Below are 54995 nucleotides of genomic sequence, written 5' to 3' on the forward strand. Positions count from 1 at the left end.
CCCAGCCGCCGAAGCAACCGAACCTCCCCAAACCAGTTGGACTTCGCCTATGAATAACTTTCCCCGGACAGCCCTGCATTTCATGGGGCGAGGAACCCAAGTCCTGCGAAGGCAAACAATCTCCACAAGGACCTCAACAATGAGCAAAAAGACCGCGCAGAAAGCAAAGCCGCCAAAGCTCCCCAAAGACGAGGCCGAGCAGGTGCGCATTCGTCGCGAGATCGGCCATGATTTCGCGCTGAAGGACGACCGCTTCGGCCGCAAGCGGCTCAATGTCGGCACCGAGGAGGCGCGGCGCGTCTACGAGGTTTCCAATGGCGGTTACACCGCGGCCGGCGGCGTCGTGCGGGTGCGCAACGTCGATCCGCTGGTGGGTATCACCTCGCTGACGCGTCAGCAGCGCGAGGCCGGCCAGCGCTTTCGCGATGATTTCGAGCGCGCCTCGCGCGAGGGGCTGAAGCCAATGCCGTGGGAAGAGCGCGTCGACGGCGGGCGCATCAATGGCGACATTCCCGACCGCGTGCTCACCGCCGGCCGCGCCCATGCCGGCGCCAGTGCCGCATTGGCGCATTGGGAACTGGCCGACGCGGTGCGCAAGATCTGCCTCGAGGGCCAGTCGGTGAAAGCGCTTGCCGAACGCACCGGCGAGGGACGCGATGTGGTGGTGAAGCTGCTGAAGGTCGGGCTCGACATGCTGGCCGTGCATTACGGTATGATGCTGATGCGCAAGCCGCGATAAGGCCGGCGGTCCGCGAGGAGTCAAAAACGTCCGGCCGACAGATGTCGGCCGGACCGGTTCACGCTATCGGGTCACCATTCGCAAACGCGGATTTCCTCAACGATCCTGTGATGATGGCGCCAATGCTTGACCAACTCTATGTGGCAGCGGTGATGATGCCTGTGGTACCTGTGATACCTGTGATACCTATAATCCCTGTAGCCGTTGTCGTAGGCATCATACTGATAATAGGGGCGAGGTGCGTAGCGATCGCCGTAATAGTCGCGATATCCGCCACTGTAGTAATCGTCATAGTAGCCGTTACCAATGCCGATCACGACGCGCCCGCCAGCATTCGCCGGGGCAATCATCGCCGCTGCTGCGGAGATGGCGATAATCGAAGCAAGCAGGAGCTTTCTCATGGCTACCTCCTGTTCAAGGTTGATCTAATATAACCCCCGGGGCGCGACCTCGTTCCATAGTTTTTACGAGATGTGACAACCCCTGCGTCCGGTACACACGGGATGAGGGTAGCCACCGTCGCCACCTGTCAGCATCATCCCTCGATTTTTGAACCCTTCGCCATCCAAGCCACCAACCCGGCATATGAACCAACAGGAAACGCATAAAAACAGGCGCTTAGGGCGCTTCAGTGAATCAATCTCTGAACCTGCTCCAGGCGCCTTTCTTGTCTAGCTTCGCCGCCTCACCACCCTCCGGCGCCTTCTCCCACCCAAACACGCTGCGCCCGCCAAGCAGATGCGACTTGTCGAACTCGCCGGCAACGATCTCTTTCAGGCTTGGCCCGGTGACGTAGCGCTCCAGCCGCCGCGCTTCGCCATCCAGCCGCTGCAGCGCGCCAAGCTCTTCCTCGCGGCCGAGCTTCGCCTTGCCAACTGCCGATTTCAGCACCGCGATCGTCTCGTCATAGACCTTCAGCGGCACCGGGAACGGGTGCCGGTCCTTGCCGCCATGGGCGAGCGAGAAGCGCGCCGGGTCGGAGAAGCGGCACGGCGCGCCATGCACCATTTCGGCCACCATGGCCAGCGCCCGCACCGTGCGCGCGCCGACGCCGGGCACCAGCAGCAGCTCGGGAAAATCCGCCGGCCCGCTTTCGATGGCGGCCGAGATGTTGCCGTGCAGCCGGTGCATGACGATGTCGCTCTCGCGCACGTCGTGATGCGCCGGCATCACCAGATTGGGCAGCATCGGCTGCGCTGCCGGTATCGCAGGCGGCACTTTCGTCGGCGGCTCCAGCACGGCAAGCTGGTCCAGAATCCGCTCCGGGCTCATGGTCTTCAACAGGTCGAGCTGCCCGGTTCGCGACGGCTCGGCGCGGTGGTCGGTCAGGTTGACGATCTCGCCCTGGGCCTCGCCCTCGATCGCCGCATGCGGCTGGTCGACGAAGCTGGTCAGCCCTTCCGACAGCCAGTGGTAGCGGCGCGCCTGGCGGCTGTCGCCATTCATGCCTTGCTGCACCACCACCCAGCGGCTGTCGTCGGTGACGATGAAACCGTGCAGATAGAGGTCGAAGCCGTCCTGCACTGCCGCGCTGTCCACCTTGGCGACCAGGCGGCTGGCGGTGGCAAGCGCCGCGCCATCGATGCCGACGCGCTCGCCGATCGCCGCCAGCTCCTGTGGCGTCTTGCGCGAATGAGCGCCGCGCCCGCCACAGACATGGATGCCGAGCTCGCGCGACATCGGGTTCAGCCCGCGCTTCAGCGCGCCGACGACCGATGTGGTGATGCCTGAGGAATGCCAGTCCATGCCCATGACGGCGCCGAAGGACTGGAACCAGAACGGATGCGCCAGCCGCCGCAACAGCTCGTCGCGGCCATAGTGGTGGATGATCGCCTCGCACAGCACAGCGCCCAGCCGCGTCATACGGTCGCCCAACCATTTCGGCACCCGCCCGCCATGCAGCGGCAGGTCCGCACTGCCGCTTCGCTGCGTCAAAGTTTTGTTCTCCGTGGCCAGGTGCGCACCGGTTGCGCGCCTGAGATCTAGATGGCATCTGGGTGGAGATTTGCAAGCGTGGTGGGGCAGTCCTTTTTCGCTCGGCCGTCCCCGCTGGCACCCATCCTTGCGATCCCACCAAAACCGTTTGAATATGCGCGTCGCCGCTTGGGGGAGCACACGTGGCGCACATCGCTGTGGTCACGCATGAATATGACCGGTTTCAGACGCCGTGGCGCCTGCTGCGCCGGCGCGACAGCCCGTACATGCTGTTCGACATCCTGGCCGAGCTCGAGCGGCGCGGCCACCGGGTGAGGCGGCTTTGCGGCCTGTCGCAACCGCCCGATGCCGATCTCGCCATCCTGCATGTCGACGCCACCATCGTGCCGCAAGCCTATGTCGACTATGCCGCCTGCTTTCCGTTCTGTCTGAACCTTGCTGTCTCAGACATTCCAAGCGCCGCATCAGCCAGGCGCTGCTGCGCAACAGTGACGGCTGGAGCGGCTCGGTGATCGTCAAGAGCAACCTCAACCACCACGGCCTGCCCGAAGCACGCTTCAATCTGCGCGCCGCGCGCCATGGTCGCGAAATGCCCTTTCCCGGCGCGGGCGAAATGCCCCGCTACGAGGTTTTCGCCGCGCGTGGCGACGTGCCCTCCGATCTGCTCGAACGGCCCGATCTGGTGGTGGAAAAATTCATCCCGGAAATCGTCGCCGATGGTTTCGGCACCCGCATCTGGGTGTTCTGCGGAACGCGCGAACGCTGCGCGCGCTATGTCTCGCCCAACGCCGTGGTGAAAGCCTCCGAGACGACAAGGCGCGAGCCCGTGCCGGTGCCCGACGAGATGCGCCTTCTGCGCCAAAAACTCGGCTTCGACTACGGCAAATTTGATTTCGTCATCCACCAGGGCCAGCCGGTGCTGCTCGACGCCAACCCGACCCCCGGCCGCCCGAAAAGCGTGCGCTCCATGCTGGTGGAGGCGGCGGCGAATCTGGCTGATGGGTTTGAGGGGATGATGGGCCGTTGTGTTGTCCCATGGCGCGGATGAGACGACCCGCCGTTTACCGCAGCACTCGAGACGGCTTGCGAAACGGGCGACCCGCAGATGCTTTTTCGTGTTATGATGCGCTTGCAGTGCACGCGAGCTCGACCTCGGCAAAATGGCAGAGGTCGAAAGCTATTTTTGTCTTGGCGCCCCGGCACGGGCTCAACTCCGAAACGCTGGGTGTGCTTATCCGGGGCGAGGAGGTTGTCCATGTCCACGAGTAGTGTCGACCGCCCACTGCAGCCGGGCGACCGGGCGCCGAATATTGTGCTCGATGCGATCTCCCGCGAAGGCAAAATCGCGCTGGACGATTTTCGAGGCCGAAGCCCGTTGTTGATCGGGTTGTTTCGAGGCCTGCACTGTGCCTTCTGTCGGCGCAATGTCGCGGCAATGGCGCAACTCGAGCCGGCCCTGCGTGAGAGAGGCGTTGAATGCCTGGCGGTGGTCAATACGCCGGTCGAGCGGGCGCGGCTCTATTTCCGTTACCATCCGGCACCCGACCTTCTCGCCGCATCCGACCCGGAGCGGGCCTCACACCGTGCTTTCGGATTGCGCGAGGTCGGGATGGATAAGGTCATGGGGATCCGGATCCATCTCCCGGGCGAGTTGCCCGAGCCTATGGACCCCATGGCAATGGACGAGTTTCTCAACAAGAAGGAGGGGTATGAGATTATGGAAGCCGATCAGCAAATGATGGCTTCCGCCAAGGAGCTGCTTGTCGGTCAGTTCCTTATCGACCGAGGGGGCGTTGTACGCTGGAGCTTCACTGAAGTTCTGGAGGATGGCCTCAATACGTTCAGGGCACCGAATCCCGAGGAATTGATGTCGGCAGCTTCCCAAGTTGCACATTAACAGGCTGTCAGAGGCCGACGTTCTCGCCTTAGGAACGGCGCCTGCGCCATCCGATCGCGCGAGGGCCGCCTGCGCGAAAACACTCCGCGCATGCCCCCCAACATGCCCCATCGCACGCCCAAAACACTATATGATTGCGCCGCAGGCCGATTTGCCGACGGACGCCAATGCCCATTTTCTCAGTCAAGCACACGACCGTCTATCGCTATCGCCAGCCCGTGAGGTTTGGCGAGCACCGGCTGATGTTCAGGCCGCGTGACAGTTTCGATCAGCGGCTGCTGGGCCATGCTTTGTCCATTGACCCCGAACCGAAGGCGGTTGGCTGGATCCATGACGTTTTTGGCAATTGCGTTGCGGTGATCGATTTCGAGGGTTCAGCCAAGGAACTCCGTTTTGCCACAGACATCCGGCTCGATCACACGCCGCAGCATGCGCCGGATTTCCGCATCGACGAGGCCGCGCTGAATTATCCATTCTCTTACGATCCCGACGAGGCGGCCGACCTCGCTCAGACAATGGAGCGCCACCATCTCGACGACGGCGACGAGGTCGGCAAATGGGCGCGACAGTTCGTCAGTGCCGCGGGACACACCGAAACCGGCAAATTGCTGATGACGCTCTGCTACGCCATCCACGAGAGTTTCGTCTATTCCCGAAGGGTCGAAACCGGGACGCAGCCGCCGCTGATGACCCTGCATCTGCGCAAAGGCACATGCCGGGACTTTGCGCTTTTCATGATGGAGGCGGTTCGCTCGCTCGGCTTTGCCGCCCGCTTCGTGACCGGCTACGTCTATGTGCCGAGCCGCGACAGTGCGGATGTGCGCGGCGGAGGCTCGACGCATGCCTGGTGCCAAGTCTACCTGCCTGGCGCCGGTTGGGTCGAGTTCGATCCCACCAATGGCATTGTCGGCAACCGGGATCTGATCAGGGTGGCCGTGGCCAGGCATCCCAGGCAAGCCATACCGCTTTCCGGAAGCTACTCCGGCAGCGCCTCGAGTTTTCTGGGGATGACCGTCGAGGTGAAGGTGGCCAAGGAAACCGGCGCATAGGCTCCCTCGGCGGGTTCTCCGCCCTCGGCGTTCGGCCGCCGACAACGCTGGAGCCGGGTGAGAGGTGTTCCAGCCTGGAGAGCACCTCCCACCCGCATTTGCCCGATCCGGGAGGGGACAGATCGGAGCAATGTGACCTCTCCCTCGAGCAGAAAGGTCAGGCCGCCAGCGCCCCCGCTGTTCTCATCTAACCCCCTAAAACAGCGCCTTCTCCACCACCGGCTCCAGCGATTCCGCAAACGGCGTCGCCAGATGGTGGCGGTCGCGATAGGCGAGTTTGCCGTTGATGAAGGCATGGCAGGTGTTCTGGTCGCAGAACTGGTTGGTCAGGTCGATGTAGCTGGCGCCGGGCACGGCGCGCACGATGTCGCGCTCTATCGCCGCGCCGGCGTCGTTGGCGGCCTCGGTCCGTTTCTGGTCGCACAGCGACGGCGTCTGCCCGCGCCACAGCGCGCGCGCCACGCAGGTGTCGACATGGTCGTCGTTGAACGGCACGTCGCGGATGAAGGCGACCTTCAGCCCGGCATTGCTGAACGCTTCGAGCGTCGCGCGCAGGCCAGCCCGCGCGTCGGCATCCCGGCTTTCGGGCATCTGCGTGCCGACCGACATCTTGCGCAAACTCTTCTGCGCGATCTCCGAGATCACCACCAGGCTCGGCCGCGCGGCGATGATCTGCCTGATCGATCGCTCGCGCCACTGATCGCACTCGGTGTAGTCGCGTTTCAGCTTGCTCACCCAGACCGTCATCCGCGAGGCCCGGCAGGACGATTTGAGCCAGGTGACGACCTTGGTGTTGTTCTTCTCAGCTGCCTCGATCAGCGGCGTCGACCAGTGGTCGGCGTGCGAGTCGCCAAACAGTGCAATCGTGTGCCCGGCGGTTGTGGTTCCGAACATGCAAGGTTTTGGCGTCACCGTCTCATAGCTAAGAACGCAGCCGGCCTTGCGGGCGGTGGAGGGGCGGGCCGCACTGGCGGCGATGGTGCGCTGCTGCGGGTCGAGATCGTGGACGACAAGCCTGGCATTGGCGTAGGCGGCTGCGACGCCGGTGCCGGTGAGGAGGACGGCCGGCACCAGCGCCCGCGCCGCATTGGCCATCAGCCAGCCGTTGCGGCGGATCGGGTTTTCGATGAAGTGGTAGGTAAACAGCGACAGCGCCAGCGTCAGCGCCATGCAGCCGAGCCGCTGCAGCGGCGAGAGCTCGGGCACCAGCGTCGCGGCATAGACGATCACCGGCCAGTGCCAGAGATAGAGCGAGTAGGAGAGCTTGCCGACCCACTGCAGGGGCGGCAGCGCCAGGACGGCACTGGGGCCATTCCTGACGCCGGCCGCTCCCGCCAGCAGCAACAGCACGGTTCCGGCTACCGGCATCAGCGCCATGAAGCCAGGGAAGGGGGCGTCCTCGGTAAAGGAGAGATAGGCGCCGGCGATGAGCGCCAGGCCGAGCCATGCCAGCGGCGCGGCAAGAAGCGGGCGATCCTGCCAGAATTTCTGCGGCAGCATGGTCGCCAGCCCGCCGGCGGCGAATTCCCAGGCGCGCAGCGGCGAGAAATAGAAGGCCCAGGGCTGCGCCATGGTGGTGAGCCAGGCACAGACGGCGAACGAGATGAGGCCGGCAATGCCGATCACCAGGATCGCGCCGCGCTTGCCGGGGCGCAGCCATGCCGCCAGCAGCAGCAGCGCCGGCCAGGCGAGATAGAACTGTTCCTCCACCGACAGCGACCAGAAATGGATGAACGGGTTGCTGGTCGCATCCGCCGCGAAGTAGTCGAACGACCAGCGGATCAGCCAAAGATTGATCATGTAGGCCGAGGCGTACATGGCGCCCTTGGAATAGAGCGACTGTTCCTCCGGCGACAGGATGAAGGCGCCGGCCACCAGCGTGGCGAGGATGACGAACAGCGACGCCGGCAACAGCCGCCGGGCGCGCCTGGCGTAGAAGCGCCACAGGTTCAGGCGGCCGGTCTCGGTGAGCTCGGCGAGCAGGTGGCGGGTGATCAGATAACCCGAGATGACGAAGAAGATGTCCACGCCGGCAAAGCCGCCGGGCAGGCCGGTGAGGCCGAAATGGAAGGCGATGACACCGGCAACCGCCAGTGCGCGCAATCCTTCGATATCGGGCCGGAACGATGCTGGCACGGTGAAACCTCGTCCTGTCGCATGATCCCGAACCAAAGTCCGCCTGGCCGAGATGCCGTAACATCTCGCCGGGATCACACGTGCTGCGGCGTCCCTGCGCGCCGGGATGGACGCGTGGGGCCGCAGCCGTTGACAGCCCGCCCGATGCAAAGACTCGACCCTGCAGGCCGATATCGCAATGCAACAAATCTATCGCGGTGCAACATTGAGGGAGATGAACTGCCAATCTGTGGGGTTCTTGTGGGGGAGATTGGCTCACCGCCGACGTTGCCCCTGTCATGCGCATCGGCTATCCAACCGGCAGCCAATGCCGGCGGAACGGAGCCCTCCCATGACCAATACCACCATCCTCAAATTCGGCGCCGTCGAGCATGCCGATGGCGAAGACCTGCCGGGCTGGATCGCGGTCGAGGGCAGGCCGACCATGCAGACCGCCGTGCAGCATACCACCGCCGACGGCAAGGTGATGTCGGGCACCTGGCAGGCCTCGCCCGGCACTTACCACGCCACCTACACCGACTATGAGTTCGTGCACATGATCGCCGGCCGCATCATCATCACGCCGGATGGTGGCACCCCGGTCGAGGTTGGCCCCGGCGATGCGTTCGTGGTCGAAGCCGATTTCAAGGGCACCTGGAAGATCCTCGAGCCGGTGACCAAGCATTTCGTCGTCAGGGTTTCCTGATCGACTCGTCGTGAAGCTTGCTTGATCGACATCGTCAGCGTTGCCTGATCCGACGGCCGGCAACGGCAGGACGTCGTACGCGGAACGTCTTGGCGGTCCACCGCGTTTATGTCCATCAGGAGTATCAAAAACAGATGGCCATTCAAACGGACTACCGAACGAACAGGGCCGACTATGCGATTGCGGCAAAGCGGAAATTGACTGGCACTGCTGTTGCGGCTGAGGCGAAAAAGAAGGCGGTGCGACCTCACGATCAGCTTGACGATCAGCGTTCCGCCAGACTGTCAGCAAATCCATCGGATACGTCGGACAAGCATGAACCCAGATCGCGCGGGTAGGTTTGGCTGCCAGCGCATGACCTTTTCGTCGAGCACCAGGAAGGGCTCGGCAATTGGGTTGACGATCGCCCGCCGCCTTGCGCGGTCGCCAACGTCCCTCTCATCCCGTCGGGAAGAGAGGGACGTAGCAAAGCGAATATCGGCAAAAGGGGGCGTCACCTCGTTCGCTTCGAACCGATGCGGATCGAAAAGCTGAGACGATGGCGTTCTGCGGTGCCTTGTCGATGAGGTCGCCTGCCAGGACTGCTGTCGGGTCGCCGGCGCGTCAGCCAAGAGCGAGCGGCGCACCCTTTTGAGTGCATGCCGCCCGTCCGGCGCCGGGCCGTCAATGCTGTTGTAACGAAACCCCCCAGCCCCGTCTCAACCGCCACGGCCATGGCGTGACCCACGGCTTGGTATACGCATGCACCCCCGCGGTCTGTCAACGCCCGTCCAGAGCGATGCCGGGAGGTCGATTTTGTGCTTGCCGCCTAGCTTTCCGGCCAACTGCACGGAGGCCATATGTCATGGCAAAAATCGTTGTAAGTGGCGGTTTTCCGGGCTTTCTTGTGGCTCCGGAGCGGCGCCGCCGGTATCACTCCCGTCGCGATCTAGGCGCTTGAATCGATTTGCCTTTCCCGGCTGAAACGTTTCAGGAGGCTGGTTTTCAACCTGACTTTTTTTGGGTGTAATTCCCCAACGTCCGTTTTGGGCTTTGCTAGCCGGTCTGGCCGGTCCGCCACCCGGCATTGCAATCAGGGATTGCCGTCGGCCAATCGCGCCTCCGGTGCGGCCGTCGAGCGCCGCGCCATGCCGCTGATGACATAGGCGGCAGCGCCCAGCGCCGTGATCCAGAAGCTCGTTGGCCAGTCGGTCAGGAAGGCGAGCGACAGGCTGATCCAGGCGATGACGACGGCAAGCGCGATCGAGGCCAGCACGCCGGCAGCGACGCCGCTGGTCAGCCTGAGCGCGGTGGCGGCGGGCGCCACCATCAGCGCGAAGACCAGCAGCACGCCGACGATCTGCACCGCCTCGGAGGTGGCGACGGCGACCAGCACCATGAACAGGGTCGAGACCAGGGTGATCGGCACGCCGCGCGCTTCGGCGAGTTCCGGCTGCAGGCTGGCGAACAGCAGCGGCCGGGCGATCAGCACCAAAGCGGCGAGGATTGCCACGCCCAGCACCGCCAGCACGATGACGGTGCGCAGACTGATGCCCAGCACATTGCCGAACAGCACGTTGGTCGCCTGCGAGGCGAAGGCGGTGTAGAAATGCAGGAACAGCAAGCCGAGACCCAGCGACAGCGTCAAAACGATACCGATGGCGACGTCGCGATGCGCGCGTTCGCCGAGCAGGCCGATACCGATGCCGGCAGCGATCGTGAACACGGTGAGACCCAGGAACGGCGACAGCCCGATCAGGCCGGCACCGGTGGCGCCGGGAAAGCCGACATGGGAGAGCGCATGGCCGGCGAAGGTCTGGCCCCTGAGCACGAGGAAATAGCCGACTGCGCCGGAAACGATGCCGACAATGGTGCAGGCATAGAAGGCGTTGCGCATGAATTCATAGTCAAAGATCGTGGACATGCGCCCCGCTTTCCAGTTCGACATCGTCGGCCATGACGAAGATGCGGCCGGCGACGCGCACCACATTGATGTGGGTGCCGTAGAGTTTCGACAGCACGGGGCCGCTGATGACCTCGTCGACGGAGCCGATCGCGGCCTTGCCATTGCCGAGATAGAGCACGCGGTCGACGGCGCGCAGCAGTGGGTTGATCTCGTGCGAGCAGAACAGCACGGCGATGCCCAGCCGCTCGCCGATCTCGTGCACCAGATCGATGATCGCCCGCTGATGCGCGGCATCGAGGCTGATCAGCGGTTCGTCGAGCAGGAGCAGTTGCGGATCGCCGATCAGCGATTGCGCAATCAGGATGCGCTGGCGTTCGCCGCCGGAAAGCTCGGCCAGCGGCCGCCGCGCGAGATCGGTGGCGCCGATCGCTTCAAGCGCCTTCCAGGCGGCTTCCTTCTCGGCGCTGGACGGAACCGGCCAGCCCCAGCGATGCCCGCCGGCGGCACTCAGCACGAAGTCGAGGCCGCTGATGCCGACATCGTTATGCGCGCGCCGCGCCTGCGGCATGTAGCCGATAGCAGCATTGCCGCGCGTCGGCGGTTTGCCGAGCACCGAGATGGCACCGCCGGCCGGCTTTATCAGGCCGAGTATGGCGCGTAGCATCGTTGTCTTGCCGGCACCATTGGCGCCGAGCAGGCCGATAAAAGCGCCTTGCGGAATCGAAAAGGAGACGTCGGATAAAACCCGGCGTCCCCCATAGGTCAGCGTGACCTTGTCGAATTCAATTGCGTTCATTTAGTCACGTTCATTGGCAGTCACATTCATTGTGTGCGGGCTGCAAGCGCCTTCTGGACCGCGTCGATCTGGCCGCCGAACCAGGCCTGGATCGTCTGTCCCGCCGGTTCCGTCTCGGTGACGCCGATGACGGTGACCTTGTTCTGTTTTGCGATGTCGAGCAACCTTGTCGTGGCCTCGTCGGTCACCTGCGAATTGTAGAACAGGATCTTGGCCGAGCCGTCCTTCAGGCTGTTCTCGAATGCCGCCACCTGGGTGGCGCTCGGCTCCGCATCGTTCATCAAGGCCACCTGAAAATCGTAGTTCAGCATCTTGAGGCCGAGCGCTTCCGCCATGTAGCCGAAGACAGGCTCGGTCGCGGTCACCTCGGTGCCGGCATAGGTCTTCTTGACGTCGGCGATTTCCTTGTCAATGGCCTGGAGCGATGTCTGGAATGCCTTCAGGTTGGCCTCGTAATGCACGGCATTGGCGGGATCGCGCTTGGCAAGATCGGCGCTCAGTGCCTTGGCGATGGCCGGCAGCGTCGCCGGGTCGTACCACAGATGCGGATTGTCGCCCGACTTCTTGCCGATCAGGTCGGCGGCAACGATGGTCGTGCGGTCCTTGGTGGTCGAGGCAGACAGCAGCTTGTCCATCCACGGATCGTAGTCGGCGCCGTTGTAGATGATGATCTTGGCGTCGGCGATGGTGCGTGCCGTCGACGGGCTGGTCTCGAACAAATGCGGATCGTCATCGGGATTGGCCAGGATGCTGGTGACCGTGACATTGCTGCCGCCGATCTGGCGGGCGAGGTCGCCATAGAAATTCTCGGCCGCCACGATGGTCAGCTTGTCTTCAGCGCGGGCGGCCGTGCCGGTCAAAAGCGGCACCGCAACCAGCAGCGCGGCGAGAAAGGGAATGGGGCGCATCCTTGGTTTCCTTGCAGTCTGGAAGGCACGGCGCCGGAGAGGCGGCGCCGTGTAACTGTATAACTGTAACAATATAACGTTTGCGTCGAAAGTACGGCCGATGTCAATGGGCTTTTTCAGCGGCGCACTTTTTCGCACGCACAAAAGCGTGAGCGGCCCACACCGATCGTTGGAGGCCGGCCTTGCCTGTCGGCGATGCGCGAAAGGGCAGGGCTCGGCGCACACGGCTGAAGCAGATTGCATCCACGGCTTTGCCCAGCCCGTGGTCAGTTTTTCGGACGTCTTCCCTCCCATGCGTCCTGCAACAGGGCGCGGATTGCGGCGCGATCAAAAGGCCGCGGATTCCAGTATGGATTTCTGGTGGCAATCTCGGCGGCGCGGTCGAGATCGTTCTGCCTGAGGCCGAGTTCCTTCAAGGTGAGGGGCGCGCCGACTGCCTTGGCGAAATCATGGAGCCCGCCCCCGGCGCTGCCGCCAAAAATGTCGGCGAGGGGCTTCAACAATTGGGGCACGGCGATCGCGTTGAAGCCGATCGTGTGCGGCAGCATCACCGCATGGGTCTCGGCATGCGGCATGTCGAAGGAGCCGCCCAGCGTGTGGCAGATCTTGTGATGCAGCGCCATGCCGACAGTGCCAAGAACCGCGCCGCATAGCCATGCGCCATAGAGCGCGTCGCTTCGGGCTTCGAGATTCCTGGGCTCTTTCACCAGGTCTGGAAGCGCTGTCCTCAAGGCACGCAACCCTTCGGTCGCCATTAAGGTCGAAATCGGATTGCGGTCCTGCGCGTAGAGCGCTTCCGCCGCATGCGCCATGGCGTTGAGGCCGGATGTGACGCTCATCGCCACCGGCAGGCCGATGGTGAGTTCCGGATCGTAGATCACCACCTCCGGCAGGATTTTTGCATCGCGCACCGTGGTCTTTTCGCCGTGCTCGGTCTGGCCGAGGATCGGCGTCACTTCGGAGCCGGCATAGGTGGTCGGGATGACGATCTGCGGCAGGTCGGTGCGGTATGCGATAGCCTTGCCGAGACCGGTGGTCGAACCGCCGCCCAGGGCAACGACGCAGTCGGCTTGAACCTCCGTCGCCTTGCCGATAGCGGCGTCCGTTATCTCGATAGGCGTGTGCATCGCCGCACCCGAGAAGACGCCTGCCGCCAACGGTCCGAGCCGCTTCGCCAGCGCCTCGCCATCCGCCGCTCGATGCGGCGTCGACAGTACCAGCGCGCGCCTGCAGCCGAGCTTTTCGATCCAGGCCGCAACCTGCGACGAGGCGCCATTGCCGAAGACGATATGCGCCGGCTGGCCGGAATAGGTGAACTGCCGCGTCATGCCGCCTGGCTCCCCTTGCGCGCCAAGGCGACCCTCCCGGCGGAATAGGCTTCGTTGAACGACCCGATGCCGGTCTGGGGCATGTTTCTCTCCAGGTTCGCCCCACCAGGGACAGTAGCGCGCAAGGCAGGATCTAAGATGATGATTTCCGCCCGATTTATAGACCATCTTGGCTCGCCGCGCGCCGGCCGTTGACACCTTCTCAAAACACATCCGCCAGAGTTTCGACAACCTCAAGCGCCTGATCAAACGCCATGAGCAAGCGGTGATCTGGGGGCTTAGGCGGCTCTCACGCCAATTTCAGCCGAATTTCAGCCTGCGGTCAGGACGAGTGACCGGGATCTAGGCACCCTGGCTGCATTCCACGTGGCTCAAGGATCACGCCATGACGCCCGCCGAAATCGTCCTTGCCGCATTCACGGACTTCAACGCACTGCAGATCGTGCCCTACCTTCCCGCAGATCGTCTGTGTCGTACGCGATCGCCATGGCGCCTCGGCTATCGACCTGGATCATTTGGCTCGCCGGCAGTGCTGCGACCACGGCATATGCGTTCGTCAACATATGGGACATCTGGCTTGTCGCTGTGAACGCCGTGAACACGCTTTGCTGTCTCGCCATCGTCCTCCTCACCGCGTGGAAACGGGCGCGTCATCGTGATCTCGAACGGACATCGTCGGCGCCCGGCCCCTCTTTGGCCCCGCTGTAGGAAAGCAGCAGGCAGAACCACAGACTTGAAACGGGAACAAAATCGCCATGGCAGACGCGCACATCAAACACTGGGACGAGAACCATTCCCGCGGCTTCCTGGACAACGGGCGCTATTTCGTTCCGGAACGCGAGCGCCAGATCGAGATCATCGCCGACCTCATTCCGCAACCCGCGCCGGGCGGCCTGCTGGTCGAGCTGTGCTCCGGCGAAGGGCTGCTCAGCCGCGCGCTGCTGGAGCGTTTTGCCGACTGCCATGTCCTGGCGCTCGACGGCTCGGCCGAAATGCTGGAGCAGACGCGGCAAACCTGCCGCGACCATGCCGGCCGCCTGACCGCGGCCGCCTTCGAGCTGGCGGATCGCGACTGGCGAGGTTTTGCCGAGCCGCCGCACGCCATCGTCTCCTCGCTCGCCATCCATCATCTCGACGGCCGCGAGAAGCGGACATTATTTGCCGACCTTGCGGCGGCGCTTAGCCCCGGCGGGGTACTTATTGTGGCCGACATCGTGCGCCCGCCAAGCGCCAGCGGCCTCGCCATCGCCGCGCGGCAATGGGACGAGGCGGTGCGCGCCCAGGCGCTGGCGATCGACGGCGATCTCGCCGCCTTCGCCGAGTTCAATCGGCTGGGCTGGAATTACTTCCGCAACCCCGACGGCGAACCGATCGACAAGCCGTCCTCGCTGGCCGAGCAACTCACCTGGCTTGCGCAAGCGGGCTTCACTGAAGTCGACTGCGCTTGGCTGTTCGCCGGCCACGCCATCTTCAGCGGGCGAAAGCCTTGATGTCTTGGGGCGGGCGTGATGTCTTCGAGTATGCGAGGGCCGTGACAGACTCCTGGCAGTCGCGCGGATCGAATTGGTTGACGTCTCCTTGAGGGGCGACATGACGACGTTCGAATTCTCCGGCCACAGGCTCGATCTGCACAGGGGCAGGCTGCAGAGGGGCGGGCACGACGTCGACCTGCGCGCCAAGTCGCTCTCGCTGCTCGTCTACCTCCTGGAAAATGCCGGCCGCGTCATCGGCAAGGACGAGTTGGTCAATGCGGTCTGGCCGAACATCGCCGTTTCCGACGATTCGCTTACCCAATGCATGAAGGACATCCGCAAGGCGCTCGGCGCCGAGGCCGATGGCCTGATCCGCACCGTGCTGCGGCGGGGCTATGTGATCGACGAGGAGCGCGTGCGCCGCCTCGAGGATCGGGTCGCGACCGGGAGCGAGGAGGGCAGCGCCGACGACAGGCCGTCGATCGCGGTGCTGCCCTTTGAGAATCTCAGCGGCGACCCGGCGCAGGACTATTTCGCTGACGGCATGGTCGACGAGATCACCACGGCGCTGTCGCGCATGCGCTGGCTTTTCGTCATCGCCCGCAATTCGAGCTTCGCCTACAAGGGCGAGGCCGACGGCGTGAAACGGGCCGGAGCCGAACTCGGTGTGCGCTACGTGCTGACCGGCAGCGTCCGCAAGGCCGGCGACCACATCCGCCTCACCGGACAGCTCATCGACTCCGCTTCCGGCAAGACGATCTGGGCCGACCGCTACGACGGCATCATGGCCGATGTGTTCGACCTGCAGGACCGGCTTGCGGAGAGTGTCGTCGGCGCCATCCAGCCGTCCATCCTGTCGGCCGAGATCGAGCGTTCGCGGCGCAAGCGGCCGGAAAGCCTCGCCGCCTACGACTACGTGCTGCGCGCCTTTCCGCTCACCTGGTCGCTTGAGCGCGCGCAGAACGAGGAGGCCGGGAAGCTGCTTGAACGTGCGATCGCGATCGAGCCGGATTATCCGCTGGCGCTTTCGCTGCTGGCCTGGTGCCATCTGCAGCGCGCGGGCTACCGCTGGACTGAAACGCCGGCCGCTTCCCGGGAGGAGGGCCTGCGCCTGGCGCAGACGGGCGCGGCGCTCTCCGGCGACGACCCGATGGTGCTTGCCGTGCTCGGCGCGGCGCATTCCTTTGCCCGCGACTACGATGTCGCCGACATATATCTGGCGCGAGCGCGCGCGCTCGATCCGAATTCCGCCTGGGCCTGGCTGCGCAGCGCGTGGCTCGATGTCTATCGCGAGCGGCCCGAGGCGGCGATCGAGAAGTTCGAGCATTTCAAACGGCTGAGCCCGCGCGACCCGATGGGCTACATGGCCGAGATCGGCATCGGCGCCGCGCATTTCGTCGCCGCGCGCTATGACGAGGCGGTGGCGCTGACGCAGCGCGGCCTTAGCCAGCAGCCGGGCGCCTGGTGGGGACTGCGCCTGCTGGTCACGGCGCTGGTTCATGCCGGTCGCAAGGACGAGGCAAGGCACGCTTGCCGCAGGCTCATGGAAACCTACCCGGGCCTCACCATTGCCAGGGTTGGCGACGCCTCGCCCTTCGACGCGGGCACGAGCGAACGCATCGCCGCCGGCCTGCGCGAGGCCGGCCTGCCGGACTGACCATGACCCGGAACCAGATCCGGTGCGGGCTTACGCCGGTGCTCAGCATTCGCGGCAATGGCGGCGATCATCTACTATCTGGGCAAGCACCTCGGTGGGGTCGCGCTCGACCGGCAGGGTGAGCGCGTTTTCAATGTCGAAGGCTGTCACGCCGATGTCGCGGCGCTCGCACTCGCTCATGGCGGCCAGACCTGAGAGTTCGCTACGCGCCTTCCAGAAGCGTGGCAGCCACAGCAGCGTCCATTTCGCCGCCTCATACAGCCGGAAAAGCGACAAGGAAGCGCGCCGCCCGTTGCCGGTTTTGGTACCGATGAAATGATCAATCGTCGTCATGGGACTGTCTCCGTGTTGCACGCGTTGTGGCTTCGGTTTCTTGCCACCTTCATCGTTGAGTGCGAGATTGCGCCTGTTTGAAATGCGTGTCCGGAAAGTGGCCTGAAAGAATGCTGACGAAGCCCTGAAAATTGCGAGGAGCTGACAGCCGCGATGAACGCTGAGCCACAGCCGATCTACCGCTTCGCCGGCTTCAGCCTCGACACGCGCGCCGGAGTGTTGCGCGACGGTTCTGGCGAGATCGCGCTGCGGCCGAAATCGCTCGATCTGTTGATTTTTCTCATCCGCAACGCTGGCCGGCTGGTGTCGAAGGACGAGCTTCTGCATGCGGTGTGGAGCGACGTCGTCGTCACCGAGGATTCACTCACCCAATGCATCAGCGACATTCGCCGCGCGCTGGGCGACTCAGCGCAGATGTTGATCCGCACTATGCCGCGCCGGGGCTACATGCTGCCCGGCGAAGTGCTGGAGGGACCGCCAGCTGTCGACGCTCGTCCGTCGCCTCAGCTTCCCGACAAGCCGTCGCTCGTCGTGCTTCCGTTCGAGAACCTGTCGTCGGACCCGGAGCAATCCTACCTCGCCGACGGCACGGTAGAGGAGATCACGGCGGCGCTGGCGCGCATTCGCGGCCTGTTCGTCATGTCGCGCAACTCGGCCTTTGCCTACAGTGGCCAGGCGTTCGACCTGCCGCGCATCGGCCGCGAGCTCGGTGTCCGCTACGTGCTGGAAGGAAGCGTGCGTCGGCATCTCGATCAGCTCCGCATCTCGGCCAGGCTGATCGAGGCCGAGACCGGCAGCCTGATCTGGGCGGAAGGCTTCAAGGGTGACATCGCGGATACGTTTGCGCTACAGGACAATGTGACGGCGGGTGTCGCAGGCGCCATCCTGCCGTCTATCCAGATGGCGGAAATCGAGCGTGCGCGCCGCAAGCGGCCGGGCGACCTGCAAACCTACGATCTGGTGATGCGCAGTCTGCCGCATGTCTGGGCGCTCGGCCGACAGGACAACGCGATCGCCATCGAGACGCTGGAGAAGGCTTTGCTAGGCGATCCCGACTATCCGCTGGCCCTGTCGCTGCTGTCCTGGTGCCATGCGCAGCGCAGCGTCTACAATTGGTCGACCTCGCCTGAGGCCGACCGGCGCCGTGCGCTGGGGCTGGCGGAGCGATCTGCCGAACTCAACAGTGACGATCCATTTTCCCTGGCCGTGCTCGGCGCTGCCCACACCGTGTCGAGCAATTTCGTCACTGCAGCCGCGTTGCTTGAAAAGGCGTGTTCGATCGATCCCAATTCGGCCTTCGCCTGGAACAGGAGCGGCTGGGTTGCAGCCTACAGAGACGAGGTCGAGCGGGCGGCGGAATGTTTCGAGCGGTCGTTGCGACTGGGGCCGTTTGATCCCATGGTTTATACCTGTCATTTGGGTCTGGCTGTCGTGCATTTCAGCGCAGGGCGGCCCGGCCAGGCGGCGGATCTGTATCTGCGTGTCCTGGCGGAGCATCCGAACGCTTTGTGGATCCTGCGTACGCTGATCCCGGCCCTTGTCGAAGCGGGACGCCTCGACGAAGCCCGGCAGCATATGGCGCGTTGTCACCGCGAATATCCGGAGCTCACCTTGCGGGCGGTTCGCGACTCGATGCCCTTTAGAGTTGAAATTCTCGACCGACACGAAAACGCGCTGAGAAGCCTTGGAGTGCCGGAGTAGAGGACCACCTGTCGGGGCGGAGTGCGGTGCGTGAGACGCCGCCCTGTCGCAAACGCGTCGCCTCGGCCGTAAAAATGTCAAAAAAGTATCAATGAGGTGGACACACCGTGGTGGCGGCGGCAAGGATTGCCGCCTAAGCTTTGATCACTGCAGAGAGCGGCAAACGCGGCCTGCGGAAGAGGGCACTGCAACTGGTCGCATGACCGGACCGGCGCCGGGAGGAACTGACATGAATCCGGACTTGGAAGTCGTCCAGATCAGACGTGGCGAGTCGTTCAAGGCCTGGGCCCACGGCTACCCCTTCCACACCGTGCGCTGGCACTTCCATCCAGAATACGAAATCCACCATGTCGTCGCCACCACCGGCCACTATTTCGTCGGCGATTTCATTGGCGAGTTCGAGCCCGGCAACCTCGTGCTCACCGGCCCGAACCTGCCGCACAACTGGGTCAGCGATGTGCCGGCCGGCACCAGCGTGCCGCTGCGCGGCCGCGTCGTGCAATTCTCCCAAGAATTCATCGCCGACGCCACCACGGCGCTGCCAGAACTTGCCGGTTGTGAAAATATTCTCGAACTCAGCCGGCGTGGCGCGCTGTTCTCCGCTGCTACCGCTGAACTCGCCGCACCTGTGCTGGCCGAACTGGTCGAGGCGCAGGGCGTGCGCCGCATCGCGCTGTTCATGGAGCTCATCGATATCCTGAGCCGCGCCGCCGATGTGCGAACGCTGACCAGCGCCAGCTATCTGCCCGATCCCTCCGGCTTCATGTCGGCCGGCGTCAATAAGGCGCTTGCCTATATCAACGCCAATCTGACTGAGCCGTTCAGCGAAAGCGATTTGGCGGCAATTGCCGGCCGCAGCCCGAGCGCGTTTTCGCGCAGCTTCCGCCGCCACACCGGCATGGCGCTGGTGCAGTACGTCAACCGGCTGCGCATCAACCTCGCCTGCCAGTTGCTGATGAGCGAAGCCGACATGCCGATCACCGAGATCTGCTTTGCCGCCGGCTACAACAACATCTCGAATTTCAACCGCCAGTTCCTGACGCAGAAAGGCATGTCGCCTTCGCGCTTCAGGGCCTTGCTGGCGGAAAACATCAGTGCGGAGATTGCCGCCTAACAGGGAGGACCGGGAGGAGCTTTAGACATTTTGGGAAGAAAGGACGCGGGGTGCGTTGGAGGCGCTCCGTGCTGGAGATCGCTTGTCCTGAAATCCAGCGATATCAAGAGGATGCGCAGCACAGATCAAGTGCGTCGTCATTCCTCGCAACAGTTCGACTTGCAGTCAAGGCCCGGCGCGCCATGTGGTGACAGGGCTTCGTGAAACAATTGAAACGGAGATATCAGAATGACCAGATTTGCTTCGACGGGAGCCATTGCGCTCACGCTTTCTCTCCTCAGCGGCACCGCCGCCTTCGCAGCCCCTGTCACCGATGCCACGGTCGCCTTCCTGATGCCCGACCAGGCCTCGACGCGCTATGAGCAGCACGACTATCCCGGCTTTGCCGCCGAGATGAAAAAGCTCTGCCCCGGCTGCAAGGTGATCTACCAGAACGCCGATGCCGACGCCTCGCGCCAGCAGCAGCAGTTCAACTCGGTCATCTCGCAAGGCGCCAAGGCGATCGTGCTCGACCCGGTCGACTCGACCGCTGCCGCCTCGCTGGTCAAGCTGGCGCAGAGCCAGGGCGTCAAGGTCATCGCCTATGACCGGCCGATCCCGACGGCACCTGCCGACTTCTACGTCTCGTTCAACAATGAAGGCATCGGCAAGGCCATCGCCGACTCGCTGGTCGAACACCTCAAGGCGCTGAAGGTCGATCCGGCCAGCGGCGGCCTCTTGCAGATCAACGGTTCGCCGACCGACGCGGCCGCCGGTCTGATCAAGAAGGGCATTCATTCCAGCCTCGACAGCAGCGGCTACAAGATCCTGGCCGAATACGACACGCCGGAATGGGCGCCGCCGAAGGCACAGCAATGGGCAAGCGGCCAGATCACCCGCTTCTCCACGCAGATCGTCGGCGTTGTCGCCGCCAATGACGGCACCGGTGGCGGCGCCATCGCCGCCTTCAAGGCGGCCGGTGTCGATCCGGTGCCGCCGGTCACCGGCAATGACGCCACGATTGCCGCACTGCAGCTGATCATCGCCGGCGACCAGTACAACACCATCTCCAAGCCGAGCGAGATCGTGGCCGCGGCTGCCGCCAACGTCGCCGTCCAGCTCTTGTCGGGCGAGACGCCGAAGGCCGAAATGACCCTCTACGACACCCCTTCGCAGCTGTTCACGCCGGCGGTGGTGACGCAGGAAAACCTCAAGGCCGAGATCATCGACAAGAAGATCAACACCGCCGAAGAGCTCTGCGTCGACCGTTACGCCGAAGGCTGCAAGAAGCTCGGCATCACCAACTGATCGGATTATCCTGATCCTGACTTCCGGCTGCCTTTGCGGCGGCCGGAAGTCCGCAGTCACTCTTGACCGGTCATCCGGAAAGGTTTGCCACTATGTCTGACATCTCTGACGGACCGGTTTCGGCAGGCGAGCTGGTGCTCAGCCTGCGCGGCATTTCGAAGAATTTCGGCGCTGTATCAGCGCTCACCGAAATCGATCTCGACGTCCATGCCGGCGAGGTGGTGGCGCTGGTCGGCGACAATGGCGCCGGCAAGTCGACGCTGGTCAAGATCCTCGCCGGCGTCCACCAGCCGACGTCGGGCACCATCGATTTCCGCGGCAAGCAAGTGACCATGCCCGACCCGAGCGCTGCCTTGACGCTCGGCATCGCCACCGTCTTCCAGGATCTGGCGCTGTGCGAAAACCTCGATGTCGTCGCCAACATTTTTCTCGGCAAGGAGCTCAACCCGCTGCGGCTGGACGAGGTGGCGATGGAAATCCGCGCCTGGACGCTGCTCAACGAATTGTCGGCGCGCATTCCAACTGTGCGCGAAGCGGTTGCCTCGCTGTCCGGCGGCCAGCGCCAGACCGTGGCGATTGCGCGCTCGCTGCTGCTCGACCCCAAGGTCATCCTGCTTGACGAGCCGACCGCCGCCCTTGGCGTCGCCCAGACGGCGGAGGTGCTGAACCTCATCGACCGGGTGCGCGAACGCGGCCTCGGCGTGCTGATGATCAGCCACAATATGGAAGACGTGCGCGCCGTCGCCGATCGCATCGTCGTACTCAGGCTCGGGCGCAACAATGGTGTCTTCGAACCCGATGCCTCCAACCAGGAACTGGTCAGCGCCATCACCGGTGCCGCCAACAACGCGGTGTCGCGCCGCGCCGAACGGCGCAAGGCAGCACAGGCGCAATCACAGGAGCAGCGGCCATGAGCGCAGAGCCAAAGCAGGACACCTCCTCGTCAACGGCGCTCGACCGCAGCGACGTGCGCGTCAAGCACCAGGCCGGCGTCGGCGGCGCGATCAGCGCCTTCTTCGACCGTGTCCGCTCCGGCGACCTTGGCTCGCTGCCGGTGATCGTCGGCCTGGTCATCATCTGGAGCGTGTTCACCGCCCTCAACCCGGTGTTCGTGTCCTCCAGCAACCTGGTCAACCTGCTGTTCGACTGTTCGACCGTAGGCGTCATCGCGCTCGGCATCGTCTGCGTGCTGATGGTCGGCGAGATCGACCTCTCGGTTGGTTCGATCAGCGGCTTTGCTTCGGCCATGGTCGGCACGCTGTGGGTCAACCAGGGCTGGCCGGTGGCGCTCGCCATCCTCGCCGCACTCGCCGTCGGCGGCTTCATCGGCGCGCTCTATGCTCTGCTGTTCAACCGGCTGGGCATGCCGAGCTTCGTCTCGACGCTCGCCGGCCTGCTCGCCGTGCTCGGCCTGCAGCTCTACATCCTCGGCTCCACCGGTTCGATCAATCTGCCTTATGGTTCCCACCTGGTGAATTTCGGCCAGTTGCTGGTCATGCCGGACTGGCTGTCCTATGCGCTGGCCGCAGTGCCCGGCATCGTCATGCTCATCACCGGCCTGCGCACCGTCAGCCGCCGTCGCGCCGTCAATCTGTCGGCGCCATCGGTCGGCGGCCTGATCGTGCGCGTCGCCGCCCTGACCATCCTGCTTGAACTGATCGTCGGCTATCTCAACCAGGCGCGCGGCATACCGTGGATGTTCGGCCTGTTCGTTGGCCTGGTGGTGGCGATGAACTATGCGCTGACCCGCACCCAATGGGGCCGCTCGATGACCGCCGTCGGCGGCAACCGAGAAGCGGCGCGCCGAGCCGGCATCAAGGTGCGCTCGATCTATCTCAGCGCCTTCGTCATGTGCTCGATGTTCGCCGCACTCGGCGGCGTGCTGTCGGCGGCACGGCTGGCCTCGGCCAGCCAGCAGGCCGGCACCGGTGACGTCAACCTCAACGCCATCGCCGCGGCGGTCATCGGCGGCACCAGCCTGTTCGGCGGTCGCGGCAGCGCCTACTCCGCGCTGCTCGGCATCATCGTCATCCAGTCGATCGCCAGCGGGCTGACCTTGCTCGACCTGTCATCGTCGCTTCGCTACATGATCACCGGCGCCGTTCTGGCGATCGCGGTCATCGTCGACTCCCTGGCACGCCGCTCGCGGGTTTCCCACGGCCGCGCCTGAACCAACAGACAATACGAGGGTAGCAAGAATGGCTCAGGATTTGAGTGGAAAAGTCGCGGCGATCACCGGGGCCGCCTCGGGCATAGGGCTGGAATGCGCCAGGGCGTTGATTGCCGCCGGCGTCCGCGTCGTGCTGGTCGACCGCGCCGAAGACGCATTGAAGAGCGCCTGCGCCGAACTCGGCCCGAATGCTATCCCGCTGGTGATCGATCTGATGAGGCCGTCCAGCGTCGCCACCATGATGCCGCAGATCCTCGAAAAAGCCGGCCAGCTCGATATCTTCCACGCCAATGCCGGCGCCTATGTCGGCGGTCCGGTGCTCGACGGCGATCCCGATACGTGGGACCGCGTGCTGAACCTCAACATCAATGCGGTATTCCGCTCGGTGCACGCCGTGCTGCCGCACATGGTCGAACGCAAGACCGGCGACATCATCGTCACCTCTTCGATCGCCGGACTGGTGCCGGTGGTCTGGGAGCCGATCTACACGGCCTCCAAACATGCCGTGCAGGCCTTCGTCCACACGGTGCGCCGGCAGGTCGCCCCGCACGGCCTGCGCGTCGGCGCGGTGCAGCCGGGGCCGGTGGTAACAGCGCTGATCAGCGACTGGCCGAAGGACAAGCTTGACGATGAACTGGCCAAGGGCGGCTTGATTCAGCCCGTTGAGGTCGCCGAAGCCGTGCTGTTCATGCTGACGCGGCCAAGGAACGTGACCATTCGGGATCTGGTGATCCTGCCACAGAGCAATGATTTGTGAGAGAGCGAATAGGGAGTAGCGAGTAGCGAATAGGGGCGTAATTTCTATTCGCTATTCGCTATTCGCTATTCGCTATTCGCTATTCGCTATTCGCTATTCGCCAATTCCCTGAGGTCCCCCATGTCCCACTTCCTCGGCATCGACGTCGGCACCGGCAGCGCCAGGGCAGGGGTGTTCGACGCTGAAGGCACCATGCTCGCCTCGGCGAAGCGCGACATCGCTTTGTTCATCGAGCCTGGCGAAATCGCCGAACAGTCGAGCGAAGACATCTGGCGCGCGGTCTGCTCCAGCGTGCGCGAGGCGGTGACAAAGTCGGGACTTGCCGGGCGTGACATTGCCGGCATCGGCTTCGACGCCACCTGTTCGCTGGTTGTGGTCGGCAAGGGCGGTGCACCCCTGGCGGTCGGCGGCTCGGGTGACAGCCAGCGAAACATCATCGTCTGGATGGATCACCGCGCGCTCGACCAGGCGCAGCGCATCAATGCCGGCAAGCACGCCGTGCTCGACTATGTCGGCGGCACCATTTCGCCGGAGATGGAAACGCCTAAGCTGCTGTGGCTGCGGGAAAACCTGCCCGCCACCTTCGATGCAGCGGAGCATTTTTTCGACCTGACCGACTATCTGACCTGGCGCTCGACCGGCAGCCTGGCACGCTCGATCTGCACGCTCACCTGCAAATGGACCTATCTCGGCCATGAGCGGCGCTGGGACGATGCCTATTTCCGCGCCGTCGGTCTGGGCGCGCTCGCCGACGAAGGCTTCGCGCGCATCGGCACCGAAGTGGTCGAAGGCGGCACCGCGCTGGCTCAGGGCCTCACCGAGGCGGCGGCCGCCGATCTCGGCCTGCTGCCGGGAACGCCGGTCGCCGCCGGCCTGATCGATGCGCATGCCGGCGGTGTCGGCACGGTCGGCGGCACGGGCTCCGTCGGCACGCTGCAGTCGCGCATGGCTTATGTCTTCGGTACCTCGGCCTGCACCATGGCCAGCACCAGCGAACCGGCCTTCGTGCCGGGTGTCTGGGGTCCGTATTTCTCCTCCATGGTGCCGGGCCTGTGGCTCAACGAAGGCGGCCAGTCGGCGGCGGGCGCGGCGATCGATCATCTCGTCGCTTTCCACCCAGCCTCGGCGGAAGCATCCGCAAAAGCCAGGGCGGAAGGTCTCGGCCTGACCGCCTGGCTTGGCCGGCGGGCGGCAACGAAGTCCGCTGATCTGTCCGCGGTGGCGCGCCTTGCCGAAGGGCTGCATGTCGTGCCGGAATTCCTCGGCAACCGCTCGCCCTTCGCCGATCCTGAATCCAAGGCGCTGATTGCCGGGCTCGGCATGGACACGTCGCTCGACAGTCTCGTCGCGCTCTATGTCGCCGGCCTGCTGGGGATCGGCTATGGCGTGCGCCAGATCCTGGCGGCGATGGCCAACAAGGGCATTGCCATCGACACCATCGTCGTCAGCGGCGGCGCCGCGCAAAGCGACCTGGTGCGCCAGCTGCTGGCCGACACGACAGGCCTGACCGTCGCCGGATCGACCTCGCCGGAGCCGGTGCTGCTCGGCTCGGCCGTACTGGCCGCAGTGGCGGCGCAAAAATATCCCGACGTGACAGCGGCGATGACTGGCATGTCGCGCATCGGCGACATCTATCGCCCGGCCGGCGGCGATCTCATGCCCTGGCACGACAAACGCTTCGCCGCCTTCGAACTGTTGCAGCAGGCGGGCCGCGCCATCCGAGAGTGAAGGAGCGCGCTTCCGCTCACACCGTCCAGAAATAGCGGACGATGTGAAAGAACACCGGCGCGGCGAAGACCAGGCTGTCGGCGCGGTCCATCATGCCGCCATGGCCTTCAATGAGGTGGCCCCAGTCCTTGACGCCCTGGTCGCGCTTGATGGCCGACGCGACCAGACCGCCGAGAAATCCCATCAGGCAGGCAATGAAGGCGACGCCTGCCGCCGCCAGCGGCGAGAACGGCGTCAGGAACGACAGCAGCGCGCCGAGCAGGCTCGACGCCACCAGCCCGCCGACCAGCCCTTCCCAGGTCTTTGACGGCGAGACGGCGGGCGACAGCAGATGCCGGCCGAACAGCTTGCCGAAAATATACTGGAAGACGTCGCTGCCTTGCACGGTGATGATCAGGAAGGCGATGAGCAAGAGGTTGCGGCCTTCGAAACCGGGCACGTTCAGCGTCAGCAGCGCCGGCACGTGGCTGACGCAGTAGACCGAAATCATGACCGCCCATTGCTGCGCCGACACGCGCTCGAGGAAGCGCTCGGTGTCGCCGTTGAGCGCGGTGATCGCCGGCATCAAGAGGAAGCAGTAGACCGGAATGAAAATGGTGAAGAGCCCGTACCAGGCGGTCCACACCAGCCAGTACTGGTAGGGGATGATGATGCCGAACATTCCGAGCAGCACCCAGTGATCGCTGCGCCGGCTGTGCGTCAGCGTCACGAATTCGCGCAGCGCCGCAAATGAGATCAGCGCAAACAGGATGGTCATGCCGGTGCGGCCGAAGAAGAAGGCGACCGTGATCGCCACCACCATCACCCACCAGGCATTGATGCGCTGGTTGAGGTTGACGAGGGTCGAGGGCAGCGGCTTCGGCGCCCGCCACGACAGGATGCCGGCAACAGTGCTGGCCGTGGTCAGCACGCCGACCAGGCCAACCAGCAGGATGACGGTTTCATGCATTGGCGGCAGTGTCATGCGACGTCTCTGTCCATGGCTAGTCGTCACGATCCGGGCGCGGGTCGAGCGACAGCAATGTCTGGCGCGCGCGCTCAAGGAAGGCGCGCCGCTCTTCGCCCGGCGCGATCGCCACCGGCGGACCGAAGACGACGCGGCACAGAAGCGGCACCGGCAGGAACTGGCCCTTGGGCAACACGCGCGACATGTTCTCGATCCAGCATGGGATGAGTTCGACATCCGGCCGCGCCATCGACAGATTGTAGAGACCGGAGCGGAACGGCAGCAATTCCGCATCGGTCGTGTTGCGAGTGCCCTCAGGAAACAGGATCAGCGAATGTCCCTGGTCGAGCACCGACAGCATGATCGAGATCGGGTGCTGCGTTTCGTCGGTCCACTGCCGGTGGATGAGAACGGACGACAACATGTCCTCGGCAATGAAGCGGCGCAGCCGCGACTTGCCCCAATACTCGGCCGCCGCGATCGCATGGGTGCGGGCGCGCACCTTTTCGCTGAGGCAGGCCGACAAAAGGATGAAGTCGCCATGGCTGGCGTGGTTGGCGAAGTAGATGCGCTGCCGCTCCGACGGCTGGCTGCCGTTCCAGATTGGCCGCACGCCGGTCACCACCCAGGCCGCCGCCGAGAGGCCGACCGAGGTCACCGTCTGCAGCAAGGTGAAGGTGTTGGCGCGCAGGTGAAGTTTTGTCATGGGCTCAAACAAACGCTGCGAAAAGGGATGCCGCCGCAAACACGGCGAGCGCCATGCGCTGTCTTGTCAGCAGGCGTCGCGTGCCTGCCATGCGATGATCGAGCGAGCGGCCGCCGGCAGGGGTGGGCTTCAGGCGCATGCGCGCCAGCACATCGTCGACCACGGCACCGCCGGCGGCCTCGCTGGCGTGGCTGGCCATCAGCCGAAACAGCAGCGCGTCGAACAAAAGCAACGCCGAAAGGGCCAGCGTGCTCACGGCACTCGCCGCCGCGACCAGCCAGCCCGCCGCCGACAGCGCGGTCGTCTGCGGTCCGGTCACCAGGCCGATGACCGGCGCCGCCATCACGGCGCCCACTACCAGCAGGATTGGCCAAACCGCCTGCACCATCAGCGCGGCGGCGAAAGCCTCTGCCTTGTCGCGATAGGCCTCGTCGTTCATGCCGGCCCACTCATGTCGGTTCTTCCAGCCCGCTGTGGAGATGCACGGGCCGGCCCGATGCAGCGAGCTTTTTGCGCGCCTGTGCGGCTGTGTGCGAGCGCCCGGTCACAACCAGCCAGTCGGCGATTATTGCCGCACTGCGCTGGAAGCCGAGGGCGCAGCAGACCAGCACGGTGCCACGCCGGCGCGCCAGTTCGGTCGCCGCCACCGCCCGCTCCAGCCTGTCATGCGGCGGCGCCACGAGGTCGAGCATGGCATAGCTGATCCAGCGGCAGGTCACGCCGCCAGGTCGTTCCAGTTCGCCGGCAAGGTCGATGACGGTGCCGAAGCGATTGGCCTCCTCCGCGCTTGGAAACCGGCCGAAGAAGACACCGTCGGTGATCTCCGCTTGTGGCGCCAGCTCGCGGGTCCATGCCCACACATTGATTCTGGCGCCGAGCCGGTAGGGCAGGAGCAGGATGCGGCTGGCCAGCGAGACGCTGCCGTCGGCTGCCTTCTGGAACACTTTTGCATCGGCTCCGGCATAGGCGAAGGCGACGATGCCCAGCGCCAGCGCCGGCCACAACAGGATGAGAAAATCAGCGGAGACGAATGCCCCGGCAGCAGCGCCGGCCAGGGCAAGCGCCGCGCCCAGCGCATAATATCCCGCCAGCCGCCGCGCGTTCGGGTCGGTGGCCGGGCGAAAGCTCCAGAAAGGCAGTTCGCCCTTGGCCGGAAACAGCCACAGGGCAAACAGGCCGAGCAGCGCACCGGTCGGAATGTCGATGAAATGATGCTGCCTGGTCGTCAACACCGACGCGGCGATCAGAACGCACCAGACATGCCAGACGGGTCCGAGAGTGGCGCCGAGACGGTGGCGTACCAGAACGTGACGCCAGTGATCCCAGATGATCACCAGGAGTGCGATGTGCAGGGATGGCGCCTGGTTGAACGGCTTGTCGAAACCGCCCAGCACCGCAAACAGGAACCCGGGCAGGCCGGTGGTTTCCGGCCGCACGAAGGTGGCCGTCAGCGGAAACGCGATAAAGCAGGAGACGGCAATGATCTGCGCCGTCAGATAGCGGCCGGCGAGCCGGTCGACGCCGCGCCTGGTGGTGTTGAGCAGCAGCGACAGGCCATAGAACAGATTGATCGACCAGTAGGGCACGATCGTCCAGGCGACGAACGGGATGGCGTGTTCCCAGGCAAAGACGATGCTGCCGACATGGTCGCGCCGCGACGCCAGCCAATTGGCAAAGCCATAGGTCGAGTAGAACAACGGGGCGAGCAGCGCCAGCCAAAGGGCAGCCCTCAGCACGATACCGGAATACGGTTCCCGCGGCGGAGCGGGGGCAGGGGCGGTGACAAGTGCGGCCATGGCCTCAGACGCGCCGTGCGACCGAAACGGTGAAGATGCCCCATCGGTCGATGCGCTGGTCGATCTTCTCGAAACCGGCCGCCGTTACCAACTGGTCCATCTCGCCTTGCGTGCGCCGCCGCATAACCCAGGCCTGGCCGCCGCGATGCGAGGTCAGGCTGCGCGCGATCATCTCCAGCTGCGGATGCCAGGGCTGGTTGGTGTAGATGAGCAGGCTGCCGGGCTGCATGGCGCTGGCTAGGCCACCGAGCGAGCGGGAAATCATCGTATTGTCGGCGAACAATTCGTAGAGCCCGGAGACGATGGCGAGATCCGGCGCCGGCTTTTGCCCGGCCAGCATCTCGGCATCGAAGGCGTCGGCCTGGCGGAACGTGACGCTGGTCGGCAGATGCCGGTCGGCGATCAGCTTCGAGCCCAGTCCGACATTGATCTCGGAATAATCCTGCAGCCGTACGCTTGCCGGCGGTTCGACGCATTTGGCGACGGCATCGAGCACATAGCGGCCATGGCCGGCGGCGATGTCGACGATGTTGACTGGACGTCCGGCCGCCTTGAGCGCAGCGACAGCGTTGCCGATCAGCTCTTCCAGATGCAGCTTGCGCTGGCGGATGCCGCGCCAGCCGATGGCGTCGAGGAAGGTGCGGTCGATCATGCGGCCGACGAAGCCGGTGCCACGCGCCTCGTTCTCATAGACATAGTCGAGCGTCGAGCCGGAATCGAAGCCGGTGGCAATGCCCGTCTTCATGCCCGAGGACAGCCAGGCGCCCATGCCGATCGAGGCGCGACTCATCGCCCAATAGATTCCTTTCGGCGACAGCAGCGACAGCGGTGAGGCCAGCCTGTCGGCCTCGTCGCGTGTGTAGCCGGCGCGATCGGCCTGCAGCAGCTCGACCTTCTTTTCCGGCGCGGCGAACTGCTTTTCCAGAAACGGCCGGATCAGGTCGAGCGCCTGGCGGCGATCGCGTTCGCCCAGCGTATCGTGGAAAAAGCCGGGCAGCACATGCCGCTCCTTGGCGCTGCTGCCGAGATTGACGAAGAATTCGTGCTGCGGTGCATGCCGCACCACCCAGTCGCTGCCCGAGATCAGCAATTGCGTCGGCACGGTGATGGCGCGGGCGTCTGAGACGATGCGGGCGGCATGGTCATAAAGTTCGACCAGGATGTTGGAAGCGATCGGCCGCGTGATCAGCGGATCGGCATCGAAGGAAGCGATGCGCTCGGCATCATGCGTCAGGAACTTCGCCTTGACGTAGGAATTGACGAAGAAGCGGCCCTTCAGTTTCTGCCACAGAGCAATGCCCTCCTTGGCGAAGGGCACGTAGAGCTTGACCGAAAAGGCCGGCGAGGCAACCACCAGTGCACGGATGTCGGGTGCATAATCATGCACCCAGGCGGCGGCGAGCACCGCGCCGAAGGATTGCGCGATCAGCGCGACATCGCGCTGGCCAAAGCCGTCCTTGCCGATCTCGCGCACCAGGCAGTCGATGTCGCGCACCAGCGCGGCAAAGGACGGCGCATAGCCTCGCTCGCCGGCCGAGCGGCCATTGCCGCGCGCGTCCCAGGCGTAGAAGGCATGGTCGGGCATGGCCAGTTCGTCGACCAGATGCGCCATGCGGCCGCCATGCTCATGGCCGCGATGGAACAGAAGGATCGCGCCTTTGGGCGTCTGCCCGGCCGCCGGCCAGTAGCGGTAGAAGATCTCGGTGCCGTCATGGCTTTTGAAGGTGCGCTCCTGCGCCACGCGTTCGAGACTTCCCGGTGCTGCAGCAGCGATGGTCTGGTGGATCATGGTTTCCCTCTGGCGGCCGGGTCCCTGACGCTTCGTCATCAGGCGCCGCCCGCTCTAAGGCCGCTGCGTATCTGGTTGATGGCGGTTACGAGAGACAGTGTAGCCAAGACCGGAAACACAAAGGGCGCGATCGCTTCGACCCACAGGCCGCAAGCGATGAGGAAAGCAATGACCCCGAGCACCAAGGCCCGGTCGCTCTTGCCGAACGGTCCGGCATAGTTGCGCCCGCTGCCGGCGGCGACGCCGAGCACGCCGGCGAACTCGACAAGCATGGTGGCGATGGCGAAGACGACGACACCCCAGGCCGGGAACAGAGTGGCAAAGGCTAGGATCAGCGCCAGGTCGGAGACGACGTCGCAGAGCTCGTTGAGATACATGCCGAGTTTCGAAGCCTGCCCATGTTCCCTGGCAAGCATCCCGTCGATGGCGTTGAGTGCCATGCGCACGAACAGCACCACCGGCATCAAAAGGAAGATCAGGCGATGCTCGGCAAGCGCCGCGACGAGCACTCCAGTGGCGATGGAGAGCGCGGCTGCGAGAAGCGTGATCTGGTTGGCGGTGACGCCGGCGCCGGCCAGCCGGTCGGCCAACGGCCGCAGCCTGGCCTGAAAAGCCGGTTTCAGTGCATAGAGCGTAGGCATATGCGATCCCCCCGACCGCGGCTCATGACAGTGTCGGTGAGATTGGTCAATCGCGGGGCGAGACGCAAGGGGCGGGGCCTCTTCACCGCAAACAGATGGCGGGCTCAAAGCCCGCCATCTCCATCAGTAATTCGTTCAGGGGCTTCAGTCGGCGTCGCCGGCTGAACCTTTGCCGCACTGGGCCAGCACCTTGCCGATGGCGGCACTCGATCCTGTCAGCGGAAAGCTGCTCTCGCCATATTTGTCAGCCGTAACCGTGACGTTGCCCTTGCCGCGCAGCAGGGCAAGCAGCGGGTCGGCAGCGCCGGACAGTTCCAGCGTGAAATAATTGTACATCGCCTCGAGCTGGAGCGTTTTTGTGACGCTCTTGTTGCCGGCCTTGAAGGTGAAGGACCCGCTGATGCCGGGCTCCAGCTGCTGGCCGGAGGGGCCAAGATCATAGCTCAGCACCGGCTTGTCGAAACAGACCAGCATCAGCTGCGCATCGGCCTTCGGCCCGCCGCACACCGAGGCCGTCAGCACGCTGCCGCCTTCGTCCTCCTCCATCTTGGCGCTCCAGTTGCAGGGCGCGGCAAACACCGGCTGCGCTGCCTGCAGTGTGGCCGCCAGGGAACCGGCCATGATGAATTTTGCGAATCCGCTTTGCATAATTCCCCCCATCGAGCCTGTCACATCAAACGTCCCGTCCCGATCATACAGGGCAAACGAAGTTATGGTAGCAAAGAGATTGTGGGGCAGCGTATTGCCAGGGGCTTCAGACGCACCAGCTATTCACGCGCGGCCCGCCGGCCGGGCATCGGCCATGCGCCGGGCGACTTTAACGGAGGCACGAAACAATGACAGATGACGAAACCGCGATCCGACGGGTGGTCGATAGCTGGATGGCGGCAAGCAGGAAAGGCGACCTCGCAACCGTGCTCACATTGATGACGGACGACGTGATCTTCATGGTTCCGGGCAAGGAGCCGTTCGGCAAGGAGGCTTTTGCTGCCGCCTCCAGAGAGATGGACGATACAGGGATCGATGGCACGAGCGAGATCGTGGAACTCAAGGTGCTTGGCGATTGGGCCTACATCCGCAATCGCATCGACATGACGGCCACTCCGCCTGGTGGGGAGGCGGTCCGCCGGTCGGGATATACACTTACGCTTTTGCACAGGGAGGCTGACGGTCGCTGGCGCCTTGCGCGCGACGCGAACCTTTTGACGACGCGAAACTAGAGCTTCCGATCAGCCCACGAGCGCAGGGCGCTGGCGCCGGGACTACCAATCCCTCATGTGAAGGAGGTTCAGCCGTATTCGCCAATCGCCAGGCACGCCTCATGGACTTCGCCAAAATACAACCCATATTGAAGTCATGGAGCTTTGAGCGTGATCTTCGCGCGGGTGGCCTTTTTTGCCGCGGCCTTTGTTATCGCGGCTATCGTTTCTCCCTTCTCCTCGGCCGGGAGCGAGAAGGTTGCGTTGAGCGTCGCCATCGACGGCGCCATCGGGCCGGCAAGCACTAGGCAGCTCGAGGAGGCGCTTGATGTCGCCGCCAAGCGGGACGCCGAGGTCCTCATCCTTCAGCTCGACACACCTGGCGGGCTGGTCACCTCAATGCGCGAGATGATCGCCGACATCCTCGCGTCGCCCGTGCCTGTCATCGGCTATGTCGCGCCGGCCGGCGGCCACGCGGCGAGCGCTGGCACCTATATCCTCTACGCTACCCATGTCGCGGCAATGGCGCCCGGCACCAATCTGGGCGCCGCGACGCCGGTCGAGCTCGGCGGGCTGCCGTCGCTTCCGGGCGGCGAGAAGGAAAAGGACGACAAGGGCACTGGGCCGCCGGCCGCCGACGCGATGATGACCAAGGTGACCAATGACGCAGTCGCCCTGATCCGCTCGCTCGCTGAACTGCGCAGCCGCAACGGCGACTGGGGCGAGAAGGCGGTGCGCGAGGCCGCGAGCCTGTCGGCCAATGCCGCCTTGCACGAGCATGTCATCGACTTCGTCGCCCGCGACACCACAGAGCTCTTGCAACTCGCCGACGGGCGCACCGTCGAGGTAGCCGGAGCCAAGCGGGTGCTGGCGACGAAAGGCCTGCCGGTCGAGACGCTGGAGCCCGGCTGGTTCATCCGGCTGCTTGCCGTCATCACCGACCCCAACACCGCCGTCATCCTGATGCTGGTCGGCATCTACGGCATCATCTTCGAATTCACCAGCCCCGGCGCGGTGGCGCCCGGCGTCATCGGCACCGTCTGCCTGGTACTCGGCCTCTATGCGCTGAACCTCCTGCCCATCAACTATACCGGCCTTGCGCTGATGCTGCTCGGCATCGCCTTCCTCGTCGTCGAGGCCTTCAACCCCACGGTCGTGCTCGGGCTGGGCGGCGTCGGTACTTTCCTGCTCGGCGCCGCCATGCTGCTGAGAATCGAGGGCCCGGGCTTTGCCATGTCATGGGCCATCATCGGCCCCGCTGCGGCGCTGACGCTGGGGCTGGCGCTGCTGACCGGCACCTATGTCTGGGCGGCGCGCAAGAACCCGCCGCGTGTCGGCGGCGAGGCCATGCGCGGCCAACCCGCCGAGATCCTCGACTGGCAGGGCGGTGAGGGCCATGTGCTGGCCTTGGGCGAGCGCTGGCGGGCGAAGGCCGACGGACCCGTCGCGCCGGGCGACAGCGTCGAGGTGACCGATGTCAATGACCTCGTGCTGACGGTCAGGCGCCACGAAGCGGGAGTCAATGGAGCAAGACAATGATGGTCGGTTATGTGGTCTATCTCGTCCTCGCCCTGGTCGTGATCATGTTCCTGTCCGCGGCCATCCGCATACTCAGGGAATATGAGCGCGGCGTGGTCTTCACGCTCGGCCGCTTCACCGCAGTCAAGGGGCCCGGCCTCATCATCCTCGTTCCCTTCGTCCAGCAGATGGTTCGGGTGGACCTGCGCGTGGTGGTGCAGGACGTGCCGCCGCAGGACGTGATCTCGCGCGACAACGTCTCGGTCAAGGTGAATGCGGTGCTCTATTTTCGCATCGTCGACGCCGAGCGGGCGATCATCCAGGTCGAGGATTTCATGGCCGCCACCAACCAGCTGGCGCAGACCACACTGCGCTCGGTGCTGGGCAAGCACGAACTCGACGAGATGCTGGCCGAGCGCGACAAGCTCAACAGCGACATCCAGGAGATCCTCGACCAGCGCACCGATGCCTGGGGCATCAAGGTCTCCAATGTCGAGATCAAGCATGTCGACCTCAACGAGAGCATGGTCCGCGCCATCGCCAAGCAGGCCGAGGCCGAGCGTCTGCGCCGCGCCAAGGTGATCAACGCCGATGGCGAGCAGCAGGCCGCGGCCAAGCTGGTCGAAGCCGGCCGCATGCTGGCGGCGGAGCCGCAAGCCATGCAGCTGCGCTATTTCGAGGCCCTGCACGACATCGCCGGCGAGCGCTCGTCCACGGTGGTCTTCCCTCTGCCGATGGATTTGCTCAGCCAGTTCCTGAAGGGGCAGGGTGGGAAATAGGGCAGGGAGCCAACGGCGCCCATCGCAGGCCGTCGCAAAATCGCCGCGCTTGCCGGAAGTCTTGTGGGCAGTAGCCGCGTGGCATGGGGGGAGAGCCATGACGAGACTATCGATTATGGTGGGCCTTGTCCTCGCAAGTTCCATGGCGAGGAGGTGACATTCCCTATTCGGTCGCACGGAAAGTATTCTCGGCGAGGCATGCGAGTGGTTCGACATGGCGCCGCGAACGTTTGATATCAACTTCTCGCAGCGTCTGACGCGAGACAAGATCTCGGTGGAAATCGGCATTGGTGGGGCGTGGGGACCGCGCGAGGAATCTGTCGCCGATGAGATCCAGCGCCGGGACCTCAAGACCGAGGAGATCCTTCCACCAAGCGATGTTCTTGAGCGGTCGAACTGGGACATTCCGGATAGGTAAGTGAAAGCCGGCATGACGAACAGTTCCCCCACGAGCTGGAAGATCGGCAGCTCCGCGGTTCGCCCTCAGTTCTCACCGCCGCCACGGCGGCTCCGGCGAAAGGCGCTTGCCGATCCACTCGGCGAAGGCGCGGGTCTTGGCGGCCTGGCCCTTGGCCGACGGCATGACGACATAGACCGCGCCCTCGTCGGCCAGCGTCCACTCCTCCAGGACAGGCACCAGCCGCCCGTCGGCGAGTTCGCGGCCGACCAGCCAGTCGGTGCTCATCATCAGGCCGACGCCTTGCACGGCTGCATCGACCAGCACCTCGGCGTCGTCGGAGACGAGCGGCCCCGACACCTCGACGCGCGCGTGCCGGCCTTCGCGGTCGGTCATCTCCCAGGCCGGAAAGGTCTGGAAGCCGGAGAAGCCGAGGCAGGCATGTTCGAGCAGCGCCTGCGGTGTTTCCGGCCTGCCCATTCGGGCGAGGTAGGAGGGGGCCGCGCAGAGCAGCCGGCGCCGCGTCGCCACCTTGCGCGCCACCAGGCGCGAATCCTCCAGCGCGCCGAGCCGCACTGCCACGTCGAAATTCTCGGCGACGAGGTCGGCGAACCGGTTGGAAAATTCGGCCTCGATGCGGACATCGGGAAATTCGGCGAGGAATTGAGGCAGCAGCGGCCCGATCCACATGCGCCCGAACGTGCCGGGCAGCGCCAGCCTGAGCAGGCCACGCGGGCTGCCGCCAGCATGGGCGGAAGCGGCGGCCTCGGCCTCGTCGACCGAGGCGAGGATGGCGCGCACGCGCACCAGGAATTCGGCGCCCGCCTCGGTCAGCGACACGCTGCGCGTCGTGCGGGAGAGCAGCCGGACCCCCAGCCGCTCCTCCAGCGATTGCAGGCGCCGCGACAGGATGGTGGCGTCGCGCCCGACACGCGCCGCTGCCCTGGTGAAGGAGCGCGCCTCGGCGATGGCCGCGAAGGCCGCCATTTCGGCAAGGGTCGCCGGTTCATGGGATTGCTGCATATTTCGCAATACTCAAGTGTAACAGCCAAGGATTATCCAGAAATAGCGCAGCAGCTAGGTTCACTCAACCGATCAATCGTCACACCGGAGTGAACCCATGAAAGCTATCGAACTGAGCCAGCCGAGGCTGGACGCCTTCCGCGCCGCAATCGTGGCCACGCCCGAACCACAGCGCGGCGAGGTGCTGATCCGCCAGCGTGCGGCGAGCCTCAACTTCGTAGATGTCGCGGTGGCGAGCGGCAACTATCCCGGGCCGAGCTTCCCGCTTATTCCTGTCGCCGACGGCGCCGGCGAGATCGTCGCGCTTGGCGAGGGCGTCACCGGCTTCGCTGTCGGCGACCGCGTCGTCGCCCATGCCAAGCCGCGCTGGATCGGCGGCCGGCCGCGGCCTTACGAGATGACGCAGATGCGCGGCATCTCGCTGCCCGGATCGCTGGCCGAATATGTCGCGCTGCCGGCCAATTCACTCGTGCCGATCCCGGCGCATCTCTCCTTCGAGGCGGCATCGACATTGCCGATCGCCGGCACCACGGCATGGAACGCCATCCGCGCCGCCAATGTCGGGCCGGGCTCGGTCGTCGTGCTGCTCGGCACCGGCGGCGTCTCGATCTTCACCCTGCAGCTTGCCAAGGCGGCTGGCGCCACCGTCATCATCACCTCGTCGTCGGACGAGAAGCTGGAGCGGACGAAGGCGCTGGGCGCCGATCATCTCATCAACTACCGCGCGACATCAGACTGGGACGGCAAGGTGCTGGACCTGACCGGCGGCCTCGGCGCCGACCTCGTCGTCGAGACCGGCGGCACCGCCACCTTCGCCCGCGCCGTCAACGCCACCGCGCCCGGCGGCACGCTGTTCACCATCGGTTTCGTCACCGGCGCCGAGGCCACGATCAACCTGCTGCCGATCATCATCAAGGCGCTGAAGGTGATCGGCAACAACACCGGGTCGGTGTCCGACCTTCGCGACGCCGCCCGCGCCATTGGCGCCGCCGGGATCGAGCCGGTCGTCGACAAGGTGTTTTCACCTGATGAGGCGACCGAAGCCTACGCCCACATGGCCGCCGGCGGCCTCCACTTCGGCAAGCTGGTGTTCGGGTTGGAGTGGTAGGGGCGAAAGCGACCGAGCGCGTAATCTCCACCGCAAAAGGAGATTGCGCGCTCCATTTCAGATCAGCTTCTCCAGCGTGATCGGCAAATCGCGTACTCTCTTCCCCGTCGCGTGGAACACCGCATTGGCGATCGCCGGCGCCACGCCGACGATGGCGAGTTCGCCCACGCCCTTGCCGCCGAGCACCGAGGAATGCAGGTCGGGAATGCCGACCGAGATCACTTCGATATCGGGGATGTCGGCATTGGTCGGCACCAGATAGTCGGCGAGGTTGTTGTTGACGATGCGGCCGTGGCGGCGGTCGACGATGCCTTCTTCCAGCAGTGCCTGGCCGATGCCCATGATGATGCCGCCCTTCCACTGGCTTTCGGCAAGTTTCGGATTGTACAGCCGGCCGGAATCCAGCGCCGACACCACGCGCGACACACGCACCGTGCCGAAATCCTCGTCGACCCGCACCTCGATGAAATGCGCGCACCAGGAGTGGCGCGAATAGTTGCCCTCGGTGTGCGGGATCGACGTGGCGATGGTGGTGTAGTTCTTGTAGCGATCCTCGGCAGTCGAATTCGCCGGCATGGTGTCGCCGGCGGCCTCGATGCGGTCGCGGCCGACGCTCGCCAGCAGTTCCGCGATGGAGACATCGGGACCGTCGCCGCGCGGCGACCTGAGGCGGCCATTGGCGACGACCAGCGTGTTGGCCTGCAGCGCATGGAAGGGCGAGCGCGGATCGCTGATGGCGAGCCCGACCAGCTGGTCGAGCGCCGATGTCGCCGCCTTGTAGACCGCGCCGGTCATCACGCCGGCCAGCCGCGAACCGCCGGCGACGCCTGCGCGGGCATATCGGGAATCGCCGAGCTTGACCACGACATCGTCGGCCGCCACGCCGACCGTTTCGGCCGCTGTCTGCGCCAGGATCGTGTAGGTGCCCTGGCCCATGTCGATCGAGGAGCTTTCGACCTCGACGGAGCCGTCGGCGAGGATGCGCACGATGGCCTCGCCATAGGCGCGCCGCACCGGATAGGTGCCGGCGGCGACGCCCCAGCCGATCAGCTGGTGGCCGTCGCGCATCGAACGCGGTTTTGGTGAGCGCTTCGACCAGCCGAAGCGTTCCGCACCCGAGGCAAAAGCCTCGCGCAACTGCCGGGTCGACCAGGCTTTTTTCGCTTCCGGATCCTGCTCGGCATAGTTCCTGAGCCGGATCTCCAGCGGGTCGATGCCGACCTCATGGGCGAGCTCGTCAATGGCGCATTCGATTCCGAAGGCGCTGGGGTTTTCGCCAGGCGCCCGCTTGGCGCCGGGCACCACCGTGTTCACCCGCACAACATTCTGCTTCGAGGAGAAGTTGGGCGTGGCGTACATGATCGAGGTGACCGAAGCCAGCGGCTCGACCCACATGCCGTCGACCGCGGTCTCGTTGACGCCGCGATGCACGATCGACTGGATCTTGCCGTCACGGCCGGCGCCGATCGTCACCGTCTGGCGGGTCGCGGCGCGGCCGCCATAGGACGTGAAGTTCTGCGGTCTTGTCAGCACCAGCTTCACCGGCCGTCCGAGCATTTTCGCCGAGGCCGCCGCCACCGCGCTGTGGGCGAGCGCCAGCGCCTTCGAGCCGAAGCCGCCGCCAATATAGGGCGAGACCAGCCGCACATTCTCGAACGGCACGCCGAACCATTCGGCATAGGTGCGCGCCATGCCGTCCAGCCATTGGCTGGGCTCCCAGATGGTGAGCTCTTCGCCCTGCCAGCGCGCGATCAGCCCATGCGGCTCCATCGCCGCCTGATATTCGCGCTGCGTATTGTAGGCGGCGCAGATGCGCACCGGTGCGGCGGCGAACGCCGCTTCGGCGTCGCCCCATTCCTTGGTCATGGCATCGATCGGAATGCCGTCGCCGGCCTTGGGATCGCTGAGGTCGACGATGGCCGGCGTCTCGTCATAGCTGACCTCGATCAGGGCCGCCGCGGCGACCGCCTGCTCGAAGGTCTCGGCCACGACGGCAGCTATATGCTGGCCGGAATACGTGACCGTACGGGCGAGCGGTGAGTATGTCTTCTGCGTTGGCGGATTGCCCAGCCAGTCCGACGCGCCTTTGATCTCCATGATGGTGTCGGGCGTCAGCACCAGAAGCACGCCCGGCGTGGTCTCCGCGGCCCGTGTGTCGATCGCGCGCACCGTGCCGGCGGCGATGGTGGCCTCGACCATCACCGCATGTGCCAGCCCGTCGAGCTGCTGCTCGAAGGCGTATTTGGCAGCACCGGTGATCTTGGCCGGGCCATCGACGCGCGACAGTCGTCCGCCGACCGCGCCGTCGGAGGCGTCGCCATGTCTCGAATCGGCATGTCTGATGTTGTGAACGGTCATGCCGTCTCTCCCAGTTTGAGGATGGCGCGCGCGACCACGCGCGGCGCGAGCTCGATCTTGTAGTGGTTGGCGCCATGGTCGACGGCGCCTTCCATGGCGAGGCCGCTCGCCTTGCGCACGGTGTCTTCGTCCAGGACCTTGCCTTTCAGCGCCTCTTCCACGGCGCGCGCCCGCCACGGTTTTGTGGCGACGCCGCCGAGCGCGACGCGCAGGTCGCGGATCGTGCGGCCATCGGCTTCCAGCTCCAGCCCGACCGCGGCCCTTGCCGCGGCGAACTCGTAGGACTGGCGGTCACGCACTTTGAGATAGGTCGAGCGCCGCGCGGCGGCCGAACCGGGGATCTCAATCGCGGTGATCATCTCGCCGGCGCGGATGTCATGCTCGCGCTCAGGCGTGTCGCCCGGCAGCAGGAAGAAATCGTCGACCTTGAGCACGCGCTGGCCGAGATGGACCGTCGCATCGAAGGCGACAAGCGCGGTGGCGAGGTCGCCCGGATACATGGCGATGCAGGCCTGGCTGGTACCCAGCACGGCGTGGCCCCGCGTCACGCCGCCGATCGCCGAGCAGCCGCTGCCGGGCTCACGCTTGTTGCAGGCGGAAAAGTTGGAGGGATCACGGAAATAAGGGCAGCGCGTACGCTGCATCAGATTGCCGCCGACGGTCGCCATGTTGCGCAGCTGCGCCGAGGCGGCCTGCCACAGTGCTTCCGAGACAGCGGGAAAATGGCTCTTGATCCCGGCATGGTCGGCGACATGGCTCATTTTCGCCAGCGCGCCGAGCGTGGCGTGGCTTGCATCGACGCTGATCGTGTCCAGCCCCTTGAGATGGGTGATGTCGACCACAGTCTCAGGCTGGGCGACGCCGCATTTGGCGAGGTCCACCAGCGTCGTGCCGCCGGCAAGCAGCATGGCGCCGGGAAGCGCCGCCGCCTTGCGCGCGGCCTCGATGCTGTTGGCGCGAACGTAGGAAAAATCCCTCATGACACGACCTCCAGGGCCGCCTGGCGCACGGCGGCGACGATGTTCGGATAGGCGCCGCAACGGCAGAGATTGCCGGCCATGTATTCGCGGATCTCGTCATCCGAGTTGGCATGGCCCTCGCGGATGCAGGCTACCGCCGACATGATCTGTCCCGGCGTGCAATAGCCGCACTGGAAGGCGTCCTGCTCGAGGAAGGCGGCTTGGACGGCGTCGAGCGTGCCATCGGCTCCGGCGAGCCCCTCGATGGTGGTGATTTCGCGGCCTTCGACCTGCGCGGCCAGGGTCAGGCAGGCAAGCACCCGCTCGCCGTCGACATGTACAGTGCAAGCACCGCACTGGCCGTGGTCGCAGCCCTTCTTGGTGCCGGTCAGGTCGAGGCGATCACGCAGCGCGTCGAGCAGCGTCACGCGCGGCTCGACGTTGAGTGAATGATCGCGGCCATTGATGGTGAGGTGGATGGTGGTCTGGCTGGTCATGGGCGTCTGGCTCCAGTTGCTTGACGCTAGGGGGTTGAGATGGGGCTTGGGCGAGGGAGGGCAAGAGCGGCCGAGAGCGTGATCTCCCCCCTCGAGGGGGAGATGGCCGGCAGGCCAGAGGGGGTCGCCTCGCATAGAGCGCTACCCCCATCCGCCGCAGGAGGTCGCGTCCAGTCGAACCGACCCCCTCTGTCGCCTTTTGGCGACATCTCCCCCTCGAGGAGGGAGATGACGCGCACCTCGGCCTTCGCCATTCTCCAGCGGGCAGGGGACGCTTTCAGTCCTTCAGCACGTGACATACCGGCTCCCTTGATTATATGATAAGACTGCTCCACTAAAGCGGAGGCGCCTCCGTTTATCTAGGTGGGGGCTTACCCCTCGGGGTTCAAGCCCCATATGTCGACAGTGGAGAAAAAATTGGACGACCAGCAGACAGCAACCGCCCAAGGTGCGCGCGAAGCCGCAGCGCCAAAGCCGCTGCGCGCCGACGCGCAGCGCAACCGCGACCGGCTGGTCGAGGTGGCGGCGACGGCTTTTGCCGAGCAGGGCGTCGATGCTTCGCTGGAGGAGATCGCACGCCAGGCGGGTGTCGGCATCGGCACGCTCTACCGGCATTTTCCGACCCGCGAGCATCTGGTCGAGGTGGTCTATCGGCGCGAAGTCGAAGCACTCTGCGCGGCTGCCGACGACCTCGCCAGCCACCATCCGGCCGACATGGCGCTGGAACAGTGGATGCAGCGCTTCGTCGACTACATCGCCACCAAGCGCGGCCTGGCGGCCAGCCTGCGCATCCTGTTCAACACCAATTCCGCCGTGTTTTCCGACTTGTCGGGCCGGGTATCGCTGGCCTTGCGGCAACTGGTCGAGGCGGCCGCGGCCGAAGGCTCGATCCGCGGCGACGTCGACGCTTCCGACGTGCTGCATGCGCTCGGCGGCATCTACTCGGCCCCCGACACCAAGGACTGGCGCGACCGCTCGCGCCGGCTGGTCAAGCTGCTGATGGACGGATTGCGCTTCGGGGCAGGGAAGATGTGACTCAGCGGCTCAAGCCGTACCATTGACCGAGTAGAACGGAAACGCGCCGGGCAGCCCGGTTGCTGCCATTTCGCCACGCTCCTCGAACTGCAGGCCGGAGCCGACCACGAGATCGCGCACCGTGCGTGACGCGATGATTTCGCCCGGCTGCGCATGATCGAGCAGCCGCAACGACAGCTCGACCGCCGCGCCGGAAAATTGATGGCCGCGCAGCTCGCACTCGCCGATGTGCACTGCCGAGCGGACGTCGACACCGGATCGCCGCAAGCGATCGCGAATGGCGATCGCGCACTGGATCGACCGCGTTGGCCGCTGGAACACCGCGAGCACCTTGCCGTCCGCTCGGCTGATCTCTCTGCCTTCAGCCGCGAGGAGTTCACCATGGAGCGCCTCGGCGTGCCGCTCGGTCGGCTCGATATCGAAAGGCGAGCCCGTCATATCGACGGACAGCACCGACACCAGCAGCCGTTCGCCGGGAGCCGCCGGCAAGGCGCCGGTGACGAAAGCCTGGATCTCGTCGACAAGCCGATCGGAATTCTCGCCCCAGATCACGTGGTCGCGGCCGGCGAACTCGACGTATTTGGCGCCTTCGATATGTGTCGCCAGATAGCGTCCTTCTTCCCGCTTTACCCAGCGGTCGCCGGTCGCCTGCGCGATCAGCGTCGGAACATGGATGGCAGGCAGAATGTCGCGAACGTCGATTTCTGTTCCCCAGCGCCACAGCGCGATCGCGTCTGCGGGCGACGCTGAATTCCTGAGATAGGCGGCGAACCATTCCTGCTCGAACGTGTCGCTCATCAGACTGGGCGCTGCGTTGCTCATATCCGCCGCCGCTCCCCACTCTCTCTCGACGAGCGCCAGATCTCCTTCCACCTGCTCGCTTGTCTTCGCCCAGGGATAGTCTTTCGACCATCTGCCGCTGGCATAGGCTCCATTGAGCACGAGTGCCGCTGTGCGCTCGGGATAGGTCGCCGCGAACAGCATGCACATCGGGCCGCCCTCGGAACTGCCGAACAGAACCGTGCGCTTGGAACCGACCGCGTCGAGCACCGCCCGCATGTCTTCCATGCGTTCTTCCAGCGTCGGCAAGCCGACATTGCGGTCGGACAGACCGGTGCCGCGTTTGTCCATGCGGATCAGGCGCGAAAAGCTTCCGAGACGCCTGAGCACATGCGAAAGCCGCGGCGATTCCCAGGCAAGGTCGAGGTTGGACACCCATCCCGAGACATAGATCAGGTCGATCGGGCCGTCGCCTGTGACCTGATAGGCGATGTTGACCCCCGCCGATTTGACGTAGCGGGTCTGCGGTCGCGCGGTTTGGTGGCTGAAGTCGGTGGCGTCGTCCGCATCGGCCGTGGGTGGACGTGCCTGCGCTATCGTGCGGCGTGTCCGCAGCGTCTCGAACAATTGCCGTGTCTCAGGCTCGGGCTGCAGCTTGAGATCGCGTTGAAGCGCAGTGCGGCAGTGCTCATATTGCTTCAGCGCGAGATTGGTCCGGCCTTGCGCCGCATAGGCACGCATCAGGGCGCGGTGGATGTCCTCCCTCAGCGGCTCCATGGCGAGCAGTCGTGTCGCCGCGCGCACGCATGCGGCGGGATCGTTCGTTGCGGCATAATGCGCGACGAGCCTGTCAAGCGCGGCGACGGCCAAGGCCCGCAGCCGCTCGCGTTCGATCCTCAGCCAGTCCTCGAATGACTCCTCCTTCAGGCCGAAGCCGTCGAGCAGGTCGCCGCGGTAGACATTGAGCGCCAGTTCGAGGTCTTCGGGTGCCGGGCTGGCGACCAGCGCCTCGAACCGCGCGACGTCGAAATCGAGGCCGTCGAGATGCAGAGCGACGCTGTCGCCGTCGGTGAGGAAGCGGCCGCCGCCGCATGCCTGCATGGCTTTCCTGACCGACGATACCGCTTGCCGCAGGCTCATTCGCGCCTGTGCCTCGCTGTTGATGCCCCAAAGCAGGGTCGCGAGCTTCTCGCGCGACTGCGAATGCCCCGACTGGAGTGCGAGATAGGCGACCATCGCACGCGCCTTGCGGCTGATGGCCGGAACCGCGGCCCCGGCAAAGTCGAAACCACCCAAAAGGTGAAGATAAGGTCCGGTCATCGGATCCCGCCACGGTCACAGCGTGACGACGATCCGCTCAAGCTCACGCTATTTCAACACTTATTCCGCCGCCGAGGCGCTTTTCACGATTCCATCACGCCCGTTCCCACGCGTTTCTCACGACGCTTGAGGAGATTGTCGGCACTGGCTCTCTCTTCGCAGGAGGACACCGTGCAACACCCAGGCTCGACCGAGTGGCCCATCTGGCATGACAACCCCGGGCGCGACCGGCAGGAACTCGGCGCGCCATCGCGGCACGACATTGCGCTGGCCCGCTATCTCGAAACACAACAGGCCCATCGGGCATCGACGGCTCGCAGGCTCGATCCGGCGGCGGTCGTGGCCTCTGCACTGGCAGCGTTCGTCCACCGCGTTTTCCGTGCAGCGCTGCGCCGAATTGTCCGCTGGCCAACCGATGCCGTGGCAGGGATGGACGACATCGGCTTGACGTTGTCCAAGGCCCACGCGGAATTCAGCAAGACCCTGTGGGGCCGCTGAGCGCAGCGCTGCCCTTTGGTTGACGATCTCATCCGCTCCAACCGCCGCCGCCTCCGCCTCCGCTGCCGCCGAGAGTGGGAATCACAGGCGGCTTTTGTGGGGTCTCCTCGGCCGGCTTCACCACTTTGCTGGTGGTCGCTTTCTTGTATCGGACCACCTTTGGCTGCGGCGCTACGCGAACCACCTTGCGATGTTTCACCGGCGCCGGCTCGAACATAGGCGTCACCGAGGTGCAGCCCATGAGCCCGGCCAGAACGCCGGACAGAATCGCGCCGAAGAATGCCTGCTTCAATATCTTGCCCACCATTGCCTCCATTGTTCAAAACAAGTCCCGACGCGGATTGGCTTCCTCCCAGACGCCCCGGGCCGCACTGACCAGTTGCGTGTCCAGCGAACCGGACAGCGGTGTCTTCGACTTCAGCTGTTGGCGCAGCGCATCCAGCGCCACAGTTTTCGGCTTCGTTCCGAATTGCGCCAGGCTCTTTTTGGCGTCCGGAAGCTCCTTGCGCAGATCGAGCGCGACGGCGAAGGCGAGGAAACGCACCGCAACAGCCTGGTCGGCGCTGTCGCCTTTCGCCATTTCGAGCGCCGCTCGATCGTAGGCGCCCGAGTAATCACCGCGCGCGGTCGCCAGTTCGAACAGCCTTTGCGCTTCCGCCGGGTCCTGGCGCACGCCGACGCCATCCCTGTACATGCGGGCGAGACTGCCCGGAGCGTAGGGCTGGCCAAGATCGGTGGCCTGCTGGAACAGTGCCTGCGCTGCTTTCGGATCCTTGTCGATGCCCTGGCCGGCCAGGTAATTGCGGCCGAGCAGGTTCATCGAATACATGTCCTGGCGCTGTACGCCCGCTTGCAGGAAGGCGACGGCGCGGGCCGGATCGGCAGGCACCCCATTGCGGCCCTCGGTGAAGATCGCGGCCAGATCGTTCATGGCATAGGTGTGCCCCATGGCCGCCGCCTTGAGCAGCAGGTCGAGACCCTTGGCCGTGTCGCGGTTGACGCCGTAGCCGTTGAACAAAGCGCGGCCCCACGAGGTCATTCCGTAGGGATCGCCCTTGTCGGCGGCAGCCTTGTAGAGAGCGTTGGCCTGGGTGCGGTCGATGGCCGTTCCGGTCCCCGTTGCGTTGAGATAGCCGAGTTCGAAGACAGCGCGCACATGCCCCTTCTTGGCGGCGTCCTCGATCGCTGTCTTGGCCTCGGCGACCTTGCCGGCAGCTAGCAATGCGCGACCGAGCTCGTAGCGGAAGCGGGCGACATCGGGATAGGTTTTCACCGCGGCCTCGCAGGCCGCAACCGCACCGGCGCCGATCTCGTTCGGCAGCAGGCCGGGCACCACGCCTTGCAGGTCGAGAGGCTCGCCGGCGGCGGTATCGCAAGCATCGACCGTTGGCGAAATCTTCATCGTCGCGGGCTTCGATGAACTGCTGTCGGCGCGGATTTCAAAACCGACCACGACCGGCGCGCCGGCGCCGATCTGCGGCTCATAACGAAGATGGTCGACTTCACCGGCCAACAGGCTCGATTGCGGCGAGAGCGTCCGATCCGGCAGCGACAGCGTTCCCGTTGCCGGATACCCCGAAACCTTCAGGCTGACCGCCGGATCGTCGGTCGGGAAATCCAGATTGAGCGCAACCGGGCCAACGCCGACGGGAATATCGAGTTTGCGGTTCTCGATCGCTTCGGCGGCACCGGTGATGTGGATGCCACGCTCCAGCACCTGCTGCTTCTGCTCGGCCTCGAGCGAAGCCATGATCTGCTGGCCGGCGGCGCCTTCGCCGCTCTTGACGCGAAACACCAATATGCCCTGGCTTCCGCCACCCCAATTGTCATGCGTGGCATAGGCCAGCATATCCACCTCGTCCTGCGTAGCGGCTCCCTTGGGGACGTCCATCTGCAGGCGCGGCAGGTCCTTGCCCGCGATCGGTTCGCCTACTTCGACGTCCTTGCCGTCCAGCATAAGCCGGCCCATTGCCGGCGGCCTTTCGATGCTGACGCTGACAGCGCCGCCATCGACATCGACCGGCTCCGGCAGGCCGAGAGCCACAGGACCGACCCCCGACAGCACGACCTTCTCCAGCACTGGCGGCAGCGAGGGCCGGTTGCTGCGGCGTACCAGCACCACGTCGTCGATCAGCGAGGAATTTTCCCAGGGCACCTGCATGCCGTTGGTGGCTTGCACGACATCGCGGCGCACCGCTGACATGACCGTGCGAATCTCCTGGTTCGGCGCCAGCGCGCGGCGCGAAAAGGCTGATGAAAACGGGCTGAGGTCGCCGCTGCCGTCATAGGCGACGGCGCCCGGTTCGGTGGCAAAGGCAATCAGCGTGTTGAGCGAACTGCGCACCTGCGCCAGTCCGGTATTGCCGGCGGTGACAAGCTGGTCACGCAGCCAGTAATTGTTGCGCGGGAAGGGGTTGTTGCGGCAGGCATCGAGAATGATCACCTGGATCTTCGACTTCGAGCGCAATTGCTCCAGCACATCGTTGAGCTTAATGGCCTGGACCTCGATATCGGCCGCTTTCTTCAGCGAGGCGTCGACCGGTATCAGGAAGTTCTCGCCGCCGATCTGAAAGCCGTGTCCGGAATAGTAGACGACGGCGAGATCAGCGCCGTCGATAGCGGCCAGATAGTCCCGGAACTGGCCTTCGAACTGCTGCTTGGTGAGGTTCTCGGCGACGAAAACCTCGAAGCCCGCCAGCCGGAACGTGGCCGACACGTCCTCGGCATCCTTGGCCGGATTCTTGAGTGCCGGGATGTCTCGATAGTCGGAATTGCCGATGACGAGAGCGACCCTTCGATCGGCGCAGGCCTCAAAGGCTGTGAGGCTAACGAGGATGAAGGCCGCGATGATTCCGCAAAGTCGGAGCATGGCAAAACCCCTGGCCGCTGCCTGACGCCGACGACAACACCGCTTGCGGCATCAAGGTCCGTTGACAGTATGCAACCTGCCACAGGATAAAGTGAAAGGCCCGTCACCGCCAGACCTTGGCAGGCGATTTCTTTCGGCGCCGATCATGATGGCATTATCACGCGCTTCAGGAGCGGGTATGTGACAAGTCTCACAGTTCGCATCGACGCGCTGAGTGCGCCGGGTTGCATCAACCCGACACCAGGACTGACGGCGCAGGATGCGATGGTCAAACTTCGAGGCAAACCTTGCCGAAATGCTTTTGCGCTTCGTAATGCCTGAACGCGGCGGCGATGTCCTGCAATGGAAAGCTGCTGTCGATCACGGGCTTCAGGCGGTTGACCTCTATCGCCCGGATCATGTCTTCCTGGTCGGCCCTGCTGCCGATGGAAATTCCGCTGATGCGGATCTGGTTCGAAAACAGCGCCGGGATCGAAACCTCGGCCGCAAAGCCGGTCAGCACGCCGATGAGTGCGATGTGCCCGCCTGTCCGGCAGGCCGCTATCGACTGCGTCAGCGTCGCGGGTCCGCCGACCTCGATCACCTGGTCGACGCCGCGTCCGTTCGTCAAATCCCTAGCCCTGCCACCCCAGTCCGGCACGGCCGTGTAGTTGATGACGCTGTCGGCGCCGAGGCGTCTCAGCTTCTCCAGCTTTTCTTCGCTGGACGAGGTGGCGATGACCCGGGCGCCGGCGGCCTTGGCAAATTGCAGCGCAAACAGCGACACGCTGCCGGTGCCGAGGATCAGCACCGTGTCGCCGGGCTTCACCTTGCCGCACGTCACCAGGCCTCGCCAGGCCGTGACGCCGGTGCAGGTGAGCGTTGCCGCCTCGAGATGCGTATAGCCCGCCGGCGCCCTGGTGAAGGCCTGCGCCGGCATGCACACATACTCGCTGGCAAAGCCGTCAAAACTGTCGCCCGGAATGTCGCGCTTGGTGTCCGGCGTCATGTCGCCGCCCAGCCAGCCGGGGTAGAAGGTGCTGACGACGCTGTCTCCGGGCCTGAAGGCATCGATATCGTCGCCGACGGCAATCACCTCGCCGGCGCCGTCCGACAGCGGCACGCGGCCGTCGGCGAGCGGCACCTTGCCTTGCACGGCGAAATCGTCGCGCATGTTGAGCGAGCAGGCGCGGATCCTGACCAGCATTTCGCCCGGCCCAGGCTGCGGATGATCCTCCTCGACCAGGTCGAGCCTGTCCAACCCGCCCGGCGCTCTCAGCCTGACCAGCTTCATTGTCTTTCTCCGACGTGCGGGGTGTTGGAATAGCGGTGGCGAGCCGGCCTATTGGCGGACCGGCCGGCCGGAAATCACGCGCAGCCAAGGCGCCAGATGAAAGGCGCTCATCAAGAGATACATCACCGGCATGCTGGTGAGCAGGGAGGCATTGGCGCCCAGGCACGACACCACGCCGTCGCCGGTGTGAATGCAGGTAAGCAGCGCCATCACAGCGAAAGTCGGGGCCGCGGCGAGGCACAGCCAGTCGGCGACGCCTCTCGGCGTCGCGCCGGTGGATTGAGGGATCTCGCTGCCGATGCCTGTGCCGATATCGCTCATGGTGCTCATCCCTTGATGGTCAATGCCTGGGACTTGGTTCCTCGCCCTGCGGGGCGAGGAACCCCAGGTTGGATAGCCCTTACTTGCCATCCTTGTCCCGGAACGCGGCTTCGCCGGCGGCGGACACTTCTTCCCATGTCTTGTCAGGTCCGGCGTCGTAATTGTCGTGCCAGTTCCACCAGCTGTAGAGTTCGGTCTGCGGATAGCCTTCGGGCGAATCCTCCCAGACCTCCTGGCGGCCGAGCGGCGTGGCGTCGAGATAACTCCAGACGGTTCCCATCTGCTCGTCGCCGCGGCTGTTGATGAAGTAGGTGCGGAACACCCTCTTGCCGTCCTGGATGAAGACGTTGTGGCCGTGCCATTCGTCGACGCCGAAATCTTTGTCGAAGCTGTCGGTGATTGTGTACCAGGGCATCTCCCAACCCATCCGCTGCTTCAGCGTGACAATATCGGCCTGTGGCGCGCGCGAGGCATAGGCGAGCGTGGTGTTGCGGGCGTTGAGATGGGCGAGGTGGCCGACCTGGTCGGCGCCGAGCGAACAGCCGCGGCAGGCATGTTCGGGCCAACCATAGACGCCGGGTTCGTAGAAGGCGCGGTAGAGGATCAACTGGCGGCGGCCTTCGAACAGGTCGAGCAGGCTCACCTTGCCATTGGGGCCTTCGAACACATAGGCCTTGTCGACTTCCATCCAGGGCATGCGCCGGCGCTCGGCCGACAGCGCATCCCTGGCGCGCATCGTCGCCTTCTCCTTCACCAGCATCTTTTCGCGCTCGGCTTCCCATTCCTGCCTTGAAACGATTGGTGGGGTCTTCATTGCCACGTGCTTGGTCATTGCTCGTCTCCGTGTCTGTCCCAGTTATTTGTCAGTTGTGAGCCGTTGCGGCGTGTCGTTGCCTGCTGATCGTGAGGTAGGGTAGGGCCGCGAGGCGGCGAGGGCGGAGTTACAAATGTGACGGGATTTGCAGGCGGCCCACCGCAGCAGGGGTGGCGGGGCCGCGCAGTGTGCTCAAGATCCTCGGAAACAGGCATTGTCAGTTATCTCCAATGAGAAGCTTAAAAATACCATCTGAGATGCTCAGGCTAGCGAATGCCGATATTGGCGTCAACGACGGCACGAGTTTCTCCTGCCAGCCCAGATGGCTGGGTCGCCGTCACGGCTTGCTGCTTGGCGGCAGTGACTTAAGTTAGGGCCATGACCGGCGGGGTGGGAGTTACAAGTGTGACGGGATTTGAATGGACTCGCTGATCACCGCGGCAGGGCTGGCGCTGGCCGCGGGTGATCCGCTGGCCGCACTCGACCGCGTCGCCTTGCGCGAGGATGCACCGGCGCTGGCGCTGCGCGGCATTGCCATGGCGCAGCTCGGCGATCTCGATCGCGCCAAAGCACTGCTGCGGCGGGCCGGCCGCGCCTTCGGCCCGAAAGAGGCGGTGGCGCGCGCCAGATGCGTCGTCGCCGAAGCCGAGATCGCGCTGGTCTCACGTGACCTCGGCTGGCCGGCCAAAGCGCTCGATGCGGCGCGGGCGACATTGGAAAAGCATGGCGACCGGCTGAACGCCGCGCATGCCGGCCATCTCAAGGTGCGCCGCCTGCTGCTGATCGGTCGCCTCGACGAGGCTGAAGACGTGCTGGCCGGGCTCGATCCGGCGCCGCTTCCGCCGGCCTCACGCGCCGCGCATGAACTCGCCGTTGCCGGCATCGCGATGCGCCGTCTCAAGACGAAAGCCGCGCGCGCAGCCCTTGAATGGGCGCGCCACGCCGCCCGCCGGGCAGGCATTCCGGGCCTTATGGCCGAGGTCGACCGCGCCTTCCTGGCGCTGGATACGCCGGCGGCCCGGCTTATCGCTGGTGGCGAGGAACGCCCGCTGCTGCTCGAAGATGTCGAGGCGCTGCAGGCGTCGTCGGCGCTGGTCGTCGATACGTTCCGCTATGTCGTGCGCAAGCAGGAAACCACGGTCTCGCTGGCAACGCGCCCGGTGCTGTTTGCACTGGTGCGAACACTTGCCGAAGCCTGGCCGGCGGATGTGCCGCGAGCGGCGCTGATTGCCCGCGCCTTTGGCGGCAGGCACGCCGATGAATCGCATCGTGCCAGGCTGCGGGTCGAGATCGGCCGGCTGCGCGCCGAGTTGCAGCAACTTGCCGGCATCGGCGCGACCAGCCAAGGCTTTGCACTGGCGCCGCGCCAGGCAGGCGTGGTGGCGGTGCTGGCGCGGCCGATCGAGGAGCGGCACGCGGTGGTACTGGCCTTCCTCGCCGATGGCGAAGCCTGGGCGAGCTCGGCGCTGGCGCTGGCGCTCGGCGCCGGCCAGCGCAGCGTACAACGGGCGCTGGAGCAACTGGCCGAGGTCGGCAAGGTGCAGTCGTTCGGCCATGGCCGGGCGCGCCGCTGGATGACGCCGCCGGTGGCCGGTTTCACGACCACCTTGTTACTCCCGGCGCCGTTGCCGAACGGCTAGGAAGGTTCCGTGACCGTGATCGAGGACCAGGACATGAAACATTCAACCGCCGAAATCCTGCGCGAATACGGGCCCTTTCCTGATGTCGACACTGTGCATGGCGTGAGCTTTGACGGGCAAAATGTCTGGTTTGCCACGGGAGAGAAGCTGACCGCCTTCGATCCGGCAAACGGTGAAACGCTGCGCTCGATCGATGTCGCGGCCCATGCCGGCACCGCCTATGACGGCCGGCATCTGTTCCAGCTCGCTGGAGATCGCATCCAGAAGATCGACCCCGACACCGGCAAGGTGCTGGCCACCATCCCGGCGCCCGGCGGTGGTCGCGACTCCGGCATGACCTGGGCCGAGGGCACGCTGTGGGTCGGGCAGAACCGGGAGCGCAAGATTCACCAGATCGATCCCGAGACCGGGAAAATCCTGCGCACCATCGAATCCAACCGCTTCGTCACCGGGGTGACCTGGGTGGATGGCGAACTGTGGCACGGCACCTGGGAAGGTGACCACAGCGATGTCCGGCGCGTCGACCCGCATAACGGAAAGGTGCTGGAGCGGCTCGACATGCCGGCCGGCGTGGGCGTGTCGGGGCTCGAATCCGACGGCGGCGATCGCTTCTTCTGCGGCGGCGGCCCCGGCGGCATGGTGCGAGCGGTGCGCCGGCCGAGATAAGGCCGCGGCCGGCGACGTTCGCCTTATGGTGCGGAACGTTCCGCCGAGATCAAATCCCGGAGCCGTCGAGCAGCGGGACATCCTCCCCCTGCCACGGGCTCGGCATGGAAGCCCGGCTGAGATTGGCCGTCGGTAGCGGCATCCAGCATTTCAATTCGGGTTCAGGATATTCGATCACGCGTCCCGGAGACGAATCGGAAGAGCGCCAGCCCTCCGTGCCGAACTGATCGGCGCGCGACCAATAGGCGAGGTCAACCTCGGCCGGCCCCTGTTCCGACGGCCTCACGGTGACCAGGATCCGGCTGCCATCCTTGGGCGCGCTCGCCATGTGCCGCCAGCGATCGGGTTCGTCCATCTCATGTCCTCCTGCGGTCTGCAATCTGGCTGAATAGTCGCTTCGTGGCCGAGGCCGGTCAACCGATCTTTGTTGGGACAGATCTATCGTTGGCGGCTAATCTGGCCCGGGCGCAGTCCTGATATATGCGATGAAGAGTGAAGAGTTGCTGCCCACGCGGCGCTTCCTGCGGAGAGGCTGCTATCGTGCAGCCGCTGAGCGATGCCAACCTGCCAACTGACCGACCTCGGCCGGATCGAACCAGGAAGGAAAATATGTCGATCAAGGTGATCGGGACGGGCTTTGGCCGCACCGGAACGGATTCGATGCGCGAAGCGCTGACCATCCTCGGCCTGGGACCCTGTCATCATATGTCCGAAGTCATCGCCAACGAGGAGCAGAAGCGGCTCTGGCGCGCGCTGGCGAAGGGTGCTGCGCCCGATTGGAGCGAGCTGTTTGCCGGCTATGCCTCCTGCATGGACTGGCCATCGGCGCATTACTGGCGCGAGCTGATCGAGGTCTATCCGGACGCCCAGGTCATCCTCACCTGGCGTTCGGCAGGAAGCTGGTGGGAGAGCTTCGAGAAGACCATCCTGGCCGGCATCAGCCAGCTCCAGGATCAGGAGGCGCTAGGCATTTCCCTGATCGCCAAGCAGGTCTTCGGCGGCAAGGCGCATGATCGCGCGACCGCGATCGCCCTCTATGAAGCCAACGTCGCCGCGGTCATGGCGACAGTTCCGCCGCAGCGGCTGCTGGTCCATAAACTGGGCGACGGCTGGGAGACCCTGTGCGCGCATTTGCGCGTTCCCGTGCCCGACCAGCCCTATCCCAACCGCAACGACACCAGGGAATTTCAGGCGCAATTCGGGCTGGGCCGGCGGCGCTGAGCAAGGTCGGCGGCCCTAATATTCCTGCGCCGTCGGCCGAAACAGGATCTCGTTGATGTCGACCTCGTCGGGCTGGCTCATCGCGAATACCACCGTTCGGGCGAAGGAATCGGCCGGTATGGCCACCCGGTCGTAGAGCGCGCGCACGCCTTGGGCGACATCGGCTTCGGTGACGCTGTCCGGCAATTCCGTCGCCACCGCACCAGGCGATATGATGGTGGTGCGCATGTTGTAGGGCTTGACCTCCTGGCGCAGCCCTTCCGAGATGACGCGCACCGCATGCTTGTTGGCGGCATGGATCGCGCCGCCTGGCTTGGCCGCTCAGCGATCGATCCTTGCCGCCTGTTGCGGAGAGTAGCGCTCTCCCTGCACGGCAATCGCCGAGACCGCGTGTTCGATGTTGGCAAGATCATCCGTCGTCAGCGCAACTGCTGCCGATCCGATGTTCTCTTCGAGGCGGTTGAGCTTCGTCGTGCCGGGGATCGGGACGATCCAGGGCTTTTGCGCCAGCAGCCAGGCGAGCGCGACCTGCGCCGGGGTCACCTTCTTCTTGGCCGCGATGACGCCGATGGCATCGACCAGAGCCTGGTTTGCCAGCCTGGCCTCCGCCGAAAAACGGGGCACGGTGTTGCGGAAGTCGCTGTTGTCGAACGTCGTGTCGGGGCTGATGGCGCCGGTGAGGAAGCCCTTGCCGAGCGGGCTGAACGGCACGAAGCCGATACCCAGTTCTTCGAGGACAGGCAGGATCGCCTCCTCGGGTTCTCGCCACCATAGCGAGTATTCGCTTTGAAGGGCGGCGACCGGCTGCACAGCATGCGCGCGCCGGATGGTGCGCACGCCGGCCTCGGAGAGACCGAAATGGTTGACCTTGCCCCGTTGGATCAGGTCCTTGACCGTGCCCGCTACCTCTTCGATCGGCACGACCGGATCGACGCGATGCTGGTAGAGAAGATCAATGCGGTCTGTCCTCAGCCGTCTGAGCGAGGCCTCGACGACTTCGCGAATGTGCTCCGGCCTGCTGTCCATGCCGCTGTGCCCGGCAGTGCCTGCAATGTCGATGCCGAATTTGGTGGCGATCACCACCTGGTCGCGGATCGGCTGCAATGCTTCGCCGACGACCTCCTCATTCTTGAACGGTCCATAGACCTCGGCGGTGTCGAAGAAGGTGATGCCGCGCTCGAACGCCGCGCGGATCAGGCGGACCGCACCCGCCGTCTCCATCGGCGCCCCGTAGGACTGGCTCATTCCCATGCAGCCCAGCCCAA

General features: G+C 64.9%; 53 protein-coding genes and 2 pseudogenes (1 of these 55 running past the window's edge). 26 read left to right on the forward strand and 29 right to left on the reverse strand.

The window, feature by feature from the left end:
* Positions 1-139 precede the first annotated feature (139 nt).
* Entirely contained in the window at positions 140-739 is a 600-nt protein-coding gene (locus FJV77_RS20960) for a DUF6456 domain-containing protein (RefSeq protein ID WP_142868540.1), read from the forward strand.
* A 71-nt stretch (positions 740-810) separates the two neighbouring features.
* On the opposite strand, the gene FJV77_RS20965 is transcribed toward FJV77_RS20960, so the two are convergent.
* Together FJV77_RS20965 and FJV77_RS20970 are read right to left on the reverse strand one after the other, a co-directional pair.
* A complete protein-coding gene (locus FJV77_RS20965) occupies positions 811-1140 on the reverse strand; it encodes a hypothetical protein (RefSeq protein ID WP_142868541.1) in 330 nt (109 codons plus the stop codon).
* 235 nt (positions 1141-1375) lie between these two features.
* Positions 1376-2674 (reverse strand): DUF763 domain-containing protein, encoded by a 1299-nt coding sequence (locus FJV77_RS20970; RefSeq protein ID WP_142868542.1) that lies wholly within the window; start codon positions 2672-2674, stop codon positions 1376-1378.
* A 182-nt stretch (positions 2675-2856) separates the two neighbouring features.
* On the opposite strand from FJV77_RS20970, the gene FJV77_RS33030 reads away from it, so the two are divergent.
* The 4 genes from FJV77_RS33030 to FJV77_RS20985 all read left to right on the forward strand — a co-directional run bounded on the left by FJV77_RS33030 (position 2857) and on the right by FJV77_RS20985 (position 5620).
* Positions 2857-3186 carry a hypothetical protein gene (locus FJV77_RS33030; RefSeq protein WP_246691317.1) on the forward strand — a complete coding sequence of 110 codons (330 nt, stop codon included), beginning with the start codon at positions 2857-2859 and terminating at the stop codon, positions 3184-3186.
* Entirely contained in the window at positions 3183-3722 is a 540-nt protein-coding gene (locus tag FJV77_RS33035) for a hypothetical protein (RefSeq protein ID WP_246691318.1), read from the forward strand. Before FJV77_RS33030 ends, FJV77_RS33035 begins: the two co-directional genes overlap by 4 nt.
* A 207-nt stretch (positions 3723-3929) precedes the next feature.
* Positions 3930-4571, forward strand: coding sequence for a peroxiredoxin-like family protein (locus FJV77_RS20980; protein WP_142868543.1), 642 nt, complete (start codon positions 3930-3932; stop codon positions 4569-4571).
* Positions 4572-4738: 167 nt separating this feature from the next.
* Positions 4739-5620: a transglutaminase family protein gene (locus tag FJV77_RS20985; RefSeq protein WP_142868544.1), complete on the forward strand. Its 882-nt coding sequence runs from the start codon at positions 4739-4741 to the stop codon at positions 5618-5620.
* A gap of 195 nt (positions 5621-5815) precedes the next feature.
* On the opposite strand, the gene FJV77_RS20990 is transcribed toward FJV77_RS20985, so the two are convergent.
* Entirely contained in the window at positions 5816-7756 is a 1941-nt protein-coding gene (locus FJV77_RS20990) for an acyltransferase family protein (RefSeq protein WP_142868545.1), read from the reverse strand.
* Positions 7757-8087: 331 nt separating this feature from the next.
* On the opposite strand from FJV77_RS20990, the gene FJV77_RS20995 reads away from it, so the two are divergent.
* Complete coding sequence (locus FJV77_RS20995) at positions 8088-8441, forward strand: cupin domain-containing protein (RefSeq protein WP_142868546.1); 354 nt, start codon at positions 8088-8090, stop codon at positions 8439-8441.
* Between the two features lie 1072 nt (positions 8442-9513).
* On the opposite strand, the gene FJV77_RS21000 is transcribed toward FJV77_RS20995, so the two are convergent.
* From FJV77_RS21000 to FJV77_RS21015, 4 genes are all read right to left on the reverse strand, one after another.
* Positions 9514-10344, reverse strand: coding sequence for a metal ABC transporter permease (locus FJV77_RS21000; RefSeq protein WP_185970385.1), 831 nt, complete (start codon positions 10342-10344; stop codon positions 9514-9516).
* Positions 10328-11122: an ABC transporter ATP-binding protein gene (locus FJV77_RS21005; RefSeq protein ID WP_142868547.1), complete on the reverse strand. Its 795-nt coding sequence runs from the start codon at positions 11120-11122 to the stop codon at positions 10328-10330. The genes FJV77_RS21000 and FJV77_RS21005 overlap by 17 nt, the downstream gene beginning before the upstream one ends.
* 26 nt (positions 11123-11148) lie before the next feature.
* A complete protein-coding gene (locus FJV77_RS21010) occupies positions 11149-12030 on the reverse strand; it encodes a zinc ABC transporter substrate-binding protein (RefSeq protein WP_210246339.1) in 882 nt (293 codons plus the stop codon).
* A 266-nt stretch (positions 12031-12296) separates the two neighbouring features.
* Positions 12297-13358 carry a maleylacetate reductase gene (locus FJV77_RS21015; protein WP_142868549.1) on the reverse strand — a complete coding sequence of 354 codons (1062 nt, stop codon included), beginning with the start codon at positions 13356-13358 and terminating at the stop codon, positions 12297-12299.
* Positions 13359-13536: 178 nt separating this feature from the next.
* On the opposite strand from FJV77_RS21015, the pseudogene FJV77_RS33390 reads away from it, so the two are divergent.
* From FJV77_RS33390 to FJV77_RS21030, 3 genes and pseudogenes are all read left to right on the forward strand, one after another.
* A pseudogene (locus tag FJV77_RS33390) lies at positions 13537-13635 on the forward strand (LysR family transcriptional regulator); the annotation flags it as partial.
* 478 nt (positions 13636-14113) lie between these two features.
* Positions 14114-14848 (forward strand): class I SAM-dependent methyltransferase, encoded by a 735-nt coding sequence (locus FJV77_RS21025; protein ID WP_142868550.1) that lies wholly within the window; start codon positions 14114-14116, stop codon positions 14846-14848.
* A gap of 100 nt (positions 14849-14948) precedes the next feature.
* Entirely contained in the window at positions 14949-16487 is a 1539-nt protein-coding gene (locus FJV77_RS21030) for a winged helix-turn-helix domain-containing protein (RefSeq protein WP_142868551.1), read from the forward strand.
* Between the two features lie 42 nt (positions 16488-16529).
* On the opposite strand, the gene FJV77_RS21035 is transcribed toward FJV77_RS21030, so the two are convergent.
* Entirely contained in the window at positions 16530-16820 is a 291-nt protein-coding gene (locus tag FJV77_RS21035; protein ID WP_142868552.1) for a hypothetical protein, read from the reverse strand.
* Between the two features lie 153 nt (positions 16821-16973).
* Here FJV77_RS21035 and FJV77_RS21040 point away from each other — a divergent pair, with 153 nt between their 5' ends.
* The 7 genes from FJV77_RS21040 to FJV77_RS21070 all read left to right on the forward strand — a co-directional run bounded on the left by FJV77_RS21040 (position 16974) and on the right by FJV77_RS21070 (position 25577).
* Positions 16974-18521 (forward strand): winged helix-turn-helix domain-containing tetratricopeptide repeat protein, encoded by a 1548-nt coding sequence (locus tag FJV77_RS21040; RefSeq protein ID WP_142868553.1) that lies wholly within the window; start codon positions 16974-16976, stop codon positions 18519-18521.
* 229 nt (positions 18522-18750) lie between these two features.
* Positions 18751-19635: an AraC family transcriptional regulator gene (locus tag FJV77_RS21045; RefSeq protein ID WP_142868554.1), complete on the forward strand. Its 885-nt coding sequence runs from the start codon at positions 18751-18753 to the stop codon at positions 19633-19635.
* 228 nt (positions 19636-19863) lie between these two features.
* A complete protein-coding gene (locus FJV77_RS21050; RefSeq protein ID WP_142868555.1) occupies positions 19864-20922 on the forward strand; it encodes a sugar ABC transporter substrate-binding protein in 1059 nt (352 codons plus the stop codon).
* A 92-nt stretch (positions 20923-21014) separates the two neighbouring features.
* The gene (locus FJV77_RS21055; RefSeq protein WP_142868556.1) at positions 21015-21836 is read left to right on the forward strand and encodes an ATP-binding cassette domain-containing protein; all 822 of its coding nucleotides are present in this window, start codon (positions 21015-21017) and stop codon (positions 21834-21836) included.
* Entirely contained in the window at positions 21833-23092 is a 1260-nt protein-coding gene (locus tag FJV77_RS21060) for a sugar ABC transporter permease (RefSeq protein WP_142868557.1), read from the forward strand. Before FJV77_RS21055 ends, FJV77_RS21060 begins: the two co-directional genes overlap by 4 nt.
* Before the next feature lie 28 nt (positions 23093-23120).
* On the forward strand, positions 23121-23849 hold the full coding sequence (locus FJV77_RS21065; protein ID WP_142868558.1) for an SDR family oxidoreductase: 729 nt from the start codon (positions 23121-23123) through the stop codon (positions 23847-23849).
* Positions 23850-23969: 120 nt separating this feature from the next.
* On the forward strand, positions 23970-25577 hold the full coding sequence (locus tag FJV77_RS21070) for an FGGY-family carbohydrate kinase (RefSeq protein WP_142868559.1): 1608 nt from the start codon (positions 23970-23972) through the stop codon (positions 25575-25577).
* Between the two features lie 16 nt (positions 25578-25593).
* On the opposite strand, the gene FJV77_RS21075 is transcribed toward FJV77_RS21070, so the two are convergent.
* From FJV77_RS21075 to FJV77_RS21105, 7 genes are all read right to left on the reverse strand, one after another.
* A complete protein-coding gene (locus FJV77_RS21075; RefSeq protein WP_142868648.1) occupies positions 25594-26526 on the reverse strand; it encodes a phosphatidate cytidylyltransferase in 933 nt (310 codons plus the stop codon).
* Between the two features lie 34 nt (positions 26527-26560).
* On the reverse strand, positions 26561-27229 hold the full coding sequence (locus FJV77_RS21080) for a lysophospholipid acyltransferase family protein (protein ID WP_142868560.1): 669 nt from the start codon (positions 27227-27229) through the stop codon (positions 26561-26563).
* Positions 27230-27233: 4 nt separating this feature from the next.
* Entirely contained in the window at positions 27234-27668 is a 435-nt protein-coding gene (locus tag FJV77_RS21085; RefSeq protein WP_142868561.1) for a hypothetical protein, read from the reverse strand.
* Positions 27669-27678: 10 nt separating this feature from the next.
* Positions 27679-29025, reverse strand: coding sequence for a phosphatase PAP2/dual specificity phosphatase family protein (locus FJV77_RS21090; protein ID WP_142868562.1), 1347 nt, complete (start codon positions 29023-29025; stop codon positions 27679-27681).
* Between the two features lie 4 nt (positions 29026-29029).
* Positions 29030-30814 (reverse strand): bifunctional alpha/beta hydrolase/class I SAM-dependent methyltransferase, encoded by a 1785-nt coding sequence (locus tag FJV77_RS21095; protein WP_185970387.1) that lies wholly within the window; start codon positions 30812-30814, stop codon positions 29030-29032.
* Positions 30815-30852: 38 nt separating this feature from the next.
* Positions 30853-31455: a CDP-alcohol phosphatidyltransferase family protein gene (locus FJV77_RS21100; protein ID WP_142868564.1), complete on the reverse strand. Its 603-nt coding sequence runs from the start codon at positions 31453-31455 to the stop codon at positions 30853-30855.
* A gap of 144 nt (positions 31456-31599) precedes the next feature.
* Complete coding sequence (locus FJV77_RS21105) at positions 31600-32103, reverse strand: hypothetical protein (RefSeq protein ID WP_246691319.1); 504 nt, start codon at positions 32101-32103, stop codon at positions 31600-31602.
* Positions 32104-32291: 188 nt separating this feature from the next.
* Between FJV77_RS21105 and FJV77_RS21110 the strand changes: the two genes are divergently transcribed.
* Positions 32292-32675: an SgcJ/EcaC family oxidoreductase gene (locus tag FJV77_RS21110; protein ID WP_142868565.1), complete on the forward strand. Its 384-nt coding sequence runs from the start codon at positions 32292-32294 to the stop codon at positions 32673-32675.
* Positions 32676-32809: 134 nt separating this feature from the next.
* Here the strand turns inward: FJV77_RS21110 and FJV77_RS33325 are convergent, their stop codons facing one another.
* Positions 32810-32932 carry a hypothetical protein gene (locus FJV77_RS33325; RefSeq protein WP_281408590.1) on the reverse strand — a complete coding sequence of 41 codons (123 nt, stop codon included), beginning with the start codon at positions 32930-32932 and terminating at the stop codon, positions 32810-32812.
* On the opposite strand from FJV77_RS33325, the gene FJV77_RS21115 reads away from it, so the two are divergent.
* From FJV77_RS21115 to FJV77_RS21125, 3 genes are all read left to right on the forward strand, one after another.
* Positions 32877-34193, forward strand: coding sequence for a nodulation protein NfeD (locus tag FJV77_RS21115; protein ID WP_246691328.1), 1317 nt, complete (start codon positions 32877-32879; stop codon positions 34191-34193). The two genes, FJV77_RS33325 and FJV77_RS21115, sit on opposite strands and share 56 nt — an antisense overlap.
* Positions 34190-34951: a slipin family protein gene (locus FJV77_RS21120; RefSeq protein WP_142868567.1), complete on the forward strand. Its 762-nt coding sequence runs from the start codon at positions 34190-34192 to the stop codon at positions 34949-34951. Before FJV77_RS21115 ends, FJV77_RS21120 begins: the two co-directional genes overlap by 4 nt.
* A 214-nt stretch (positions 34952-35165) precedes the next feature.
* Positions 35166-35369 carry a hypothetical protein gene (locus tag FJV77_RS21125; protein WP_246691320.1) on the forward strand — a complete coding sequence of 68 codons (204 nt, stop codon included), beginning with the start codon at positions 35166-35168 and terminating at the stop codon, positions 35367-35369.
* A 72-nt stretch (positions 35370-35441) separates the two neighbouring features.
* Here FJV77_RS21125 and FJV77_RS21130 read toward each other — a convergent pair whose 3' ends face one another.
* Positions 35442-36371, reverse strand: a complete 930-nt coding sequence (locus FJV77_RS21130; protein ID WP_142868568.1) for a LysR family transcriptional regulator — start codon at positions 36369-36371, stop codon at positions 35442-35444.
* A 97-nt stretch (positions 36372-36468) separates the two neighbouring features.
* On the opposite strand from FJV77_RS21130, the gene FJV77_RS21135 reads away from it, so the two are divergent.
* Positions 36469-37479, forward strand: coding sequence for an NAD(P)-dependent alcohol dehydrogenase (locus tag FJV77_RS21135; protein WP_142868569.1), 1011 nt, complete (start codon positions 36469-36471; stop codon positions 37477-37479).
* 57 nt (positions 37480-37536) lie between these two features.
* Here FJV77_RS21135 and FJV77_RS21140 read toward each other — a convergent pair whose 3' ends face one another.
* Genes FJV77_RS21140 through FJV77_RS21150 form a run of 3 tightly spaced genes read right to left on the reverse strand, consistent with a single transcriptional unit; the run spans position 37537 to position 41293 of the window.
* Positions 37537-39837, reverse strand: a complete 2301-nt coding sequence (locus FJV77_RS21140) for a xanthine dehydrogenase family protein molybdopterin-binding subunit (protein WP_142868570.1) — start codon at positions 39835-39837, stop codon at positions 37537-37539.
* On the reverse strand, positions 39834-40817 hold the full coding sequence (locus FJV77_RS21145; protein WP_142868571.1) for a xanthine dehydrogenase family protein subunit M: 984 nt from the start codon (positions 40815-40817) through the stop codon (positions 39834-39836). The genes FJV77_RS21140 and FJV77_RS21145 overlap by 4 nt, the downstream gene beginning before the upstream one ends.
* Positions 40814-41293, reverse strand: a complete 480-nt coding sequence (locus FJV77_RS21150) for a (2Fe-2S)-binding protein (protein WP_142868572.1) — start codon at positions 41291-41293, stop codon at positions 40814-40816. Before FJV77_RS21150 ends, FJV77_RS21145 begins: the two co-directional genes overlap by 4 nt.
* A gap of 417 nt (positions 41294-41710) precedes the next feature.
* On the opposite strand from FJV77_RS21150, the gene FJV77_RS21155 reads away from it, so the two are divergent.
* Positions 41711-42328 carry a TetR family transcriptional regulator gene (locus FJV77_RS21155; RefSeq protein WP_246691321.1) on the forward strand — a complete coding sequence of 206 codons (618 nt, stop codon included), beginning with the start codon at positions 41711-41713 and terminating at the stop codon, positions 42326-42328.
* A 9-nt stretch (positions 42329-42337) separates the two neighbouring features.
* On the opposite strand, the gene FJV77_RS21160 is transcribed toward FJV77_RS21155, so the two are convergent.
* Positions 42338-44428, reverse strand: a complete 2091-nt coding sequence (locus FJV77_RS21160) for an alpha/beta fold hydrolase (RefSeq protein ID WP_142868574.1) — start codon at positions 44426-44428, stop codon at positions 42338-42340.
* A 171-nt stretch (positions 44429-44599) separates the two neighbouring features.
* On the opposite strand from FJV77_RS21160, the gene FJV77_RS21165 reads away from it, so the two are divergent.
* Complete coding sequence (locus tag FJV77_RS21165; RefSeq protein ID WP_142880036.1) at positions 44600-44926, forward strand: hypothetical protein; 327 nt, start codon at positions 44600-44602, stop codon at positions 44924-44926.
* Between the two features lie 28 nt (positions 44927-44954).
* Here the strand turns inward: FJV77_RS21165 and FJV77_RS21170 are convergent, their stop codons facing one another.
* The 5 genes from FJV77_RS21170 to FJV77_RS21190 all read right to left on the reverse strand — a co-directional run bounded on the left by FJV77_RS21170 (position 44955) and on the right by FJV77_RS21190 (position 50221).
* Positions 44955-45233, reverse strand: coding sequence for a hypothetical protein (locus FJV77_RS21170; protein ID WP_142868576.1), 279 nt, complete (start codon positions 45231-45233; stop codon positions 44955-44957).
* Between the two features lie 12 nt (positions 45234-45245).
* The gene (locus FJV77_RS21175) at positions 45246-47795 is read right to left on the reverse strand and encodes a caspase family protein (protein ID WP_142868577.1); all 2550 of its coding nucleotides are present in this window, start codon (positions 47793-47795) and stop codon (positions 45246-45248) included.
* Between the two features lie 268 nt (positions 47796-48063).
* Positions 48064-49068, reverse strand: a complete 1005-nt coding sequence (locus FJV77_RS21180) for an NAD(P)-dependent alcohol dehydrogenase (RefSeq protein WP_142868578.1) — start codon at positions 49066-49068, stop codon at positions 48064-48066.
* A 48-nt stretch (positions 49069-49116) separates the two neighbouring features.
* Positions 49117-49389 (reverse strand): hypothetical protein, encoded by a 273-nt coding sequence (locus FJV77_RS21185; RefSeq protein ID WP_142868579.1) that lies wholly within the window; start codon positions 49387-49389, stop codon positions 49117-49119.
* A 79-nt stretch (positions 49390-49468) separates the two neighbouring features.
* A complete protein-coding gene (locus FJV77_RS21190) occupies positions 49469-50221 on the reverse strand; it encodes a thioredoxin family protein (RefSeq protein WP_142868580.1) in 753 nt (250 codons plus the stop codon).
* A gap of 401 nt (positions 50222-50622) precedes the next feature.
* On the opposite strand from FJV77_RS21190, the gene FJV77_RS21195 reads away from it, so the two are divergent.
* Entirely contained in the window at positions 50623-51843 is a 1221-nt protein-coding gene (locus tag FJV77_RS21195) for a helix-turn-helix domain-containing protein (protein ID WP_142868581.1), read from the forward strand.
* Positions 51844-51876: 33 nt separating this feature from the next.
* Positions 51877-52509, forward strand: a complete 633-nt coding sequence (locus FJV77_RS21200; protein ID WP_142868582.1) for a PQQ-binding-like beta-propeller repeat protein — start codon at positions 51877-51879, stop codon at positions 52507-52509.
* 49 nt (positions 52510-52558) lie between these two features.
* Here FJV77_RS21200 and FJV77_RS21205 read toward each other — a convergent pair whose 3' ends face one another.
* Positions 52559-52864 (reverse strand): hypothetical protein, encoded by a 306-nt coding sequence (locus FJV77_RS21205; RefSeq protein ID WP_023689804.1) that lies wholly within the window; start codon positions 52862-52864, stop codon positions 52559-52561.
* 254 nt (positions 52865-53118) lie between these two features.
* Here FJV77_RS21205 and FJV77_RS21210 point away from each other — a divergent pair, with 254 nt between their 5' ends.
* A complete protein-coding gene (locus FJV77_RS21210) occupies positions 53119-53730 on the forward strand; it encodes a sulfotransferase family protein (RefSeq protein WP_142868583.1) in 612 nt (203 codons plus the stop codon).
* A 15-nt stretch (positions 53731-53745) separates the two neighbouring features.
* On the opposite strand, the pseudogene FJV77_RS21215 reads toward FJV77_RS21210, so the two are convergent.
* Both FJV77_RS21215 and FJV77_RS21220 read right to left on the reverse strand, forming a co-directional pair.
* Positions 53746-54042 (reverse strand): annotated as a pseudogene (locus tag FJV77_RS21215) (SDR family NAD(P)-dependent oxidoreductase); the annotation flags it as partial.
* Between the two features lie 9 nt (positions 54043-54051).
* Positions 54052-54995, reverse strand: partial view of an aldo/keto reductase gene (locus tag FJV77_RS21220; protein ID WP_142868584.1) — the 3' portion only. The gene runs 46 nt beyond the window's last position; 944 of the gene's 990 nt are visible here — the last part of the coding sequence; the start codon falls outside the window, past its right edge — the gene reads right to left on this strand; its stop codon occupies positions 54052-54054.

Origin of the sequence: Mesorhizobium sp. WSM4306, from assembly GCF_007003975.1 — a bacterium.
In the GTDB taxonomy this organism is placed as follows: domain Bacteria; phylum Pseudomonadota; class Alphaproteobacteria; order Rhizobiales; family Rhizobiaceae; genus Mesorhizobium.

What these genes read in the sequence shown, in the direction of transcription:
- FJV77_RS20960 (WP_142868540.1), top strand. Translation starts at nt 140, where the DNA reads ATGAGCAAAAAGACCGCGCAGAAAGCAAAGCCGCCAAAGCTCCCCAAA.
- FJV77_RS20965 (WP_142868541.1), bottom strand. Translation starts at nt 1,140, where the DNA reads ATGAGAAAGCTCCTGCTTGCTTCGATTATCGCCATCTCCGCAGCAGCG.
- FJV77_RS20980 (WP_142868543.1), top strand. Translation starts at nt 3,930, where the DNA reads ATGTCCACGAGTAGTGTCGACCGCCCACTGCAGCCGGGCGACCGGGCG.
- FJV77_RS20985 (WP_142868544.1), top strand. Translation starts at nt 4,739, where the DNA reads ATGCCCATTTTCTCAGTCAAGCACACGACCGTCTATCGCTATCGCCAG.
- FJV77_RS20995 (WP_142868546.1), top strand. Translation starts at nt 8,088, where the DNA reads ATGACCAATACCACCATCCTCAAATTCGGCGCCGTCGAGCATGCCGAT.
- FJV77_RS21000 (WP_185970385.1), bottom strand. Translation starts at nt 10,344, where the DNA reads ATGTCCACGATCTTTGACTATGAATTCATGCGCAACGCCTTCTATGCC.
- FJV77_RS21005 (WP_142868547.1), bottom strand. Translation starts at nt 11,122, where the DNA reads ATGAACGCAATTGAATTCGACAAGGTCACGCTGACCTATGGGGGACGC.
- FJV77_RS21010 (WP_210246339.1), bottom strand. Translation starts at nt 12,030, where the DNA reads ATGCGCCCCATTCCCTTTCTCGCCGCGCTGCTGGTTGCGGTGCCGCTT.
- FJV77_RS21015 (WP_142868549.1), bottom strand. Translation starts at nt 13,358, where the DNA reads ATGACGCGGCAGTTCACCTATTCCGGCCAGCCGGCGCATATCGTCTTC.
- FJV77_RS21025 (WP_142868550.1), top strand. Translation starts at nt 14,114, where the DNA reads ATGGCAGACGCGCACATCAAACACTGGGACGAGAACCATTCCCGCGGC.
- FJV77_RS21030 (WP_142868551.1), top strand. Translation starts at nt 14,949, where the DNA reads ATGACGACGTTCGAATTCTCCGGCCACAGGCTCGATCTGCACAGGGGC.
- FJV77_RS21035 (WP_142868552.1), bottom strand. Translation starts at nt 16,820, where the DNA reads ATGACGACGATTGATCATTTCATCGGTACCAAAACCGGCAACGGGCGG.
- FJV77_RS21040 (WP_142868553.1), top strand. Translation starts at nt 16,974, where the DNA reads ATGAACGCTGAGCCACAGCCGATCTACCGCTTCGCCGGCTTCAGCCTC.
- FJV77_RS21045 (WP_142868554.1), top strand. Translation starts at nt 18,751, where the DNA reads ATGAATCCGGACTTGGAAGTCGTCCAGATCAGACGTGGCGAGTCGTTC.
- FJV77_RS21050 (WP_142868555.1), top strand. Translation starts at nt 19,864, where the DNA reads ATGACCAGATTTGCTTCGACGGGAGCCATTGCGCTCACGCTTTCTCTC.
- FJV77_RS21055 (WP_142868556.1), top strand. Translation starts at nt 21,015, where the DNA reads ATGTCTGACATCTCTGACGGACCGGTTTCGGCAGGCGAGCTGGTGCTC.
- FJV77_RS21060 (WP_142868557.1), top strand. Translation starts at nt 21,833, where the DNA reads ATGAGCGCAGAGCCAAAGCAGGACACCTCCTCGTCAACGGCGCTCGAC.
- FJV77_RS21065 (WP_142868558.1), top strand. Translation starts at nt 23,121, where the DNA reads ATGGCTCAGGATTTGAGTGGAAAAGTCGCGGCGATCACCGGGGCCGCC.
- FJV77_RS21070 (WP_142868559.1), top strand. Translation starts at nt 23,970, where the DNA reads ATGTCCCACTTCCTCGGCATCGACGTCGGCACCGGCAGCGCCAGGGCA.
- FJV77_RS21075 (WP_142868648.1), bottom strand. Translation starts at nt 26,526, where the DNA reads ATGCATGAAACCGTCATCCTGCTGGTTGGCCTGGTCGGCGTGCTGACC.
- FJV77_RS21080 (WP_142868560.1), bottom strand. Translation starts at nt 27,229, where the DNA reads ATGACAAAACTTCACCTGCGCGCCAACACCTTCACCTTGCTGCAGACG.
- FJV77_RS21085 (WP_142868561.1), bottom strand. Translation starts at nt 27,668, where the DNA reads ATGAACGACGAGGCCTATCGCGACAAGGCAGAGGCTTTCGCCGCCGCG.
- FJV77_RS21090 (WP_142868562.1), bottom strand. Translation starts at nt 29,025, where the DNA reads ATGGCCGCACTTGTCACCGCCCCTGCCCCCGCTCCGCCGCGGGAACCG.
- FJV77_RS21095 (WP_185970387.1), bottom strand. Translation starts at nt 30,814, where the DNA reads ATGATCCACCAGACCATCGCTGCTGCAGCACCGGGAAGTCTCGAACGC.
- FJV77_RS21100 (WP_142868564.1), bottom strand. Translation starts at nt 31,455, where the DNA reads ATGCCTACGCTCTATGCACTGAAACCGGCTTTTCAGGCCAGGCTGCGG.
- FJV77_RS21105 (WP_246691319.1), bottom strand. Translation starts at nt 32,103, where the DNA reads ATGCAAAGCGGATTCGCAAAATTCATCATGGCCGGTTCCCTGGCGGCC.
- FJV77_RS21110 (WP_142868565.1), top strand. Translation starts at nt 32,292, where the DNA reads ATGACAGATGACGAAACCGCGATCCGACGGGTGGTCGATAGCTGGATG.
- FJV77_RS33325 (WP_281408590.1), bottom strand. Translation starts at nt 32,932, where the DNA reads ATGGCGACGCTCAACGCAACCTTCTCGCTCCCGGCCGAGGAGAAGGGA.
- FJV77_RS21120 (WP_142868567.1), top strand. Translation starts at nt 34,190, where the DNA reads ATGATGGTCGGTTATGTGGTCTATCTCGTCCTCGCCCTGGTCGTGATC.
- FJV77_RS21125 (WP_246691320.1), top strand. Translation starts at nt 35,166, where the DNA reads ATGGCGCCGCGAACGTTTGATATCAACTTCTCGCAGCGTCTGACGCGA.
- FJV77_RS21130 (WP_142868568.1), bottom strand. Translation starts at nt 36,371, where the DNA reads ATGCAGCAATCCCATGAACCGGCGACCCTTGCCGAAATGGCGGCCTTC.
- FJV77_RS21135 (WP_142868569.1), top strand. Translation starts at nt 36,469, where the DNA reads ATGAAAGCTATCGAACTGAGCCAGCCGAGGCTGGACGCCTTCCGCGCC.
- FJV77_RS21140 (WP_142868570.1), bottom strand. Translation starts at nt 39,837, where the DNA reads ATGACCGTTCACAACATCAGACATGCCGATTCGAGACATGGCGACGCC.
- FJV77_RS21145 (WP_142868571.1), bottom strand. Translation starts at nt 40,817, where the DNA reads ATGAGGGATTTTTCCTACGTTCGCGCCAACAGCATCGAGGCCGCGCGC.
- FJV77_RS21150 (WP_142868572.1), bottom strand. Translation starts at nt 41,293, where the DNA reads ATGACCAGCCAGACCACCATCCACCTCACCATCAATGGCCGCGATCAT.
- FJV77_RS21160 (WP_142868574.1), bottom strand. Translation starts at nt 44,428, where the DNA reads ATGACCGGACCTTATCTTCACCTTTTGGGTGGTTTCGACTTTGCCGGG.
- FJV77_RS21170 (WP_142868576.1), bottom strand. Translation starts at nt 45,233, where the DNA reads ATGGTGGGCAAGATATTGAAGCAGGCATTCTTCGGCGCGATTCTGTCC.
- FJV77_RS21175 (WP_142868577.1), bottom strand. Translation starts at nt 47,795, where the DNA reads ATGCTCCGACTTTGCGGAATCATCGCGGCCTTCATCCTCGTTAGCCTC.
- FJV77_RS21180 (WP_142868578.1), bottom strand. Translation starts at nt 49,068, where the DNA reads ATGAAGCTGGTCAGGCTGAGAGCGCCGGGCGGGTTGGACAGGCTCGAC.
- FJV77_RS21185 (WP_142868579.1), bottom strand. Translation starts at nt 49,389, where the DNA reads ATGAGCGATATCGGCACAGGCATCGGCAGCGAGATCCCTCAATCCACC.
- FJV77_RS21190 (WP_142868580.1), bottom strand. Translation starts at nt 50,221, where the DNA reads ATGACCAAGCACGTGGCAATGAAGACCCCACCAATCGTTTCAAGGCAG.
- FJV77_RS21195 (WP_142868581.1), top strand. Translation starts at nt 50,623, where the DNA reads ATGGACTCGCTGATCACCGCGGCAGGGCTGGCGCTGGCCGCGGGTGAT.
- FJV77_RS21200 (WP_142868582.1), top strand. Translation starts at nt 51,877, where the DNA reads ATGAAACATTCAACCGCCGAAATCCTGCGCGAATACGGGCCCTTTCCT.
- FJV77_RS21205 (WP_023689804.1), bottom strand. Translation starts at nt 52,864, where the DNA reads ATGGACGAACCCGATCGCTGGCGGCACATGGCGAGCGCGCCCAAGGAT.
- FJV77_RS21210 (WP_142868583.1), top strand. Translation starts at nt 53,119, where the DNA reads ATGTCGATCAAGGTGATCGGGACGGGCTTTGGCCGCACCGGAACGGAT.